At 39.9% G+C, this 57,671-nt stretch carries 53 protein-coding genes (1 of these 53 running past the window's edge); 20 read left to right on the top strand and 33 right to left on the bottom strand.

The window, feature by feature from the left end; translation table 11 throughout:
- The 6 genes in view from OFO10_RS07050 to OFO10_RS07025 are tightly spaced (at most 15 nt apart) and all read left to right on the top strand, a layout consistent with a single transcriptional unit that may run on beyond the window.
- A protein-coding gene (locus OFO10_RS07050; protein WP_270866644.1) for a RelA/SpoT family protein crosses the window boundary here: on the top strand, positions 1-508 show its final stretch. Its footprint begins 1,685 nt before the window's first position; the window shows 508 of its 2,193 coding nt (coding positions 1,686-2,193); its start codon lies beyond the left edge, outside the window; the stop codon is at positions 506-508.
- A 15-nt stretch (positions 509-523) separates the two neighbouring features.
- Positions 524-1,729 (top strand): tyrosine--tRNA ligase, encoded by a 1,206-nt coding sequence (gene tyrS / locus OFO10_RS07045; protein ID WP_270859273.1) that lies wholly within the window; start codon positions 524-526, stop codon positions 1,727-1,729.
- Entirely contained in the window at positions 1,729-2,817 is a 1,089-nt protein-coding gene (locus OFO10_RS07040) for a nitronate monooxygenase (protein ID WP_270866643.1), read from the top strand. The genes tyrS and OFO10_RS07040 overlap by 1 nt, the downstream gene beginning before the upstream one ends.
- The gene (locus tag OFO10_RS07035) at positions 2,801-4,279 is read left to right on the top strand and encodes an N-acetylmuramoyl-L-alanine amidase (RefSeq protein ID WP_270866642.1); all 1,479 of its coding nucleotides are present in this window, start codon (positions 2,801-2,803) and stop codon (positions 4,277-4,279) included. The genes OFO10_RS07040 and OFO10_RS07035 overlap by 17 nt, the downstream gene beginning before the upstream one ends.
- Positions 4,279-6,240 (top strand): FAD-dependent 5-carboxymethylaminomethyl-2-thiouridine(34) oxidoreductase MnmC, encoded by a 1,962-nt coding sequence (gene mnmC / locus OFO10_RS07030; protein ID WP_270866641.1) that lies wholly within the window; start codon positions 4,279-4,281, stop codon positions 6,238-6,240. The genes OFO10_RS07035 and mnmC overlap by 1 nt, the downstream gene beginning before the upstream one ends.
- Positions 6,237-6,596 carry a hypothetical protein gene (locus tag OFO10_RS07025; protein WP_270865310.1) on the top strand — a complete coding sequence of 120 codons (360 nt, stop codon included), beginning with the start codon at positions 6,237-6,239 and terminating at the stop codon, positions 6,594-6,596. The genes mnmC and OFO10_RS07025 overlap by 4 nt, the downstream gene beginning before the upstream one ends.
- Before the next feature lie 278 nt (positions 6,597-6,874).
- Here the strand turns inward: OFO10_RS07025 and OFO10_RS07020 are convergent, their stop codons facing one another.
- From OFO10_RS07020 to OFO10_RS07005, 4 genes are all read right to left on the bottom strand, one after another.
- On the bottom strand, positions 6,875-7,588 hold the full coding sequence (locus OFO10_RS07020) for a hypothetical protein (protein WP_270866640.1): 714 nt from the start codon (positions 7,586-7,588) through the stop codon (positions 6,875-6,877).
- Positions 7,589-7,636: 48 nt separating this feature from the next.
- On the bottom strand, positions 7,637-8,254 hold the full coding sequence (locus OFO10_RS07015; RefSeq protein WP_270866639.1) for a hypothetical protein: 618 nt from the start codon (positions 8,252-8,254) through the stop codon (positions 7,637-7,639).
- A 338-nt stretch (positions 8,255-8,592) separates the two neighbouring features.
- Positions 8,593-10,263, bottom strand: coding sequence for a formate--tetrahydrofolate ligase (locus OFO10_RS07010; protein WP_270866638.1), 1,671 nt, complete (start codon positions 10,261-10,263; stop codon positions 8,593-8,595).
- Positions 10,264-10,285: 22 nt separating this feature from the next.
- Positions 10,286-11,044, bottom strand: a complete 759-nt coding sequence (locus tag OFO10_RS07005; RefSeq protein ID WP_270866637.1) for an exodeoxyribonuclease III — start codon at positions 11,042-11,044, stop codon at positions 10,286-10,288.
- A gap of 70 nt (positions 11,045-11,114) precedes the next feature.
- On the opposite strand from OFO10_RS07005, the gene OFO10_RS07000 reads away from it, so the two are divergent.
- Positions 11,115-11,480: a diacylglycerol kinase gene (locus OFO10_RS07000; RefSeq protein ID WP_270866636.1), complete on the top strand. Its 366-nt coding sequence runs from the start codon at positions 11,115-11,117 to the stop codon at positions 11,478-11,480.
- Positions 11,481-11,594: 114 nt separating this feature from the next.
- Here the strand turns inward: OFO10_RS07000 and OFO10_RS06995 are convergent, their stop codons facing one another.
- Both OFO10_RS06995 and OFO10_RS06990 read right to left on the bottom strand, forming a co-directional pair.
- Complete coding sequence (locus tag OFO10_RS06995; protein ID WP_270866635.1) at positions 11,595-12,404, bottom strand: hypothetical protein; 810 nt, start codon at positions 12,402-12,404, stop codon at positions 11,595-11,597.
- Between the two features lie 174 nt (positions 12,405-12,578).
- Positions 12,579-13,196: an MBL fold metallo-hydrolase gene (locus OFO10_RS06990; protein ID WP_270866634.1), complete on the bottom strand. Its 618-nt coding sequence runs from the start codon at positions 13,194-13,196 to the stop codon at positions 12,579-12,581.
- A 133-nt stretch (positions 13,197-13,329) separates the two neighbouring features.
- Here OFO10_RS06990 and aqpZ point away from each other — a divergent pair, with 133 nt between their 5' ends.
- Positions 13,330-14,004: an aquaporin Z gene (aqpZ, locus tag OFO10_RS06985; RefSeq protein ID WP_270865317.1), complete on the top strand. Its 675-nt coding sequence runs from the start codon at positions 13,330-13,332 to the stop codon at positions 14,002-14,004.
- A gap of 70 nt (positions 14,005-14,074) precedes the next feature.
- On the opposite strand, the gene OFO10_RS06980 is transcribed toward aqpZ, so the two are convergent.
- The 6 genes from OFO10_RS06980 to OFO10_RS06955 all read right to left on the bottom strand — a co-directional run bounded on the left by OFO10_RS06980 (position 14,075) and on the right by OFO10_RS06955 (position 22,312).
- The gene (locus tag OFO10_RS06980) at positions 14,075-16,447 is read right to left on the bottom strand and encodes an autotransporter outer membrane beta-barrel domain-containing protein (protein ID WP_270866633.1); all 2,373 of its coding nucleotides are present in this window, start codon (positions 16,445-16,447) and stop codon (positions 14,075-14,077) included.
- Between the two features lie 1,045 nt (positions 16,448-17,492).
- Positions 17,493-18,206, bottom strand: a complete 714-nt coding sequence (locus OFO10_RS06975; protein ID WP_270866632.1) for a metallophosphoesterase — start codon at positions 18,204-18,206, stop codon at positions 17,493-17,495.
- Positions 18,207-18,305: 99 nt separating this feature from the next.
- The gene (locus tag OFO10_RS06970; protein ID WP_270866631.1) at positions 18,306-19,586 is read right to left on the bottom strand and encodes a dihydroorotase; all 1,281 of its coding nucleotides are present in this window, start codon (positions 19,584-19,586) and stop codon (positions 18,306-18,308) included.
- The gene (locus tag OFO10_RS06965) at positions 19,586-20,512 is read right to left on the bottom strand and encodes an aspartate carbamoyltransferase catalytic subunit (protein WP_270866630.1); all 927 of its coding nucleotides are present in this window, start codon (positions 20,510-20,512) and stop codon (positions 19,586-19,588) included. Before OFO10_RS06965 ends, OFO10_RS06970 begins: the two co-directional genes overlap by 1 nt.
- 51 nt (positions 20,513-20,563) lie before the next feature.
- Complete coding sequence (locus tag OFO10_RS06960; RefSeq protein ID WP_270866629.1) at positions 20,564-21,205, bottom strand: hypothetical protein; 642 nt, start codon at positions 21,203-21,205, stop codon at positions 20,564-20,566.
- 9 nt (positions 21,206-21,214) lie between these two features.
- The gene (locus OFO10_RS06955; protein WP_270866628.1) at positions 21,215-22,312 is read right to left on the bottom strand and encodes a CinA family protein; all 1,098 of its coding nucleotides are present in this window, start codon (positions 22,310-22,312) and stop codon (positions 21,215-21,217) included.
- Between the two features lie 119 nt (positions 22,313-22,431).
- Here OFO10_RS06955 and ileS point away from each other — a divergent pair, with 119 nt between their 5' ends.
- The 8 genes from ileS (at position 22,432) to OFO10_RS06915 (ending at position 31,389) form a co-directional block, all read left to right on the top strand.
- Positions 22,432-25,194 carry an isoleucine--tRNA ligase gene (ileS, locus tag OFO10_RS06950; RefSeq protein ID WP_270866627.1) on the top strand — a complete coding sequence of 921 codons (2,763 nt, stop codon included), beginning with the start codon at positions 22,432-22,434 and terminating at the stop codon, positions 25,192-25,194.
- Between the two features lie 99 nt (positions 25,195-25,293).
- The gene (gatA, locus tag OFO10_RS06945; protein ID WP_270866626.1) at positions 25,294-26,652 is read left to right on the top strand and encodes an Asp-tRNA(Asn)/Glu-tRNA(Gln) amidotransferase subunit GatA; all 1,359 of its coding nucleotides are present in this window, start codon (positions 25,294-25,296) and stop codon (positions 26,650-26,652) included.
- Between the two features lies 1 nt (position 26,653).
- A complete protein-coding gene (gene guaB, locus OFO10_RS06940) occupies positions 26,654-28,105 on the top strand; it encodes an IMP dehydrogenase (RefSeq protein WP_270866625.1) in 1,452 nt (483 codons plus the stop codon).
- On the top strand, positions 28,102-29,208 hold the full coding sequence (metX, locus tag OFO10_RS06935; RefSeq protein ID WP_270866624.1) for a homoserine O-acetyltransferase MetX: 1,107 nt from the start codon (positions 28,102-28,104) through the stop codon (positions 29,206-29,208). The genes guaB and metX overlap by 4 nt, the downstream gene beginning before the upstream one ends.
- The gene (gene xseB, locus OFO10_RS06930; protein WP_270859252.1) at positions 29,198-29,392 is read left to right on the top strand and encodes an exodeoxyribonuclease VII small subunit; all 195 of its coding nucleotides are present in this window, start codon (positions 29,198-29,200) and stop codon (positions 29,390-29,392) included. The genes metX and xseB overlap by 11 nt, the downstream gene beginning before the upstream one ends.
- On the top strand, positions 29,385-30,209 hold the full coding sequence (locus tag OFO10_RS06925) for a carbon-nitrogen hydrolase family protein (RefSeq protein WP_270866623.1): 825 nt from the start codon (positions 29,385-29,387) through the stop codon (positions 30,207-30,209). Before xseB ends, OFO10_RS06925 begins: the two co-directional genes overlap by 8 nt.
- Positions 30,206-30,865, top strand: coding sequence for a HesA/MoeB/ThiF family protein (locus OFO10_RS06920; protein WP_270866622.1), 660 nt, complete (start codon positions 30,206-30,208; stop codon positions 30,863-30,865). The genes OFO10_RS06925 and OFO10_RS06920 overlap by 4 nt, the downstream gene beginning before the upstream one ends.
- An 8-nt stretch (positions 30,866-30,873) precedes the next feature.
- Positions 30,874-31,389 carry a phosphotransferase-like protein gene (locus OFO10_RS06915; RefSeq protein WP_270866621.1) on the top strand — a complete coding sequence of 172 codons (516 nt, stop codon included), beginning with the start codon at positions 30,874-30,876 and terminating at the stop codon, positions 31,387-31,389.
- A 27-nt stretch (positions 31,390-31,416) separates the two neighbouring features.
- Here the strand turns inward: OFO10_RS06915 and ribD are convergent, their stop codons facing one another.
- The 13 genes from ribD to bamA form a co-directional block, all read right to left on the bottom strand.
- Positions 31,417-32,583, bottom strand: a complete 1,167-nt coding sequence (gene ribD, locus OFO10_RS06910) for a bifunctional diaminohydroxyphosphoribosylaminopyrimidine deaminase/5-amino-6-(5-phosphoribosylamino)uracil reductase RibD (protein ID WP_270866620.1) — start codon at positions 32,581-32,583, stop codon at positions 31,417-31,419.
- Positions 32,576-33,844, bottom strand: a complete 1,269-nt coding sequence (locus OFO10_RS06905; RefSeq protein WP_270866619.1) for an McrC family protein — start codon at positions 33,842-33,844, stop codon at positions 32,576-32,578. Before OFO10_RS06905 ends, ribD begins: the two co-directional genes overlap by 8 nt.
- On the bottom strand, positions 33,837-35,840 hold the full coding sequence (locus tag OFO10_RS06900) for an McrB family protein (protein WP_270866618.1): 2,004 nt from the start codon (positions 35,838-35,840) through the stop codon (positions 33,837-33,839). Before OFO10_RS06900 ends, OFO10_RS06905 begins: the two co-directional genes overlap by 8 nt.
- Complete coding sequence (locus OFO10_RS06895; RefSeq protein WP_270866617.1) at positions 35,837-36,451, bottom strand: hypothetical protein; 615 nt, start codon at positions 36,449-36,451, stop codon at positions 35,837-35,839. The genes OFO10_RS06900 and OFO10_RS06895 overlap by 4 nt, the downstream gene beginning before the upstream one ends.
- Positions 36,444-37,532: an AAA family ATPase gene (locus OFO10_RS06890; protein ID WP_270866616.1), complete on the bottom strand. Its 1,089-nt coding sequence runs from the start codon at positions 37,530-37,532 to the stop codon at positions 36,444-36,446. The genes OFO10_RS06895 and OFO10_RS06890 overlap by 8 nt, the downstream gene beginning before the upstream one ends.
- A gap of 89 nt (positions 37,533-37,621) precedes the next feature.
- Positions 37,622-38,041 carry a ribosome maturation factor RimP gene (gene rimP / locus OFO10_RS06885; protein WP_270866615.1) on the bottom strand — a complete coding sequence of 140 codons (420 nt, stop codon included), beginning with the start codon at positions 38,039-38,041 and terminating at the stop codon, positions 37,622-37,624.
- Entirely contained in the window at positions 38,034-38,399 is a 366-nt protein-coding gene (gene rbfA, locus OFO10_RS06880; protein WP_270859239.1) for a 30S ribosome-binding factor RbfA, read from the bottom strand. The genes rimP and rbfA overlap by 8 nt, the downstream gene beginning before the upstream one ends.
- Before the next feature lie 9 nt (positions 38,400-38,408).
- Positions 38,409-41,081, bottom strand: coding sequence for a translation initiation factor IF-2 (gene infB, locus OFO10_RS06875; protein WP_270866614.1), 2,673 nt, complete (start codon positions 41,079-41,081; stop codon positions 38,409-38,411).
- A gap of 232 nt (positions 41,082-41,313) precedes the next feature.
- Positions 41,314-42,195 carry a homoserine kinase gene (gene thrB, locus OFO10_RS06870; RefSeq protein ID WP_270862543.1) on the bottom strand — a complete coding sequence of 294 codons (882 nt, stop codon included), beginning with the start codon at positions 42,193-42,195 and terminating at the stop codon, positions 41,314-41,316.
- 8 nt (positions 42,196-42,203) lie between these two features.
- Entirely contained in the window at positions 42,204-42,614 is a 411-nt protein-coding gene (locus tag OFO10_RS06865; RefSeq protein WP_270866613.1) for a glycoprotease, read from the bottom strand.
- A gap of 51 nt (positions 42,615-42,665) precedes the next feature.
- Positions 42,666-43,550, bottom strand: coding sequence for a UDP-3-O-acyl-N-acetylglucosamine deacetylase (gene lpxC / locus OFO10_RS06860; RefSeq protein ID WP_270865334.1), 885 nt, complete (start codon positions 43,548-43,550; stop codon positions 42,666-42,668).
- Between the two features lie 48 nt (positions 43,551-43,598).
- Positions 43,599-44,978, bottom strand: coding sequence for a M23 family metallopeptidase (locus OFO10_RS06855; RefSeq protein WP_270862541.1), 1,380 nt, complete (start codon positions 44,976-44,978; stop codon positions 43,599-43,601).
- A 131-nt stretch (positions 44,979-45,109) separates the two neighbouring features.
- Positions 45,110-47,359, bottom strand: a complete 2,250-nt coding sequence (gene bamA, locus OFO10_RS06850) for an outer membrane protein assembly factor BamA (protein ID WP_270859233.1) — start codon at positions 47,357-47,359, stop codon at positions 45,110-45,112.
- A gap of 79 nt (positions 47,360-47,438) precedes the next feature.
- Between bamA and OFO10_RS06845 the strand changes: the two genes are divergently transcribed.
- The 3 genes from OFO10_RS06845 (at position 47,439) to OFO10_RS06835 (ending at position 49,163) form a co-directional block, all read left to right on the top strand.
- Positions 47,439-48,269, top strand: coding sequence for a prephenate dehydrogenase (locus OFO10_RS06845; protein WP_270865337.1), 831 nt, complete (start codon positions 47,439-47,441; stop codon positions 48,267-48,269).
- A gap of 270 nt (positions 48,270-48,539) precedes the next feature.
- Positions 48,540-48,971 (top strand): hypothetical protein, encoded by a 432-nt coding sequence (locus OFO10_RS06840; protein ID WP_270865339.1) that lies wholly within the window; start codon positions 48,540-48,542, stop codon positions 48,969-48,971.
- A gap of 9 nt (positions 48,972-48,980) precedes the next feature.
- Positions 48,981-49,163, top strand: a complete 183-nt coding sequence (locus tag OFO10_RS06835) for a hypothetical protein (protein ID WP_270866612.1) — start codon at positions 48,981-48,983, stop codon at positions 49,161-49,163.
- A gap of 187 nt (positions 49,164-49,350) precedes the next feature.
- Here OFO10_RS06835 and OFO10_RS06830 read toward each other — a convergent pair whose 3' ends face one another.
- The 5 genes from OFO10_RS06830 to accD all read right to left on the bottom strand — a co-directional run bounded on the left by OFO10_RS06830 (position 49,351) and on the right by accD (position 53,066).
- Positions 49,351-50,277: a tRNA dihydrouridine synthase gene (locus OFO10_RS06830; protein ID WP_270866611.1), complete on the bottom strand. Its 927-nt coding sequence runs from the start codon at positions 50,275-50,277 to the stop codon at positions 49,351-49,353.
- A 63-nt stretch (positions 50,278-50,340) separates the two neighbouring features.
- Positions 50,341-51,342 (bottom strand): LapA family protein, encoded by a 1,002-nt coding sequence (locus OFO10_RS06825; protein ID WP_270866610.1) that lies wholly within the window; start codon positions 51,340-51,342, stop codon positions 50,341-50,343.
- A gap of 2 nt (positions 51,343-51,344) precedes the next feature.
- Entirely contained in the window at positions 51,345-51,701 is a 357-nt protein-coding gene (gene dksA, locus OFO10_RS06820) for an RNA polymerase-binding protein DksA (RefSeq protein ID WP_270859227.1), read from the bottom strand.
- A 7-nt stretch (positions 51,702-51,708) separates the two neighbouring features.
- Complete coding sequence (locus OFO10_RS06815) at positions 51,709-52,161, bottom strand: 23S rRNA (pseudouridine(1915)-N(3))-methyltransferase RlmH (protein ID WP_270862535.1); 453 nt, start codon at positions 52,159-52,161, stop codon at positions 51,709-51,711.
- Complete coding sequence (gene accD, locus OFO10_RS06810; RefSeq protein WP_270866609.1) at positions 52,161-53,066, bottom strand: acetyl-CoA carboxylase, carboxyltransferase subunit beta; 906 nt, start codon at positions 53,064-53,066, stop codon at positions 52,161-52,163. The genes OFO10_RS06815 and accD overlap by 1 nt, the downstream gene beginning before the upstream one ends.
- 86 nt (positions 53,067-53,152) lie before the next feature.
- Between accD and recO the strand changes: the two genes are divergently transcribed.
- Entirely contained in the window at positions 53,153-53,767 is a 615-nt protein-coding gene (gene recO, locus OFO10_RS06805; RefSeq protein ID WP_270866608.1) for a recombination protein RecO, read from the top strand.
- A gap of 7 nt (positions 53,768-53,774) precedes the next feature.
- Here the strand turns inward: recO and OFO10_RS06800 are convergent, their stop codons facing one another.
- From OFO10_RS06800 to OFO10_RS06790, 3 genes are all read right to left on the bottom strand, one after another.
- Positions 53,775-54,503, bottom strand: a complete 729-nt coding sequence (locus tag OFO10_RS06800) for a tetratricopeptide repeat protein (protein ID WP_270866607.1) — start codon at positions 54,501-54,503, stop codon at positions 53,775-53,777.
- Positions 54,504-54,550: 47 nt separating this feature from the next.
- Positions 54,551-55,330: an OmpA family protein gene (locus tag OFO10_RS06795; RefSeq protein WP_270859222.1), complete on the bottom strand. Its 780-nt coding sequence runs from the start codon at positions 55,328-55,330 to the stop codon at positions 54,551-54,553.
- A 62-nt stretch (positions 55,331-55,392) separates the two neighbouring features.
- A partial coding sequence (locus tag OFO10_RS06790; RefSeq protein ID WP_270866606.1) for a YadA family autotransporter adhesin occupies positions 55,393-57,671 on the bottom strand: 2,279 nt, incomplete at its 5' end.

Below are 57,671 nucleotides of genomic sequence, written 5' to 3'. Positions count from 1 at the left end.
AGAGAAGCTTTTTAATATGAAATTCCGCGATAAATACAGCGTCGAAAAGCAAAAATTTGACAATATCGTGGTGTATTCAAACTACAAAATCAACGAAGTAGAGTTTGATTACTGCTGTAATCCTAAGCGCGGGGACGATATCATCGGTTTTCGCAACGGACACAATGTCACGGTTCATCACAAGCTTTGCGAAAGAGCAGCAAATTTGATGAAAAGCGATGAAATGATTTTCGTCAAATGGACGCGAAACGCGCCACACAGGTATAAAATCATACTAAATATCGAAAACAAACGGGGCTCACTGGCTGAGTTTTTAACATATTTGGCTAAACTAAGCGTCGATTTAGTTTCGATAAATTTGAACGAAAACAACGAAGCTGTGTCTGATTTTTTCGAAATCATTATAGAATTAAACGAAAATTTAGACCACACTTATATCAAAGACAGATTAAAAAATAGATATAAAATCGCTGATTTTATATCATTAGATGATGTGTATAAAAACTAATAAAAGGGAGAATAAATGGCTGACATTAAAGATATAATGGCAAATTTCAAACGCGGAGTAAGCGAGATAATAGGCGAAGAGCAAATCGAGGCTTTGATTACTAAATTTTACGAGAGTGGCGAAACATTTTTGGTAAAAATCGGCATGGATCCGACTGCGCCAGATCTACACCTAGGACACACTGTCGTGCTAAACAAACTCGCATTTTTGCAACAACACGGCGCAATCGTGCAGTTTTTGATCGGTGATTTCACAGCTCAAATCGGCGATCCAACAGGCAAAAGCGAAACTAGAAAAAAACTTCCTCACCATGTCGTAATGCAAAATGCCAAAACCTACGAAGAGCAAGTTTTTAAAATTTTAGACCCAGAAAAAACAAAGGTAATGTTCAACTCCGAATGGACAAATCGCTTAGGTGCTAGCGGTGTAATCGAGCTATCAAGCACATTTAATGTAGCCAGAATGCTAGAAAGAGATGATTTCGAGAAACGCTACAAGGCCGAAATGCCAATTAGCATTAGCGAATTTTTATACCCGCTTTTGCAGGGCTATGATAGCGTATGTATGAAATGCGATATCGAATTTGGTGGCACTGATCAAAAATTTAACCTTCTTATGGGACGCCAACTCCAAAGAGTTTATAATGTAGGCAAAGAACAAGCCGTCGTTATGATGCCACTTCTTGTAGGCACTGACGGGGTAAATAAAATGAGCAAGAGCCTAGGAAACTATATCGGCGTAACAGACGCTCCAAACGATATGTATGGCAAGGTAATGAGTATCAGCGATGATTTGATGTGGGATTGGTATAATCTACTATCACAAAAAAGCAACGAAGATATCGCACTAATCAAACAATTCGTAGCAGACGAAGCTGTGCATCCAAAAGCCGTAAAAGAGGAGCTTGCCACAGAAATCGTTACGAGATTTTATGATGAAGATGTCGCATTAGAGGCAAAAGAGGAATTCGATAGAGTTCATGGCGGAAACGAGCTTCCAGCAGAAATCCCTGAATTTAGCGTTTCAGCCCCAGCGTGGATTGTAAAGGCTCTGCTTATTTGCAAGCTAGCCACTTCTAGCTCAGATGCAAGACGCCTAATCAAATCAAACGCCGTCAGCGTCGATCAGACCAAAATTTCAGACGAGCAACTCCAACTAAGTGCTGGCGAATACACCTTACAAGTAGGAAAGAAAAAATTTGCTAAATTAAAGGTAAGATAATGAGCGTTAAAATCGGCAAATACGAGATCAAACACCCTATTATCCAAGGCGGAATGGGGCTAGGGATTAGCTGGGATAAGCTAGCTGGAAATGTCAGCTTAAATGGCGGTTTGGGCGTGATTAGCTCGGTAGGGACTGGATATTATGACGACCTTAAATTTTCGGAAAAGTGTATCCATGATAGACCATTTTCTTCGCTAAATTTTTATAACAAAAAAGCCCTTACTCAAATCGTAAAAAACGCTCGCGAAATCTGTGGCGACGCACCACTAGCGATGAATATCATGTGCGCGGCTAATGATTATGAGCGCATTGTAAAGGATTCTTGCGAAGCTGGGATAAATATCATCATCAGCGGGGCTGGACTTCCTACGAATTTGCCTGAATTTACCGCTGATTTCCCAGATGTTGCGCTTATGCCTATCGTTTCATCTGCCAAGGCTCTAAAAATCATAGCCAAGCGTTGGAGTGGCAGATACAACCGCCTGCCTGATGGCGTCGTGCTAGAAGGCCCACTAAGTGGCGGTCATCAGGGCTTTACCTACGAGCAATGCACTGACCCAGAGTATCAGCTAGAAAAATTAATCCCGCAAGTAAGAGCCGAAATAGATAGCTGGGGCGATTTTCCACTATTTGCAGCAGGTGGAATTTGGGACAAAAACGATATAGATAAAGCCAAAAGTCTTGGTGCAGACGGCGTTCAAATGGGCACTAGATTTATCGGCACATTTGAGTGCGACGCCCACGAGAAATTTAAAGAGGTCTTACTAAAAGCCACAAAAGAAGATATCAAACTTCTAAAATCCCCAGTAGGCTATCCTGCGCGCGGAATTCATACGAATTTGCAAGATATGATTGCCGCTGGAAGCGCACCGAAAATTTCATGCGTTAGCAACTGCGTGGCACCTTGCGAGCGTGGCAAAGGCGCCAAACTCGTCGGATACTGCATAGCAGATCGCCTAAGCGACGCTTATCTTGGCAGACAAGAAAGCGGGCTGTTTTTCACAGGCGCGAACGGCTGGAAGCTAAATGAAATCATTTCTGTAAAAGAATTAATGGAAAAACTCGTAAATGGCGAAGATAGTTAAAATTTTATGCGCTATTGTTTTTAGCGTAAGTTTCGCATTTGGCGCGAACGCTAGTAGCGTTTTTGCGAATTTTGACAAAAACTATGTCAGTGCCAGCAAAACCGCGAAAAAAGAGCTTCACAGCGAGCTTAAAAAAATTTATTCCGCCACTTCAAATAAAGATAAAAAAACCAAAATTAGCGTCCTAAAACGGCTAACTTATAGTAGCGAGGTGCTTGGGTATTCAAACTACTCTGTGTATAAATCCGAGCTAGAAAAACTAGGCGCCAAGGCCGATTACAAGCCATCTATCACGGACGCTAAAAAAACTTTAAGCAAGGCTGATTTGGAGTTTTTAAACTCAGGCAAAATCACGCCAAATAGCACGAAAATCGATAAATCAAAACCCTTGATTTTGCAATCAATCAGTAGCGATGAAAATAGCGTCAGGGTGAAATTTAATAGAAATTTAGACCACAGCGAGTATAAAAATTTCGTAATTAACAAAGATAAAGTTTATCGCTATGTCCTAGATTTTAACGCCAAAAACAGCTCGCACACCACGAGATTAACGGGCAGTTTCGTAGATGAAGTTCGCACTTCGCAGTATAACGACAAAATCGCCCGTGTCGTGCTAAATCACAACCAAAAATTTAACCCAAAGATTGAAATTTTTGGCAATGAGCTAATCATCGCCAAAGCGGGGGCTAAAATCGCTATGCCAGCGCAAACTAGCGCAAAAGCTACTCAGGTAAATTCAGCCAAAAGCGAGGCAAGTGCCACAAATAAAATTTACAAATCTATAAAAGGCAAACTAATCGTCATAGACCCAGGTCATGGCGGCAAAGATAGCGGCGCTATCGGAAATGGTTTGAAGGAAAAAACTATCGTTCTTGCAACCTCTAAAAAGCTTGGCGCACTGCTTCAAAAACGCGGTTACAAGGTGCTTTATACCAGAAGCAACGATGTATTTATCAACCTCAAATCCCGCACAGCTTTCGCCAACAAAAAAAATGCCGATATGTTTATCTCAGTGCATGCAAACGCCGCGCCAAACGCCAAACAAGCGCCAAATTTCAGTGGCGTGGAGACATTTTTTTTAAGCCCAGCCAAATCAGAGCGTAGCAAAAATGTCGCAGCATTTGAAAACCAAGGCGACATGGAGGATATGAACGCCTTTTCGCAAGAGACATTTTTAAATTTCTTAAATAGAGAAAAGATAATCGCCTCAAACAAGCTTGCAATCGATATCCAAAGCTATATGTTAAATTCCGTCCAAAAAAGCTACAAAAGCAAAGACGGCGGTGTCAGAGAGGGGCCGTTTTGGGTGCTAGTGGGGGCTACAATGCCAGCTGTGCTCGTAGAAATGGGCTATATCTCACACCCAAGCGAGGGCAAAAACCTAGGCACCTCTGCATACCAAGACCGCATAGCCCAAGGTATCGCAAACGGCGTAGATGCGTATTTTCAAAAGAATAAGTGATGAAATTTATCAACGATGCACCATTTAGTGAAATTTACGAGGATTTTTATTTTAATTTCAAAAATCCTCTTGGCGAGAGTGAATATGTCTTTATAAGCGCGCTAGATTCGGCGTTTGCTAGCAATGCGCCTATCATCGTGGGCGAGCTAGGATTTGGCGTGGGGCGCAACTTTTTGCTCTGCGCAAAAAAGGCGCTTAAATTTAACAAACGCCTACACTTTGTCTCAATCGAAAAAAATCCGCTTAGCAAGGACGAATTAGCCCAAATTTGGGCTAAATTTAGCGAACTCTCATCAGTTTCTAAAATTTTAATCAAAAAACTCTCGCCCCTTACCAAGGGAATCCACCGCATAAATTTTTCCAAAAAAATCACGCTTGATCTTTGCATTGGCGAAGCTAGCGAGCTAATTGGTGAGCTTGATTTCAAGGCCGATGCGTGGTTTTTAGACGGATTTTCGCCTGCAAAAAACGAAACCATTTGGAGCAAAGAGATTTTTGCCGCCCTTACGCCACTTTGCAAAAAGGGCGCGATTTTAGCGACATACACAAGCGCTGGCTGGGTGGCAAAATCACTGCGCGAGGCAGGATTTTTCGTCGAGAAAACAGACGGATTCGACACCAAACGCCACATGATTAGGGCGAAATTTTTGCGCGCAGATGATGAAGTAGAGAATTTTTATTTTGCCAGAAAGCACCCGCAAATTTTGCCAATCGAGTTTTCAAATTTCGCCGATTTATCCGCCACGCACTGCCTATACGACCCTAATTCATACGATGAAGAGCGCGCACCGCAGGCGCAAACCCCCACAGCGATTGTAGTGGGAGCCGGAATTGCCGGGCTTTGCACGGCTTTTAAGCTTAAAAAGGCTGGTTTTAGCGTCAGCGTGATAGACAAAAGAAGCGAAGCTGGGCTAAATGGTAGTGGGAATTTCACAGGCGTGTGCGCCCCGCTAATCACCAAAGAGGGCGTGAAGCTCGGAGAGATGCACATACACGCATTTGATTTGGCTCTTAGCTTTTATGCCAAACACGCTCCCAAAAAGCTAGCTAGCCTGCTTGGAGCGCAGGATTTTGCCTATGATAGCGAGCTTTTAGCAAGGTATCAAAGCGCAGGAAACCCTGAAATTTACGAATTTAAAGCCCACTCAAAACCATATCCAAGCATAATGATAAAAAACGCCGTCCTAGCCCACCCGCACAAGCTCTGCAAACATTTCGCCAAAAAACTCGGCGTCAAATTTAACCACGAAATGCTAAATTTCAAAAAGCAAAATGAGAAATTCGAAGTGATTTTAAAAGACCGCGCAAGCCTATTTTGCGATATTTTAGTCCTTTGCGCAGGAAGCGAGAGCGAGGAATTTTTCGGGCGCGGCGCAGTATCGCAAGATGCCAAATTTAACCTAGATCCTAGCGTGCAAATCAGTTCCGTGCGCGGTCAAACCACGCTAATTCGCCCGCTAATCAAAACCAAATTTCCACTCAGTGCCTCTGGCTACATCTGCCCAGCCGTGGGCAAAAAGCAGCTCATCGGCGCGACTTACGATAGGAAGTGCTACCACGACGAAGCAAGGGCAATCGACGATGTCAAAAATCTAGAAAGCGTCGGCGAGTTTTTGAGCAAAAAGGCCAAAATCATCGGCTCTAAGGTCGGATACAGGGGATATAGTGGCGATAGATTTCCGCTAATTGGCCCAGTGTGCGAGCCAGAAACTCTGGCGCGAGATTTCAAGGATCTGCCATGGAGCAAAAACAAAAAATCCGCCAGACGCGCCAAATTTATCCCAAATTTATACCTTAACACAGCGCACGGCGCACACGGGCTAAGCACCGCAGTTTTGGGCGCAGAGCTTATATGCGATTATGCGCTTTCGCGCCCGCTTTGCGTGCCACGCTCGATCGCAAACGAGCTAATGCCATCGCGCTTTTTGATTCGCAAACTCAAAAAAGGACTAATCAAATGAAAAAACTAATCCTAATAATTCTAATCCTTTTTGCCCTCGGCGCACTCGCACTTTACGGCATTTCTAGGACAAATCCAAATTTGTTTGCCGAGATTAAAATTTTAGCTATTTTGCTAAATACCGCGCTTTTCGCCCTTGCGCTTGTGATAATCGCAATCAAAGAAAAGGACGCCGTGCGCTTTCCGTTTCTCACGGCTGTGGTTTTAGCACTTTTTTCTGGGCTCATAAACGGCGCGATAATCTTTAAAAACCGCTACTATATCATCGCAACGGCGGTTTTGTTTATCGTTTTTGTGGTGTATTTGCAGATCAAACACCGCAGATTTTCGAACAAAATTTACAAAACCGAAGAATAGTTAAATTTTAATTTAGAAATAAATTTTGATAAATTTTAAATTTGGCGAATTTGAAATTTTAAAATTTCCCAATTTCGCTGGCGCAACCCCCAAACACTGCCCCGAAATTTCGCCAAATTCTTATAATGCTTTTGCGCCAAGACTTTCCTTTTCGATAGCTTTTACCAACGCATTTGCAATCAAACTTGATAATTGGCTATTTTCCAATAATCTTTTTGGTAAGCTTTGTCAAACTCTCTTTGAGCAACACTTTCTCTACTCATTTGTAACTCCTTATGTTAAAATGTTTTTATCATCAAATAATTGATTTTTTTCTCAATATCAATACCTGTAACTTTTAAAAAATATTTTCTTAAATCATCTTTATCTTGTTTTGTGATTATAGGTATGAATTTTTCGCCATATTTGGTTTTTATGAGTAAAAAACCAAATGAAAACAGACTGCTAAGCGACCCGTTTCTGACAACAGAAAGTATCATAAATGGGCAATAAAACAATATAATTATTCCGCCAAAAATATTCGCCATATTCATCGCGCCCATAAATAAAGAAAAAAACATTGCCACTATAAAAATAGGAAGTAGCATCGTTCTTTTGTCAATAATAAAATTTGAAGCTTTCAACGAATTTGTTTCTATGGATACAATACTAGTTAGGGCAATTTTAGAATTAAAAAATTTAAATTCATCGTCGTTCGTGCCTATGCGTTTTTTAAACCAAAACGCTACTATTACCGCTAAAATAATCGAAAAAATAAAATTAACATTGTTATTAAATTTGTCATAAATTGTATTTGTAGTCATAAATGTAATAACTCCCTTATCAAAAAGTATCTTTGTTAAAATTAAATCAAAAATGGCAGGGAAAAACATATAAAACGAAATTTCTTTTATAAAATCTCTTATAACAATCGGATTTTCGTCGTAATTTCGCAAATTTTCTTTTTTGACATTTGGTTTATTGTCGAAATTTGTATTCTCAAAATTTTCCAAATTTAATCCTTTTATAAAATCTCGGTCAGTATCGTTGATACTGAATTTTTAAATAAAAATTTGTGGCACAATTTTGTCTAAATTTATACCAGTTTTTGATAGAAAATATCTTTTGATTTCATTATATTCGTTGCGTGATAAAAACGCAACTTCTATAAAATTTTGTTCGCCATAAATAATCAAACTATCGGCTACGCTAAATTCTAAATTATTTTTAAGCATATAAATTAAAATTGGCATTACAAGCAAAAGTAAAATCCCAAAAGGCAATAATAAAGCGTAAAATTTGCCCTCTACGGCAAATCGCAAACTCATAATGCTTAAACCAAACAATACAACGCATAAACCAAAAATTTTTGTTTGTTTCGTTGCAACTGGCTCGGATAGTGCGTATGTTCGCTTTATTGCTATGATATTTTTCAAATTTATTGAAGTTAAAATCGCATTTTTTTTCGTCGAAAACAGTTCGATATTTTCGTTTTTGAATATTACATAACAATCACCAAATTCGCCGAATTTATAGGCTGTGGCTTGTCTGTATGGCGAGAAATATTTCAAAAAATCGATAAAGATAAAAAGTAAACTAAACATTTTTGTTAAATCTATACTTTTATCTTTTATAATAATCGGTTCCTTATCATAATCTCTCTTATTAGAATTCATCATTTTCCCTCCACTCACACTTCTTACTCTGCTCTGCGATTAGGCTAAGTTTTTTAAGCGTGAAATTTGATTTTAGTATGTGAGCTTGTAGCTCTGATTTGGCTTTTCTGCCCTGCTTCGCACACCACCGCACGCTCGAAATGACAGCAAATTTAGCGCAGAGAATTTTAAAGTCGTAGATTGGCGCGCGCGGTATGCGCTCGCAATGACACTAAATTCGCGCTTTGGTAATTTTCACTCGTAGATTGCTTCGATGACTTCGTCATCTCGCAATGACAATGGCGAAGAAATTTGCATAATTTGCAAATTTCGGGGCAGTGTTTGAAAGCCCCGCTAGCGGGTTATGATAACCCACTAATTACGCCATCATCGCTGATTTTCATATCCAGCGCGCTAGGGTGTTTGGAAAGTCCGGGCATTAGCATGATTTTGCCAGCCACTGCCACGATAAACTTAGCCCCCGTGCGAATCTGCAAGTCTTTGACCCGCAGGCTAAACCCGCACGCGCGACCTAGCGCCTTTTCATCGTCGCTGAAACTATACTGCGTCTTGGCGATACACACATCGTAAGTTTCAAGCCCAAGCGCGCGAATTTGCTCCAACGCCCCAAGTGCCAGATTTTCGAAAACAACCTCTTTTGCGCCGTAAATTTTCGTGGCGATTTTTTCAATTTTGGTCTTAATATCATCGGTTTTATCGTAAGTGTAGTTGATATTTTTTAGGATTTTGCACTCGGCAAGGACTAGTTTTGCCAAATCTATTGCCCCAACTGAGCCTTTGGCGAAATTCTCGCAAAGCGCCATTTTGACACTGCGCGCGGTGCAGTAGTTGCGCACGAACTCGATCTCTTCGTCGCTATCGAAGCTAAATTTATTCAGTGCGACAATCGGATTTAGACCGAAATTTTGCAAAATTTCAATATGTCCGCCTAAATTTTCGATTCCCACCATAAGCGCTTCTAAATTTGGATTAGTGATTTCGTCTTTGGCTGCGCCGCCATTGTATTTGAGTGAGCGAATCGTAGCCACCAAAACCACCGCATCAGGGGCGATACCTGCGCGCGGACATTTGATATCGAGGAATTTTTGCGCGCCAAGCTCAGAGCCAAATCCAGCCTCAGTTACGACAAAATCGGCTAGGCTCATCGCCGTTTTTGTAGCGATTATCGAGTTGCACCCGTGAGCGATATTAGCAAAAGGCCCGCCATGCACGAAAGTAGGCGTATGCTCGATGCTTTGGAACAAATTTGGCTTAATCGCCTCTTTTAAAAGCACGCTCACAGCCTGCTCGCAACCCAAATCCCGCACGAAAACAGGCTTGTCATCTTCATCATAAGCCACCATGATATTTGCGATATTTTTCTTCAAATCTGCCAAATTTTTCGACAAGCACAAAATCGCCATAATCTCACTAGCAGCGGTGATATTAAAGCCGTCTTTGCGCTCTACGCCGTCAAATTTACCACCTTGTCCCACGGTGATTTGGCGCAGTGCGCGATCGTTCATATCCATGCAACGCTTCCAAAGCACGGTTTTGATTTTAAGCGGATTTCCTTGATAAATCGAATTATCAATAATCGCGCTGATTAGGTTGTTTGCGCTCGTAATAGCGTGAAAATCGCCCGTGAAATGCAAATTTAGCTCCTCCATGGGTGCTAGTTGCGAGTATCCCCCACCTGCTGCACCACCTTTTATGCCAAATACTGGGCCAAGAGAGGGCTCACGAAGCGCCAAAGCCACGCTTTTGCCCAGCGATTTAATCGCGTCAGCTAGGCCGATTGAGGTCGTGGTTTTGCCCTCGCCATACGGAGTCGGGCTAATGGCTGTAACTAAAATCAGCTTTGCGCCCTGCGCGCCGTTTTTATCGTGCCTTTCGCTATACTCGCGCCCCGGAATTTTTGCCTTATAAAATCCATAAGGCTCGATTTCATCTTTTTTCAAACCTAGTTTTTTGCCGATTTTTGTGATTTTTTTAAGCTTTGCATTGTGTGTAATTTCGATATCGCTTAACATTTTTTCCCCTTAAATTTAAATTTTACAAATCAATCTCAATGCCGATTGGGCAGTGGTCGCTACCTGTGATATCAGCGCGGATAAAGGCGTCTTTGAGGCGCGAACGCAAATTTTGCGAGATAAAAAAATAATCAATCCGCCAGCCGACATTTTTAGCGCGCGCATTGAAGCGGTAACTCCACCACGAATACGCCCCAGCCTCATCGCCGTGAATTTCGCGGAAAGTATCGATAAATCCGTGATTTATCACCTCATCGATCCACGCACGCTCGATAGGCAAAAAGCCAGAAATTTTAGAATTTGACTTTGGATTTGCTAGATCAATTTCCCTGTGAGCGGTATTGACATCGCCACAAAATATCACGCCAAGCCCCTGCGCGACTAGCTCGTCGATATAGCGCAAAAAATCGGCATAAAATTTCATCTTATGAGCAAGGCGCTCATCGTCCTTTTGGCCGTTTGGGAAGTAGATATTTAGTAGCACCACATCGCCAAATCTATGCTCCAAAACCCGCCCCTCATCGTCGCTAGCGAAGTTGCATTTGCTAACCTTGCTAGCAAATTTAGCTAGGCTCGCCACGCCAGAATACCCGGCGCGCGTGGCTGAGTTCGTATCAATCTGCGAAAATCCCAGCTCATAAAGCTCTTTTGGGATATTTTCTGCGCTCGCTTTTATCTCTTGCAAGCCCAAAAAATCAGGCTTCTCATCATCAAGCCACGCAAATGCGCCCTTGCCAAGCACGGCTCTGAGCCCATTTACATTCCAACTCATTAGCTTCATTTTTACCCTTTAATTATCAAAATTTGGCTATGATTATGCCTAAATTTAACTAAAATTTAAAAGGAAAAAAATGAGAAATCAGCCAAAATACAAATTTTTCGCAAACTGGGGTTATGCTTTGGCGGGGCTAGTTGAAATTTGGCGTTCGGAGCGGAGTTTTCGGCTAGAAATTTTTGTTTTTGCGCCACTTTTGGTTTCACTATTTTTTTGGAATTTTGGCTTAGTTTGGAATTTGGCTTTGGTTTTTGGCGCGGTTTTTACTCTGGTTGTCGAGTGCATAAACTCATCAATCGAGCGCGTGGTCGATTTAGCTCACCCTGATTTCCACCCGCTTGCAGGGGCTGCCAAAGATACCGCCAGCACCGCTGTAATGCTTACTTTGAGCCTAAATTTCGCCCTGTGGGTATGTGCGATTTGCGGTAAAATTTTTGGCTAAACACTGCACCGAAATTTTAAAATTTAAAATTTTTACACCTAATTTGTCATTGCGAGAATTTTGCGTTAGCAAAATTCGTGGCAATCTACGACTTTAAAATTAGTTTATTGCATATTAGCCAAATAAATATTCTTTTTGTTCTAAAAATATTTTTTCCATATCGCCGTAATCTAAATGTCCGCAATTATCTATTTTTTTTGAATATTTTAGATTGCATTTTTGTTTGTATTTATATTTTTTTAACTCGTTTCCTATAATATTTTTATCTTTAAATTTATCGCCAATATAACCAAAAAGTGAATAACCATTAAAAATATCAATAGTATCATCTTCACATAATAATATAAAATTGTCTAATAAAACACGATTGCGACCAAAATACTCAGAGAAAAAAATCGGTCTTGCAAAACCTGCCGTCATCTCTTTTAAATTTACCGATATATATTGGTTTGGGTCTATTTGCGTGGCTTTTAATATATTTAAAATTAAATCTCCTGCAACGCTATCTGCATAAATATCCCTATTATCGTATGCTTCTTTTAATTTATAAATCCAATTATTTAAATTTATATCATCGTCAAATTTATAATACCCTATATCTATACTATTTGCTCGCTTATTTTTACCTAGTGTCTTAATTCTATATTCGTCTAATTTATTTTCTATTTCTAATTCTTTCTTTAAATATTCCACAACAGCTCTTTTATACAACTCTTCTTTATCTAAAATCCTATTTTCTACTAAACAATAGCCCCGATTATATTTGTTATAATCCCACAAACTCACTATTTCAAAGTCGTATTTTTTAGAATAATTTGGCACAATTCTAATAAAACCAAGACATAAAATAATCGTTATAATTGCAACAAACCAACTTATTTTTTTAAATTTGGTATCGAACAATTTTTTAAATAAATTTTTCACTTTTATTTTCTTTTATAAAAATTTCTTTGCAAATTTAAATTCAGGTCGTATCGTTTAGCCACGATACGAAATTCTGTTTTTAAATTTGCGATTTTGCAAATTTGTTATTTTACTTTTGGCGATTGCCACGAAATGCTTCGCATTTCTTTACTTGTAAAATCAACGCAAATTTCGCTAAAACCTCGCCCTTTCTGCGCCCACGCTCGTGGGCTCTCCATGCCCCGAGTATAAAACCACCTCATCTGGCAGGGTAAAAATCTTGCCCTCTATGCTAGTTTTTAGCGCGCTATAATCCCCGCCCGGCAAATCCGTGCGCCCAAAGCCCGCGCGAAAAATCAAATCCCCGCAAAACGCCAAATTTTGCCCCTTACTATAAAACACCACGCTATCGCTCGTATGCCCTGGCGCATAAATCACAGCTAGCTCGCACGCCCCGCTAGCTAGCGCGATCCTCTGCCCATCTTTTAGGGGCGTGAAATCCTCTATGATTATCTCTTCGCCCGTGAAATTCGATAGATTATAGTCTGGCTCGCCCAGATACACGCTCGCGTTTTCGTGCGCGAGTATCGGCGCGCCCAAAGCCCGCGAGAGCTCGCTAGCTGCGCCAATGTGATCGAAATGTCCGTGCGTGAGCAGGATTTTTTCGATTTTGAAATTTCTCTCTTTTATAATCCCCAAAAGCTTGTCCGCTTGCGCCCCAGGGTCGATTACAAACCCTGCCCCACTCGCCTCGTCGATAAAAAAATAGCAATTCTCGCTGATATAACCTACCACTTCCACGCATAAAACCATGTTTTCTCCTTGAATTTCTTCAAATTTTACGCTCTTAAATTTAACCAGCCATTAAATTTAGCCAAAAATTATCCTTGATTTACCAAAACGCAGTAAAATACGCACTTTTGCAAAATTTTTCAAAGGAGAGCTTATGAAAAAGCTTTTGGCCGAGTTTCTTGGCACATTTTGGCTAGTATTTGGCGGTTGCGGAAGCGCGATTTTCGCTGCATACAATATCGGATTTGTCGGCGTTTCAATCGCCTTTGGTTTGACCGTGCTAAGCGGTGCTTACGCATTTGGACACATTAGTGGCGGACATTTTAACCCAGCAGTTTCAGTGGGCTTGCTATGTGGCGGCAGATTTAAAGCTAGCGAGTTAGCAGGCTATGTCATCGCGCAAGTGCTAGGCGCGATAGCAGCAGGAGCCGCACTATATCTAATCGCAAGTGGAAAGGCTGGATTTGACATCAGCGCAGGATTTGCGACCAACGGATACGGCGAGCACTCACCAAACGGATATTCAATGCTAAGCGCGCTAATCGCAGAAATCGTGCTAACTGCGTTTTTCCTAATCGTCATCATGGGCGCGACAGATAGGCGCGCTCCAAGTGGCTTCGCACCGATTGCGATCGGTTTAGCCCTCACGCTAATCCACCTAATCTCAATTCCAGTTACAAACACCTCAGTAAATCCTGCCCGTTCAACTGGCGTGGCACTTTTCCAAGGTGGCTGGGCGCTTAGCGAGCTATGGCTGTTTTGGGTAGCGCCAATCATCGGTGGCGCAATCGGCGGAATTATCTACAAAACTTTTTTGGAAAAAGAGTAAAAATAAAAAAGAGAAATTTAGCATTTTTGCTAAATTTCTCTAAATTAAAATTCTAAAATTCAATTAAATTTTAAAATTTAAAACTTACCCCCATATTTCCTGAATATCCCTCTTCTTTGCCAACATAACCTTTTGCACTTATGTCAAATTTAAATGAATTTGTCTCATAAGTGTATCCGATTTCGCCTATTCCTGTGCTTCCTTTTAAGCTTGGACTTGCAATACTTGCAAAGCCAAATGTAGGTAGGCTTAGCTCGCCACTACTTTTAGCGTCAAATTCATATTGATAAGCAGCACCTACATAAAATGAATTTGTATCATTAAAGCGAATAGTATCTCTTAGACCTATTTGAGCTCTTTTTGATGTCACACTATCTAAACTCACATCTACACCTTTGATATTTAATTCACTACCCTCTGTATAAGAATAGATAAATCTTGAATAGATATCCAAATTATTCGAATCTGTTAAATCAAATATCTTTCCTACACCTATATGAGCACCATAATAAGTAGAACTTATATCAAATTCATCATATAGTGATTTTTCGTATTCGGTTTTTACGCTACCTACTCTAAAACTTCCGTCTATATAATAATTGCTCAAATTTTGATATTTAGCAAACACTCCACCACCGATAAGTTCAGTATCACCTTTGCCTACTAAACCATTATCTAGTTTGCTTTCATATTCACCTTTACCGTATTCGATAAATGCACCAGTTGTGAAATCACCACTTTGTAATCTATCTGTTGAGGCTATGCCAACATTGACATTAAATCCTTTTTGATCTACATGCGAACCTGTTTTATATCTCTTATCACTTCCATTTGCATACGCAAATACAACTGTATCGCTTGTATTGGTATTATCTAATGTAGTAGAAACGATATTGTTTAAATTTGACAAAAATAAATTTCCACTCTCATTTATAGCAATACTTTGAGATAATTTAGTCTCTAATAGAGTTTTTGAATTTTCATTTGCGCTTATAGAAGTTCTGCCACCTGTATTACTACCCGTGCTACTTCCACCGGTTGTTGAACCACCAGAACTACTTCCACCAGTTGAACCACCACCAGTTGAACCACCACCAGTTGAACCACCACCAGTTGAACCGCCACCAGTTGAACCGCCACCAGTTGAACCGCCAGAACCTGAACCGCTTGTATCTTCATCGCCTTTAAAAACTAAATCCAAATTCTTTTCATCACTTAGTTTTATATAGCCTTTTACATTTACTAAATTTGCTATATTTATATTTTTTACACCTGCTTGTTCTACACCGTCGGTTGTTTTATATTCGTCTTTGACATTTAGCGTTCCAGCTGTTTGAATAAGATGAATTTTACTATCAGCTGTTAAATTTGAAGCGTTTTGTAAGTAGGCATTTATGGTTGATTTAGATAAATCAGTTTCTCCTGTGTCATATAAATTCAAAGCTACACTATCATTTGTAACACTGCTTGGTAGGTAGAAATTTATAGTTTCAAAATTTTCTATATGTCTAGCTTGTAAATTCATAGCCGTAGGTGTTGAAGCAGTGCCTATGTTTAAAGTATTGCCGCTTAACATATCTTTTGAACTATCACCTGAGAAACCGCCATATAAGCTAACCGCAACTTTTAAATCGCCTTTTATAAAATTTATAGTATTGTTTGTAGCATTGCCATTTGTAGAGTATCCGCCGTAAATATCATTTCCCCTAAAAGAATTTACACTTATATTTATAGTGTTATTTGTGCTATCGTTATCGCCAAAACCACCATAAATTCTAGCATTGGTAGAAACATCATCAAAATTCATATTTATGGTATTGTTTGATTGTTCGGTCATTTCTCCATTATCAAAATCGCTTACGATATTAAGCGTTTTTATCCCCTCAGTCGTATTTCGTGTATATTCTGTTTTAGAGATGATATTATAAATTTGATCTGTATAGCTCCACCCGCTAGGTATAGGATTTCCTATAAATGTTAAATCCAGCGTTTTTTCATCACTTAAAACTATCTTTCCTGCGATATTTACTAAATTTGCTATATTTACATTAGTCAAAACTGCATTTGTCTTTGTTTCATCAAAGTTGATTATAGAACCTGCTGTTTTTATTAGATGAATTTTGCTATCTTTTGTTAAGCCCGTAGCGTCTTTTAACTGAGCATATATTCTTGTGTCTTTTAAATTTGTAGCACTTGTGCCTGTTAAATTTAAAGCCGTGTATCCGTCTGTAACGCTACTAGGTAGATAAAAGCCTATGTTTCTAAAACCCATTACATTGTTTGCTTTAAGACCGTCTGTTCCGCTTGTAATGTATAGATAATTTGTATTGCTTCCGCCCCTAATATCGCCTTTTATTTCTCCGCCTTCATAATATGTCTTTTCTCCTGAGTTATAAACACTTCCGTTTATAGTTCCGCCTGATATGCGTATAGTGTCTGACATGTTAGGAGATTCACCCGAGCTATAACGAGCAGCCCTAACATCGCCTTCAATAGTTCCGCCTGATATGGTTATAGTGTCTCCATTAGCAAAAGAACTATCGCCAAAACCGCCATAAACATCACCTTTTATAACTCCGCCCGAGATAGTTACTTTGTTACCACCGTGTCTATCGCCACTACCGCCATAAACTCTTCCTTCGATAGTCCCGCCTTTGATAATTACTTTGTTGTTAAAAGCTCGTGTATTAGTTCCTCTACTTCTTCCACCTGAAACATCTCCTTTGATAGTTCCTGCTTCGATAGTTACACTATTGTCTTCGGCATCATTTTCAAAAGCATACCCACCAATAACATCACTTGTTATTTCACCGCCTTTGATGGTTACACTATTTTTACTAGCATAAACACCACTACCACCATAAACATATCCGCCTATCTTACCGTCATATACAGTTACTTTATTCTCATAGGCAAATGAAAAAATACTTAGTCCACCTTCAACATCTCTTTTTACACTTCCGCCCCTAATAATCACTTCATTATTATATGGTATAAACTGCGGATCTTGACTATCATTTCTAGCGCCTATGATATTATCTACATTTCCGCTATTTAAATATACCTTATTTACACTAGAACTCTTTGGAGTAGCAGCATATACATACTCTCCATAAATATCACCAAAAGTTGCAGTGCCAAGATTAATATTTACAATAGTCTCGGAATTGAGACCCGCAAAGTAATCATCTCCAATATCATAGCGACAACCACCATAATACCCACAGTTTCTATCGTCTCCTGTGACAATGACTTTATTATTTACGCTATCATATCCTAGATTAAATTCATAACCAAGAGCCACATTTGGCACCACACCTGCAATCGCCATAGCCGTCATAAGGCTAAATTTTAGATGAGATTTCATCATAAACTCCCCAAAAAATGTGATGGTTTAGCATAATTATACGGGGGGGGTTAAAGTCGGCTGAAAAATAAATGAAATTTTAACAAAAAAATTAAAAATTGAGTAAATTTTGTAACCAAATTTAGAATTCTAAGCAGTCTTGGATAAAAAGTCGCTTGGAGGGGAATTCCATAGCGCAAAGGCGGGCGTTTTTGTAACCGCGCTTTTTAAAAACACAGCCCAAATCGATATTCGCGCTGTAATCATTGATAAATGGCTCATCTTGTGGCGTGTGGCCATAGACATTGAAAATGCCCGCATTATCAGTGTAATCGTCGCGCCCGCTCAACACATGCGCCTCGAAATCGTCCTTTACCGCCACGAAGTCGCGAAATTTCCACATATTTCCCACAGCCGAGTGCGACACCACGAGAGAGCGGGAATTTTCGTCGAAAATGTCGTATTGCAAAAACACGGGCAAGTTTTGTAAATACTCTAAATGCTCGTTTAAAAGCGCGCTAAATTCGGGCGCAAAATACGATTTCATCGTATCGCTGCCGCCACTTTTGGCAATCCAGTTAATATCATCACTTGCGCCAATTACGATTTCGCGGTCTCTCACGCACCTTTGCGCGCTGGATTTTGCTAGCAAAAATCTGCGCTCATGGTTTCCGCGCACGCAGTCATAACCGTGCGAGCGCACAAACTCGATGACTTTGGCGCTCTGAGGGCCACGATCGCACAAATCGCCCACGAAGCAAATTTTGCTATCAAATTTCGCTGGCAAACGCGCAATCAGCGCCATTAAGCTCTCATAGCAACCATGCACATCGCCGATAATGTAGATATTTTGCATAAATTTACCTTTGAATTTTTAAGGAATTATATTAGAATTTTTAAAATTTAAAATTTAAAAAAGGTCAAATTTAACCCAAATTTGGGTTAAATTTGAAATTTACGCTACCACATTTGGGAAGTCAAACACTACTTTTCCGCTTTTTATCGTTAGCACGCACGCACCTTTTAGCTCTTTGCCAAAAAGTGGCGAATTGCACGATTTTGACTTGTTGAGTTTCGCGTCGTAAGTGTATCTTAGCTCAGGGTCGATTATAGCGATATCAGCTAGCTTTCCGACAGCGATTTCGCCTTTGCCAAAGAGTTTTAAAATTTGGGCTGGATTATACGAGGTGAGAGCTACCATTTTTTCATAATCAATCACGCCATCATCAACTAATTTTAGCGTCAAAGGCACGAGTGTTTGAAGCCCTAAAATCCCAAACGGAGCCTTGTCAAATTCGACAAATTTATCGTCCCAGCTATGCGGTGCGTGATCTGTGGCGATGACATCTATTAGTCCGCTTTTTAACCCCGCTCGCATAGCCTCTACATCGGCATTTGTGCGAAGTGGCGGAGACATTTTGAAATTCGTATCATAGCCCATAAGCTCACTCTCATCATAAGTAAAATGGTGTGGCGTAACCTCGCAGGTTACATTAATGCCCTCTTTTTTGGCTTGATCGATGAGTTTTAGCGACCAGGCCGAGCTTACATGCGCCACATGCAGGTGTCCGCCCGTTTTTTTAGCAAGCAAGATATCGCGCGAAACCATAATCTCCTCTTTTTCGCTCGCCATGCCTTTAAGCCCTAAAATCGCGCTCACCCTGCCCTCGTTCATCACTCCACCATGGCAAAGCGAGCAATCCTCGCTGTGATTTATGACAAAAGAGCCAAAATGCGCCGAGTATTCGAGGGCTTGTCGCATGACCGAGCTATCTGTAACTGGAAGTCCATCATCGCTAAATGCCACGCACCCAGCCTCGATCATATCGCCCATTTCGACGATTTTCGCCCCTTTGCAATCCTGCGAAATCGCTCCGATTGGAAGCAGGTCGATTAGCCCCCTATCGCGCGCTTTTTTAATCATTGCCTTTGTGATTGCAGAATTATCATTTACCGGGTTTGTATTTGCCATAGGCATAGCGGTCGTTACGCCCCCTGCTACGGCTGTTTCGCTACCAGTGATGACATCATCTTTATACTCAAAGCCCGGATCTCTAAAATGCACATGCATATCAATTAGCCCCGGCATGACGAGCTTGCCAGTCGCGTCGATGACTTTATCTGCGCTTGGCTCGTCCTTACATAGGGCGCAAATTTTATCATCTTCGATTAAGACATTGATTTTCTCTGTTTTATTGTGATTAATAACGGTGCCATTTTTGATTAAAATTTTCATTACAAGCTCCTATTTAAATTTATCGTGTGAAGCACCGCCATACGCATGGCTGCACCGTTTTCGACCTGATCGAGAATGCAAGTAAATCGCGGATCGTCCGCGACATCTGAGTTAATCTCCACGCCACGATTTATCGGGCCTGGGTGCATGATAATCACACCCTCTTTGGCTACTTGCATACGCTTAGCAGTTAGTCCAAAAAATTTGCTATATTCTCTCACACTCGGGAAGCTTGGCTCGCCGTCCTGGCGCTCTAATTGAATTCTTAGCATTATTATCACATCTGCGCCCTCGATCGCTTCCTCGACGCTTTTGCAAATCCTGCACCCAAACGCCTCGCAGTCTCTTAGCATCATCGGAGGACCAAAGAGTCTGACATTTATGCTTAGTTTTTTCATCGCCCACGCATCAGATCTAGCCACACGAGAGCGGAAAATATCGCCGATGATAGCGACTTCTAATCCTTCAAATTTGCCTTTGGCTTCGTGGATTGTGAGCAAATCCAAAAGCGCTTGTGTCGGGTGCTCGTTTAGTCCATCTCCTGCATTTACAATCGAGGCGTCGCAGTTAGAGGCGATAAATTTCGCAGCACCGCTACTTGCGTGGCGCACGACAAAAATATCACTGCGCATGGCTTGCATATTTTTTATCGTATCGATTAGCGTTTCGCCCTTTTTGGTACTACTTGAACCTGCGCTGAAATTTATAGCGTCCGCGCCAAGGCGTTTGGCGGCGATTTCAAAGGAAATGCGCGTTCTAGTGGAGTTTTCGAAAAAAGCATTAATCACGGTTTTTCCACGCAAAGAGTCTGATTTTTTGATATCTGAGCGGTTTAGGGCTTTGAAATCCTTCGCCAAAGCGATGAAATCGTAAATATCGTCTGCGCTTAAATCTTGCGTGCTAAGCAGGTGCTTTAATTTATACATTTTGCCTCCTAAAATGGTTAAAATTTTCGCTGTATTTTACGCAAATTTGACTTAAATTTTTAAATCCTCGTCCTGCGAATTTTCATAATGTTTTTCAATTTTTTTGCCATTATTAATCATATCGCCAAAGATATTTAAAATCTGTCCAAAGCTCGAATTTGCGTCCTTTGCTAAATCCATTAAATCCTTTTCGATCCCGCCTAATGAACCGTTTAAATCGCGCACGATCTTCTCGCCTTTTTTGGCTAAATCTTCTAATTTATCCGCGTTTTTTTCGGCAAATTCGTTTAAAATTTTCGGTGCTTCCTTGCTTAATCTTTCCAAATTTTCGCCCAAAATTTTAGCCGTTGCGGCAAATTCATCAATCGTTTCGTTGATATCTTTTGAAATTTTGCCCTCAGGCTTTGGCACTAGCTCGATTTGAACCTTTGGTTTAGCGTTTTGGCTCAAATTTGCCTCTGACGCAGGCTCGCTTGAAGCAGTGCTTCCTGGCGCAGGTTTAATCGCGCTTTCGCTAGCCGATAAATTTTTATCCAAATTTATCTGTATTTTTGGCTCATTTTTCTCAACCATTTTTTGAGATTTTTTTTCGATCTCTTTCTCGATATCTAGGCCGTTTTGGCTAGATTTGTCGCTGTCGCTACACGCACTAAAAATAAGCGCGCAAGCAAGCAAAATTCCACATTTTTTCATACTCTCTCCTTAGTTTAAAAATAAATCACTTCTTAATTTCAAAAGCAAGCAAACTGCGATATTTGCGGCCTCTTCGCGGATATAGTTGCGATCTCCGTTTAGGTGAAATTTGCCGATTATCTGTCGCCCACCAAGCTCTTTTGCCCCGATAAAGACCGTTCCTACGGGCTTTTCATCGCTTCCGCCCCCAGGTCCAGCTATCCCGCTAATGGCTAGGGCAAAATTCGCCCCCGAACTCTCCAATGCCCCGCTAAGCATACCTGCGACGCATTGCTCGCTCACTGCACCGTAATCTTGTAAAACCTCATCGCTCACATCTAACCACGCGCGCTTTATCTCGTTTGCATAGCTTACCACCGAGCCATCAAAAATATCGCTCACACCGGCTATTTCGCCAAATTTAGCCGCCAAAAGTCCAGCCGTGCAACTCTCTGCAAATGTGATTTTCGCCCCGATTTCTCGCAATTTCTCCACGGCGTGAGAGATGAAATTTTTAGGTGCGATAAATGAGTTTGCGTAGTATTTGCTCACGCTATCTAAAAATTTATCCAGCGCGCCAAATTTCTGCTCGCTAGCGCGCACAAAGAGCAAAAACGAGCTGTATTCGCTAATGATAAATGAAATTTTATAGCTTAATGCTAGGCTTTCGAGTCTAGCTTTTGCGCTCGCATAGTCTGTGTCAAATAGATAAAATCCCTCGCCCTCGTTTAGGGGATCTTGCAAAATTTGGGGCAATTTTTGCAAAGGATCTGCTTTTAGCACATTTACAAGGCAACCCTTAATATCTAGCAAAAAACTATCCTTTACCACAAATTTAGCTGCTGAGGGGGCTAGCGTGCCACAATCTTTAAGCTCCAAAGTATCAAGCGTGAGCGTGGAGAGGATTTTCCCGGCGATTGCATAAGCCACTTTTGTCGCAAAAATCGTGATATAATCGTATTTACTAACCATTTTTTCTATCAAAAATGGCAAATTTTTATCGTTTTCATTTATAAATTTAATATCATCAATCACGCCGAAAACCTGCTCGTATTCGCGCAAAATATAGCTAAAAAATGGCGGATTATAGCGGATAGCTTCGCCGATGATTAAAATCACATTTTTCATAAATTTCGACCTTTAAATTTTTGCCATTATAGCATAAAAAATTCTTGCATTTTCAGTCCTTTTTAAAAGCCTTTTTGCTACACTTACCAAATTTTTTAAAACACAATTAAAGGTTTTTTATGGATTACAAAGAAACACTTTTTCTCCCTACTACGGACTTCCCTATGCGAGGCTCACTCCCAGCGAACGAACCAGCGCGATTTTCTAGCTGGTATAACGAGCGAGCAATTTATGAAAAAATGAAAGCCAAACGCAAAAACGCGGGCGTCAGCTTTAATATCCACGACGGCCCACCTTATGCCAACGGACACCTGCATATCGGCCATGCGCTGAATAAATTTTTAAAAGACATTATCACAAAAACCCACTATTTTTTCGGTGAAAATATCCGCTATGTCCCGGGCTGGGACTGCCACGGCTTGCCGATTGAGCAACAAGTAGAAATCAAAATGGGCGACGCGAAAAAATCAGCTACCAAGCACGAAATTCGTGAGCTTTGTCGCGCACACGCAAAAGAATTTATTGATATCCAAAGAGATGAATTTAAAAGCCTTGGCGTAATTGGGGATTGGGAAAATCCATATTTGACACTGAAATTTAACTTCGAAGCTGAAATTTACAAAACCCTTTGCAATATCGCTAAAAAGGGCATTTTAATCGAGCGCAGTAAGCCTGTGTTTTGGAGCTGGGCGGCAAAAAGCGCGCTAGCTGAGGCAGAGGTCGAGTATAAGGACAAAGAGGATTATTCGATTTATGTGGCTTTTGATTTGAGCGATGAAGCAAACGCCAAAATCGGTGCAAAAGGCGCAAAAGCCGTGATTTGGACGACTACGCCTTGGACACTTCCAGCAAACGGCGCAATCAGCCTAAATCCAAACGAAACCTATGTCCTAACAGCCGAAAATTTCATACTTGCAAAACCGCTTTTAGAAAATTTAATCGGCGCAGGTATCACAAATGGCGAAATTTTAAAAGAATTTAGCTCAAAAGAGCTAGAAAATTTATACGCAATCAACCCGCTAAATGATAGAAGCTCAAAATTTATCCTAGGCGAACATGTCTTAATGGACGGCGGAACAGGCTTAGTTCATACCGCCCCAGGACACGGCGAGGACGATTATTTCGTGGGCTTAAAATACGGCATAGAGGTGCTAATGCCAGTCGATGAGGCAGGGTGTTTTGATGAAACACTGCGCGCGAAGGGGCTATTTAGGGCTGGCGTCGTAGATGAAATGGTCGGCATGCACATTTTCAAAGCAAATGAAAAAATCGTCGAAATTCTTGGTGATGCAGTGGTGAAAGTCGGCAAATTTACCCACTCATACCCACATTGCTGGCGCACGCACAAACCAGTAATTTACCGCGCTACAAAGCAATGGTTCATCGCTATGGATAAAGAATTTAGCGGTGGAAAAACACTACGCCAGATTGCGCTTAGCGAAATCAAAAAAATCAAATTCTACCCAGCCACTGGCGAAAATCGCCTCACAGCGATGATTGAAAATCGCCCTGATTGGTGTATTTCAAGACAGAGAGATTGGGGTGTGCCGATTGCATTTTTTCGTGATAAAGCGACAAAAGAGCCGATTTTCGACGAAAAAATAATGGATCATTTATACGAAATTTTCAAAGCCAAAGGCGCAGATGCGTGGTGGGATAGCGAAATTTGCGATCTTTTACCACAAGGTTCTGGCTATAACCCTGAAAATTTAGAGAAAGTTACCGATATTTTAGATGTTTGGTTCGATAGTGGATCGACTTGGAACGCTGTGCTAAAAAGCGGCGAATACGACGCAGGCGCGTTTCCAGCCGATATGTATTTAGAGGGCTCAGACCAGCACAGAGGCTGGTTTCAAAGCTCGCTTTTGCTAAGTTGCGCTGTAAATGAGTTCGCTCCGTATAAAAGCGTCCTAACTCACGGCTTCACCGTCGATGAGAAGGGTCAAAAAATGAGCAAATCCGTGGGCAATATCGTCCTTCCACAAAAAGTCGCCAAAGAATACGGCGTAGAGATTATGAGATTATGGGTTGCGCTAAGTGATTACTCCACAGATTTGAAAATCAGCGAAAATATCCTAAAACAAGTCAGCGAGCAATACCGCAAAATTCGCAATACAATTCGCTTTTTGCTAGCAAATGTTAGCGACTTAGAAGAGCTTGAAACCTCAAATTTCACAACCCTTGATAAATGGATTTTAACCCGCGCAGTAAGGACTTTTGGCGCGGTCGAAGAGAGTTTTAGAGAGTATGATTTCTCAAAAGGATTTAACCAACTTCTAAATTTCCTAAGCGCAGATTTAAGCGGAATTTACCTTGATATCATCAAAGACCGCCTTTACTGCGACCATATCGACGAACCACGACGCAGAAGCGCGCAAAGTGCGCTAGTGCTAATCACCAGAGCGCTACTGCCTCTGATTGCGCCTACGCTAACTTACACAATCGATGAAGTAATGCAATACGCGCCAAGTATCGTTAAAAACGGCAAAGAAGACGCTTTTGATTTGGTTTATGCGCCGATTGAATTTAGCGATTTTGTCGAATATGATGAAATTTTAGAGCAATCAAGAGAGAAATTTTTCGAAATCATCGACGCACTCAAAAAAGATAAAATCATCAAATCAACCCTAGAACTCGCTTTGCAAACTAGCTCAAATGAAATTTTATCTTACGATATTTTGGGCGTGAGCGATTGGTTTATGGTAAGCGATGTAACCTCGCTAGATGGCAACAGCGACAATGCCTTGGCAGAATTTCGCATAGGTGATGAAATTTTCCGCCTTGTAAAATCTGATAAATTTAAATGCCCAAGGTGCTGGAAATTTAGCGCAAAAGAGCAAGACTGCCTATGCCCAAGGTGTGCAAAGGTGCTAAATGCTTAGTTCGCCTCAACATTTTAGTATAGTAGTTCTCACAATCGCGCTAATCTTTGTCTGCATAGGCGTGGGGATAAAATTTGTAATAAAATTTAAGGATAAAAAATGATAAGTTTAAAAGAGGCTTTGAAACTGAGCCCTAGCGAAATTTTGGCACTTCGCGCAGATTTAAAAAGCCAAATCATAGCCAATAAAAACCTTGGCGCGTATGTCGAACAACTCACGGGCGAGGAGCTAAACGAAAGTGGCGCAGGTGTGCCAATCGCGATTAAAGATAATATTCAAGTCAAAGGTTGGAGCGTAACGGCTGGATCAAAAATCCTGCAAGGCTACATTGCGCCTTATGACGCAACCGTAATCAAAAAGCTAAAAGAGGCAAATTTAGCTCCATTTGGTCGCACCAATATGGACGAATTTGCCATGGGAAGCACGACAGAGAGCTCGTATTATGGCAAAACTCTAAATCCGCTCGATCACACTCGCGTCCCAGGCGGAAGCAGTGGCGGAAGTGCTGCTGCTGTGGGAGCTGGTCTAGCAATCGCAGCCCTTGGTAGCGATACAGGTGGCTCTATCCGCCAGCCAGCAGCCTTTTGTGGTTGCGTGGGATTTAAGCCAAGCTATGGCAGGGTAAGCCGTTACGGCCTTGGGGCGTATTCATCTAGCCTAGATCAAATCGGACCAATCACAGGAAATGTCGAGGACGCGGCGATTTTATACGATATCATCGCTGGACATGATGAAATGGATAGCACAAGCTACGCTGGCGAGTTTATCAGCACGGCTGATAAATTAAATAGCGAGCGCAAACTTACAATCGCAGTCATCGAAAACTACCTAAACGAGGCTAACGATGAGATTAAAACTGCGCTAAATTTGGCAATCGAGAAGTTAAAAAGCTTCGGACACAAGATAATTTATAAAAATTTGCTAAATTCCAAATACGATATCGCCACATACTATATCATCGCCACAGCCGAAGCTAGCGCAAATTTAAGCAGATATGACGGCGTGCGATACGGAAACCGCGCAAAGGCGTCAAATTTAAACGAACTTTACGCAAACACCCGTGGCGAGGGATTTGGCGACGAGGTCAAACGCAGAATGCTTCTAGGAACATTTGTGCTAAGTAGCGGTTACTACGACGCTTACTACATAAAAGCGCAAAAAGCCAGAGCCTTTATCAAGGCTGAATATGAGGAAATTTTAAAAGAGGCTGATTTGATTTTTATGCCGATTGCGCCTGATGTGGCGTATAAATTTGGCGAGTTAAACGACCCGCTAAAAGCTTATCTTAGCGATATTTACACAATCGGCGTAAATTTAGCAGGACTTCCAGCGATTTCCGTGCCAGTAGCTAGAAATTCACAAAATTTAAATATCAGCGCACAGCTAATAGGACGCGCTTATGACGAACAAACGGTGCTTGATGGCGGGTTAAATTTAGAAACAATCGTAAGGGGTTAAGATGAAAATTTTGAAAAAAGCTTTGACATTTGAAGATGTTTTATTGGTGCCACAATACTCTGAAATTTTACCAAAAGATGTAGATTTAAAGACAAAATTTACCAAAAATATCACTCTAAATACGCCACTTGTGAGTGCTGCTATGGATACGGTTACCGAGTATCGCACAGCTATCATGATGGCTCGCCTTGGAGGGATTGGCGTAATCCACAAAAACATGGATATCGAAAGCCAAGCCAAAATGGTTAAAAGAGTGAAAAAAAGCGAGAGTGGCGTCATCATCGATCCGATTTTTATCAAAGCCACAGCCAGCGTGCAAGATGCGCTAAATTTGATGGCTGAATACCACATTAGCGGAATTCCAGTCGTCGATGACGAGCATAAATTAATCGGAATTTTAACTAACCGTGATTTGAGATTTGAAAGCGATACCTCAGCGCGCGTTGGCGATAAAATGACTAAAATGCCACTAATCACGCTCAAAAAGGGCTCGACGCTAGATGACGCTGAGAAAGTTTTCCGCAGCACCAAGGTAGAAAAGCTTCCGATTGTTGATGAAAACAACCATTTAGAGGGATTAGTTACCATTAAAGATATCAAAAAACGCATCGAATACCCTCTTGCAAACAAAGACGCTTATGGCAGACTTCGCGTAGCAGCCGCCATTGGCGTAGGTCAGATTGATCGCGCAAAAGCCCTTGTCGAAGCAGGCGTAGATGCGATTGTAATGGATTCTGCTCACGGACATACCAAAGGTATCATAAACACCCTAAAAGAGCTTAAAAAACAGCTAAATGTCGATGTCGTAGTAGGAAATGTCGCGAACCCAGAGGCTATCAAAGATATCGCCGAAGCTGGCGCAGACGCGATAAAAGTCGGTATCGGACCGGGCTCAATCTGCACCACTAGAATCGTCGCAGGTGTGGGCGTGCCACAATTTACCGCAATTGTAGATTGCGCAAACGAAGCGGCTAAATTTGGCGTTCCAATCATCGCAGACGGCGGTATCAAATACTCAGGCGATATCGCAAAAGCCCTAGCAGCGGGAGCTAGCTCAGTTATGATGGGAAGCATTTTGGCAGGTTGTTATGAGACCCCTGGCGAGTTAATCACCTTTCAAGGTCGCCAGTATAAGACATACCGTGGCATGGGCTCAATCGGCGCAATGCAAAAAGGAAGCTCAGATCGCTACTTCCAAGAGGGCACTGCCAAAGAAAAACTAGTCCCAGAAGGAATCGAGGGTCGTGTGCCTTATGCTGGACTTCTTAAAGATGTAATCTTCCAATTAGTCGGTGGTTTGCGTAGTGCTATGGGATATTGCGGAAGCAAGGATATCCCTACCTTGCAAGAAAAAGCCGAATTTGTCGAAATCACAAGCGCAGGACTTAAAGAGAGCCATGTCCATGATGTCATCATCACGCAAGAAGCGCCAAACTACCGAGTTAATCAGTGAAAATCCAAACCAAAACCCACTATTTTGACGAACCGCTCTATTTAGAGAGCGGTCGTGTTTTTTCTAAATTTCACCTAGCTTACGAAACTTACGGCGAGCTAAATTCTGATAAATCAAATGTCATTGTCATCACACACGCTCTAACCGGTAGCACACACGCTGCTGGCAGATATGAGGGCGAGAGCAAGGCTGGCTGGTGGGACAGCCTAATCGGCGATGGCAAGGCAGTGGATACGAGCAAATTTTTCGTCATCTGCATAAATATCCTCTCATCGCCCTTTGGCTCGACCTGCCCGCTAGATATCGATGATAGCACCGGCAAGGAGTATCGCACACGCTTTCCCGTGCTTGTAATCTCAGATGTCGTAAAGGCGCAGGTTAGATTGCTAAGCGAGCTTGGGATTTCGCGGGTAAAAGCCGTAATCGGCGGGAGTTTAGGCGGTATGCAGGCTCTGTGCTACGCAATCGAATACCCAAATTTCGCCGAAAATATTTTCGCACTAGCTACCACTTATGCGACGCAACCTTGGGCGATAGCATTTAATAAAATCGCAATCAGCGCGATTAAGAGCGATCCAAATTTCAAAGGTGGGTATTACGACAAAGATGAAATCGCCAAATCAGGCCTAAATGGCATGGCAGTAGGTCGCATGGCTGGGCATATTAGCTTTTTAAGCCCTGCTTCGATGAACGAAAAATTTGGGCGAAATTATGTAGAAACCGACGGACTTTACGAGCTTGACGGCAGATTTCAAGTAGATCGCTACCTAGACTACAATGGGGTAAATTTCTCTCATCGCTTCGATCCGCTATGCTACCTTTATATCGCAAAAATGATGAATCTTTTCGATTGCACTAGGCATTATGGTTCGCTAAAAAACGCTATGGCGCAAATCCGCGCGAAACTATTTTTGATTTCGTTTTCTGGCGATATTTTGTTTCCGCCAAATTTAATGGAGGAAATGTATAAATGTATGATTGATCTTGGCGCAAAAGAGCGCGTGTTTTACACGCAAATCGACAGCGATTACGGACACGACGCATTTTTGGTCGAGGTGGAAAAATTTGACTATATCATTAAAAGGGTTTTAGATGCAAGATAATTTCGAAGAAAAAATGAAAAAAATAGGCGAGCTATTAGAGAGCTTAAACGACAAAGACATCACGCTAGATCGCTCCGTAGAGCTGTATAAAAGCGGAATTTGCCTGCTAAAAGAGGCGAAGGAAATTTTAGAAAACGCCAAGCTTGAAATCACGCAAATAAACGAAGGTGCGCAAAATGATTAAAATCTGCGCTCTGCAACTCGCCACGCTTTCGATGAGCGAAAATCGCATTGATTATTATATGAAAATAGCCCACGACAATGGCGCAAAAATCGTGGTTTTGGGCGAATACACGCTCAATTCGTTTTTTACCGAGCTAAAACACATGCCAAGCTCAATCACGCAAAAACAAAGCGAACACAAAATGGAGCTAATGCAAAATTTGGCTAAAAAATACGATTTACACATCATCGCGCCCATAATCCGCCAAAGCAATAGCGAGGCTGGCGAAATCGCATGGATCAAATCCTGCGCGCATTTTAGCCCCTCTGGCGTGAAATTTTACGATCAAACTATGCTGATAAACTACTCGCACTGGAACGAAGATGAGTTTTTCCTAAACGCCAAAATTCACGAAAGCGGCAAATTTGAGCCACTGATTTTTGAGGTCGAGGGTGTGAAATTTGGCGTTTGTTTTGGGTTTGAAGCGCATTTTGATATGGTGTGGCAGCGCTTCGACCACGAAAGCGTAGATTGCGCGCTAATCCCCACAGCTTCGACATTTGAGTCAAATTTGCGCTGGGCAGAACTGCTTAAAATGCGAGCCTTCACGCACTCGGCGTATATCGTGCGCACAAACCGCATAGGCGAGGCGAAATTCGGCGATATGGACTTTAAATTTTATGGCGGCAGTTTCCTAGCGAATCCTTACGGCGAGATTATCAACGAATTGCGTGACGAAGAGGGCGCGCTAATGTGCGAAATAGACCCAGCAATCGTGCGCGAAGCTACGGAATTTTGGGGCTTTAAGGCAAATTTAGAAAACAAAGGCTTTGCGTGAAATTTTTCCACAGACAAATCCAGCTTTGGGGCGAGGATACCCAAAACTCCCTAGCGCAAAAATCCGTCCTAATCATCGGCTCTGGCGGGCTTGGAAGCTCATTTGCGTATGCACTAGGAGCCAGCGGGATCGGGCGGATTGACATTGTCGATTTCGACACAGTGTCGCTTCATAATATCCACAGGCAAATTTTATTTTCGCTAAGCGATGAGGGACGATACAAGGCTGATATTTTCAAAGAGCGCGTCCAGGCTCGATACGATGGAGTGCGTGTGAATACGCACAAAATGAAAGCTGATGAATTTTTTGCGAATTGCGCGGATAAATTTGACCTGATTTTAGATGCGACTGACAATCTCGCCACTCGCGCGCAAATCGATGAGTTTGCCAAGCAAACTGCCACGCCATGGGTGTTTAGCTCGGTCGATAGCTTTCAGGTGCAGGTCTGCTTCGTAAGCGAGGCGAATTTCAAATTTTTCCCAAATTTGGGCGCCACGCCAGCTGGAATTGCTGCGCCAATTGTGATGTTTGCAGCGAGTTTTGCGGCAAATTTAGCACTTCGTTATTTAGCAAATTTGGAAGTTAAAAAAGATACGCTTTATTACTTAAATTTTTTCTCGGGCGAATTTGAAACCAAAAAAATCGCTCTTGTTTAAGGCAAAAAATGGTTATACTCATAACGGGCGCTTCGCATACGGGAAAAACGCTTTTGGCACAAAGATTGTTAGAAAAGTATAAATTTCCGTATTTTTCAATCGACCACCTAAAAATGGGGCTAATTCGCTCAAAAAATACAAATCTTACCCCAAATGACGATGAAGCACTAACGCCATATCTGTGGCAAATCGTGCGTGAAATAATCAAAACTGCGATTGAAAACGGGCAAAATTTAATCATCGAAGGTTGTTATGTGCCGTTTTCTTGGCGGAGCGATTTTAGTGAAAAATATTTGTGCCAAATTCGTTTTATAGCCCTAGCGATGAGCGATAAATTTATCGATGAAAATTTTGATAAAATCAAAAAACATAGCTGTGATATAGAAAATAGGCTTGATGATACAACCTGCACAAAAGAAAATTTAAAAGCGGATAATCAAAATTTTATAAAGGGCTTTTTAAACAACGGCGAGAAAATCGTTTTGATTGATGATGATTATGAAAAAACTATAAGTAAGCTTTAAATTTAAAATTTAGGCTAAATTTGAAGCCTAAATTTCATTTATTATACGGATTTCTAACTCATACCAGCCATATTCATCATTATCAAATTTGCTTGTGAAAAGTGGCCTGAATTTCAAATCGCTTCTGAAATTTTGCCCGTTTTTGAGCGAATTTGAGCGGAAAAACAGAAATAAATTTACGCTTTTAGCGATTTCATTTAGTAAATTTTGCCCGCCTTCAATCATCACTAAGCCCGAATTTAAGGCACTTTGCAAATCATTTGTGATTTGAGCGGAGCGACCCGCAACGCCAAAAAGCGGGATAGTTTTGTCAAATTCGCTTTGCCTAGAATAGATAAAAATATCTGGATTTTTTCCGTTCGCAATCAGCCTAGTATCGAGCTTCGGGCGATCTGTGCGCACAGTGTTTCCGCCTATAAGCAAAGCGTCGCAAACGCTTCTTAAATAGTGCGAAAATGTGCGAGATTTTAAATTTGAAATTTCGCCCGTAATCACGCCGTTTGCAGAAAATGCGAGTTTAAAAAAGCTAAAATTTCCGCCATTTTGCCACTGCAAAAACGGCTTTAAAAGCGCGCCACACTCGTTTTTCAAAACGCCAAATTCCACTTCTACGCCACTTTGCGCTAAGATTTCGCCGCCGCCACTAGCTTTTTCGCTTAAATCCGCCACGCCGATTACGACTTTTTTAAAGCCCAAATTTTTAAGCAAATTCGCGCACGATGGCGTTTTGCCGATATGGGCGCAGGGTTCAAGCGTAACAAAAGCGGTTGCATTTTTAAGTAAATTGCCATGATTTTGCGTGATAAATTCATAAACGAAATTTGCGTTTAGATTTTTGAACTCTAAAATTTGATTTGCAAAGTGCGATTTTGCGGATACAGCGTCTGAATTTTCAAAAAAATCGCCGTAGATTAAATTTTGCGGATTTTTGCAAATTTCACTCAAATTCACGCCAAATTCGCTTTCATAAATTTGCAAAAATTTATTTAAAAATTCATCGCTTATCTCGCAAAGTGCCACAAAAATCGCATTTGCTTCGGCGTGTAAGAGTCCAGCTTTTTTATGAGAATTTATACTTAAAATTTTGCCGTGCGTATCAGCGACCACGCAGCCCACAGCAGGATTTGGAAAGGTTAAAATTTGATACCGCCACGCTTCCTGCAATGCTAAATTCATATAAAATTTATCAGTCATTTTTCACCGCCAAAATCTTTTCGATTTGTTCTTTCATAGAATTTTCATCTAAAAATTTACCATTTTTATCAAAAAATTTAAAAAATAAAATTTGCAATTTATATTTGCAATCATCAGCCTTATAGGTGTAGTTTGAATTTTCTTTTTTTCCTATTTTCGGATAAATCAAAAAATTTCTTTCACTATTAAATTTTTTTGCATAGGCAAATATTTGATATAAATCGCCTTGTGAAATATCGTTTTTAAAGTCATTTATGATTTTCCATTTTGTATCTATGATGATATTTTTATCTTTTTCGGTTTTGTCTTTTTCAGCCACAATATCTGGTCGCATTTGAAATAGATTTTTTTCGTTTTCATCTTTTAAAAGATATTTTTGGCAACTTTGCAATCGTATCCGCCACTCATCAGTGCTAAATTTTTTAAAACAATGCCCCACAAAGCTTTCAAAAAGTAAATTCATATCAAAAAGCAGGGCAAAAGCTCTATCGCTTCCGCTATACTGCGTAAAACTTTCGTTTTTTAGGAAAATTTTGCACCACGCAAGGGCGGTTTCATATCTGCTAAAATGGCGTGAGCTTTGGCATTTTGCGAAATCCGCACTCAAATTTTTACTCTCCAAAATATCAGAAAAAATAAATTTCGCCCTTATAATTCTTGATTTTGTTTTCATGCCAAAATCAAGCCCAAAAAGCAAATTTAACGCACTTACGATAATGCGATTTTCAGGTATATTTGCTATAAATTCATCGGCGTTTGTATAAAATCTCTCTTTGTGGATTAAATTTGCCTTTAAATGCTCGTTAAAAAGTAATTTTCCTTTTAAAAAGTGCCTGTTTTGGCTAATTTCGACATAGTTGTTTTTGATACCACTTTTTATGATTATATCAAGTTCATCTAAGAACATAATTGCAAAAATTTCTAAAAGCGGTAGATTTTTGGCTTTTAAATTTGCCATTTGGGTTTGCTTGAAAGGCGATTTTTTGAGCGTTTTTAACATTTTTATAAGCAAATCTTGGGATTTTTTGCCGTCAAATTCATCATCTTTTTCAAAAATCTTTGGCAAAATTTCCACCACAAAACCACTTTTTGTTTGGATTATGCCGACGAAATTTTTAGCTTTTAGCGTGTGAGAATTTACAAATCCGATAAATTTATCGTTTCCCTCTCCATGAGCGAAATCCATAAGTTCATCAAAAACTTTTTGCCCGATTTTATCTTTGTCAATCCTGCCCCACTCGGCAATTTGCAAACTATTCATAAATTTTTACAAAATCTTTGTCGCTTAAATTTTCAAATTCACAAATTTCATAAATCTTTTTATCATCATCGATAAAATCAAAGTTTGAGCTAAATTTAGGCTTTTGCAGCTTTTGTGTAATCATACCGTTGTCATTTAATACTGCTCGAATTTTTTCATAATCATCATAAAAATATTCTTGCAAAAGCGGGATAATTTTATTTTTGAAAACCTGCTTTAAATCATCTAAATTTTTAACGCTCATAAAATCAGCATGACCGATTGTATGCTCTCTATCGAGCAAAAATTCTATTCTTTCATTTATTGCGTTTAAAAGCTCTTTTAAATTTACGCCGTCAATTTCTTTCAAAATTTCAGCTTTTGGCATCATCTCCACAAATTCAAATCGTCTTCTAAGCGCAGTATCAAGCAAGGCGATAGAGCGGTTGGCTGTATTCATAGTGCCGATTATATAAAGATTTTTTGGCACTCCAAAACCTTTGCCGTTATCAAATTTTTTGCCACTATACGGCAACGCAACCCTTAATTCTTCGGGATTTTTTATGCGTTTGCTTTCTTCTATCAGCGTAATCAACTCGCCAAAAATCTTTGAAATATTCCCACGATTGATTTCATCTATGATTAAAATATATGGCTCTTGTTTTATATTTTGTGGTTCTTGTTTAATTCTTTGTTTTACAGCTTCGATAATTAAATCTTTATTTGTTTTTACTCTTTGAAATGTAGGTCTATTAAAATTAATTTTATCAAATTTTATGTAATTATTCGCATCTTTTGCATACCAAAGCCACTTAATTTTTCTATAAATTTTTTCCTTTTCTTCTTTTATAATATTTTCTATAATGCCAAATGCTCGTATTCTTTTACTTCTATCATCAGTAGCAGTTGGGATAATTATATAATGTCCATTTTGAGCCAAATTTTTAAGTTCATCATAGCCATAATCCTTGAAAGTATAAACATACTTATTTTCTATACACTCGTCAAAATAATCATTTTCTTTTTTGCCGCTAGGGAGTGTATAAAGTCTCCATAAGGTTTTTTCTTTATCTAAATTTTGAATAGAATTTGCTTTTTCGCAAATTTCTTTAAAAATTCCGTCTTTTATCTCGTATTTTAATTCGCTATTATCATCAAATACAGGCTTTATACCCTCGACGAACTCCTCATAGCCGTAACTTTGATGAAAGGTTATAAACTCGATTTGCCCGTTTTGTTTCAAATCATCAAATCGTTTTTTTAAGGTATCATACATTTCTTTGTCGATATTTTTGTATTCCTCATCGTCAATAATTTCCATTGCTTTGACAATGGTGTTATAAGTCTTACCCGTTCCCGGCGGTCCATAGAGAATTTGATTTAAAGGGAATTTCATTTCATTATCCTTGCTTTGAGTTCTATTTGAATTTTGAGAATTTGAAATTTGCGAATTTTCATTAGTCAGTGGCTTAAAATCATCAACCTTAAATTCATTAAATATATTGATTAAATTTTCTAATTCCGTGATTATATCTTCAAAATTATTTGATATATTATTAAAAGTTTTTTTATTCCAATTTATATTTCTATCTTTGTAAGACTCATACTCATATCGTTGATTTAATGAATTATAAACTTTGCATTTTATATAATCATCTGTATCCATCGAAGCACCAATTCTAGTATAAAAAATTTTCTTTTCCCAATCATAGTTTAAAATGACATAAATTCCGTGTTTAAGAGTAAATTTATTGGTGTTAACTAAACCTTCTTTTAAAATATCTTTTCTACAAATAGCTATTGCTGGGTTATAAGCCAATATATTTTGTCCGACAGACAATATTGTCGAATACTCTTTATTTAAATAGCCTTTTAAACACTTTGAAATTTTATCCTGTAAATCTTTTACATCAAACCCTTTTGTGCTTTTATTATTGTTTAAAGAACTATTTATTCTATTTAAAAATTCGCTTATAGCAGACTTTATAACTTCTCTTTGTTCTTGCGTAAAATTCATTTTTTCTCCCTTTGTACTTTGATATATTCACAATACTCGGCAAAATTTACAAATGAACTTTGTATTAAAGCGACTTTTTCTTCATCAAATTTGGCCTTTTTATCGGAAATTTTACAAAAACACAAATTTTCGCTTCGTATATCAAAATATCTTTTTGCATTTTCAAATTTCCCGCCATTTCGCTTTAAAAATTCATATAAATCTACTTTGTTTTTCAAATCTTTCAAATCGCAGTTTAAATTTTTTGGAAAATCCTTAGCAAAAGGGTTAAAATTTGCCGATAAAAATGTCTCAAATTTTTCAAATGTAAGAAAAATATTGTTAAATTTGCCAAATTGTTGCATTTTATGTATCAAATTCGCCAAATTCGATAACTCGGTCGTATCCTGCGAAGCTCTATCTAAATCAGTCACTATCAAAACAGGGATTTGGGTTCCTCTGAATTGAGCTAATTTTTTATAAATTTCTTTATATCCGCCGCCTTTGACATTTTCTATCTTAAAGCAAAATTCATCGCCAAGCAAATCGCTTTTTAAGCCGTTTATATAGTTTTCTTCACTAAAACCCTCGACAATAACGCGTATGGTAATTTTCGGGCGTATTTTACTCATAATCGCCCCGTAAATAGTTTAAATATGCTTTTCTTTTATCATTTCGCAGCTCAAATTCATCTAGGCATTTTATCGTTGTTTTGCAATCTTGTTTGCCGACAATGTAAATTTGTGTCGGACTTAGCATATCTGTATCAAAAATCAAAGGATTATGTGAAGTTACGATAAACTGAGCTTTGGTGTTTATACTCGAATTTATAAAGCCGTTTAGTAGCCTAATCAGCGAAGTCGTGCTTATAGAGCTATCGAGTTCGTCGATAAGCATAATGGAATTAAAATCTAATTCTAAATTTGCTAAAAATACATTGATTATACTAAATATTTTTTTAATTCCGCTGCTTTCCATATCTAAAATAAAAAATCGTGAATTCCTTATAATTCTAAGAACATAATTATTCTCATCTAACGAAACAAAATCATAATCGTCTATGCTGTTATCCAAAATTTTAACTATCTCTAAAACTTCATCTTTATGTTTTTCAATATATTCTTTTTTATTTTTTTCAAAAGTTATTCGTTGGACTTTTGAAATAATTTCAAAAGTATTTATCATTTCAGAAAAAGCCACAAACAAAACTTCTTTAATCAAATTATCTATATCTTCTATTTGGTTATCCCGAAGCTTGTATAAAATCGTATCTTTTGAGACAACCGAAAAAATCGTTTCAAAGTCTTTTTTACTTTCAAATTTTAATTTATCATTTTTGAATTCATAAATTTGTTTGTTATCTTTGCATAATTTTTCATATATTAATTTTTCAGAAGAAAATTCCAAAATATAAGAATATGTAGCTTTATTTATCACAAATTCTAATTCATATTTTTCGGTTAATTCGCTTTTATTTTTGATTGAATTTAATCCAAATTTCATAATATTACAAATTCTATTTACTGCTTTAAGAATATTTGTCTTACCTGTTGCATTGCCACCAAATAATACTACACTTTTTGCAATTCTATTTTCAAAAAAATTATCTTCGTATTTTGTGTTTTTTATGCGTCTATTTTCAGGTGCCATAAAATTTATTGATATAGGGTCGATAATAGAAGTAAAACCGCTAACTTTGAAACTTTTTAACATTATTAAAGCCTTGAAAATAAAAAATTTGAAAGTTATTATAGCATAATATAAACGAAAAATTCGTTTATATTATATAAAATTTACAAATTCTACCACTCAATATAAGTTTTCGCCTTTTTTATATCGCTAAATTTAATGCAAATTTCGCCGTCAGTAGTATCTAAGTATAAATTTTCATCTTCGAATTTAAGAATTTTTCCGCAAATTTTATCTTTTTCGCTCGTGGTTATTTTAACTAACTCGCCCACGCTTTTGCTAAAATGCTCCATTTTGCTTAGTTTTCTCTCCAACCCAGGACTCGATACTTCTAAAAAATACTCGCCCGAAACAGGCGGTTCGACATCGAAAATCGGAGATAAAATGCGACTTAGTCTTTCGCAGTCTTCTAAGCTCACGCCACCAGTTTTAGTTACAAAAACTCTATAAATCGTTTTGCCGTTTTCGCTAGCTGTTTCGCAATCGTAAAATTCCAGCCCACACTCGCTGGCAAGGGCATTTAAATCAACCATTTTTATTTAAATCCTTACTAATTTTTTCAAACAAATCGTCCATTTTGTTTTGGTATTCGAGCCTATCGTCGAATTTAAAGTGAAGTGCCGGTGAGCGAAACCAGCCCTCGGCTTCCATGCAGTGGTTTTGGATAAAACGGCTTACTTTTTTAAGTTTTGCCAAGATTAGCTCTTGCTCCCTTTCGTCTAAGCCCATTTTATCGAGATATACAAAGGCATCATAGCGTCCTCTTTTGCACTCAACATCGGTTACGCAAAGCCCGTGCAAAAACTCATCATCAAGCTGCGATAAAGCCTGTGGAATCAGCTCTTTTAGGACACTTGCGGTTCGTAGTCGTCTAACTTCGTGAGCGTTCATAAATCACCTTTATAGCGTGGCTTGTTCTTCTTTTTCTTTGTAGCTTTCAATGAAATCGCCAACACGCATATCATTGTAGCCGTCTATGCCGACACCGCACTCGAAGCCTTTTTGCACCTCTTTTGCGTCATCTTTAAAGCGTTTTAGCGAGCTGATATTTCCTTCAAAAACCACCACGCCGTCGCGGATAACGCGAATTTTAGCTCCCCTTTGGATACTACCTTCTGTAACCATACAACCTGCAATCTGTCCGATTTTTGGCACATTGATGACTTGGCGAATTTCAGCTTGGCCAAGGTCTTCTTCTCTGATAATCGGGCTCATTAATCCGCCCAAAATCGCCTTAACATCGTCAAGTAAGTTATAAATGACATTGTAAGTTTTTATCTCTACACCGCGTTCTTTGGCTTTTTCTTTGACTTCGCCTGTCGGGCGGATATTAAAGCCCAAAATCACGCAGTTTTCACTCGCACTTGCCAAACCCACATCGTTTTGCGTGATACCGCCAACGCCTGAGTGTATAATATTTACCTTAACTTCGTCGTTGCGAAGTTTTTCTAAACTTGCCTTAATGGCTTCAAGAGAGCCCACCACATCGGCTTTTACGATAACAGGAAGCGATTTTAACTCGCCTTCTGCGATTTTTGCACTTAGCTCGTCGATTGTAACCTTTGTCGATTTTGATAGCTCTTTTTGGCGTTGGTGCTCGTAAATTCGGCTCGCATACTCTCTTGCTTCTTTATCGCTTCCAACGCCAATTAGCGTTTCTCCGGCTTCCGGAACTTCGCTAAGACCGATGATGACACCACACTCACCAGGAGCAATCGAGCTTAGCTTTTTGCCTTTATCATCATTTAGAGCCCTAACCTTTCCATACGCCACACCGGCTACAACTGTGTCGCCGACTTTTAGTGTGCCATTTTGGACAATGACGGTAGCGACAGGACCACGACCCTTTTGAAGCGAACTTTCTATAATGGTTGCTTTTGCTTGGCGAGTTTTGTCAGCTTTTAATTCAAGCAAATCGGCTTGAAGCAAGACGATTTCAAGTAAATCTTCAATTCCCATGCCAGTCTTTGCTGAAATCGGCACAAATTCATAGCTTCCGCCCCACTCGGTAGGCATTATATCAAGCTCAGATAGACCTGTTTTTACCAAATCAGGATTTGCGTTTTCTTTATCCATTTTATTGATAGCGATGATTATCGGCACACCGGCAGCTTTCGCATGATTTACGGCTTCTTTTGTTTGCGGTTTTACGCCGTCATCTGCCGCAACCACGATAATAACAATGTCGGTAACTTCGGCACCGCGCGCGCGCATAGATGTAAATGCTTCGTGTCCCGGGGTATCGATAAATGTGATATTTCGTCCGTTTTTCTCGACCATATACGCACCCACATGTTGAGTGATACCACCTGCTTCGCCACTTACGACGCGCGAATTTCTAATGAAATCAAGCAAACTAGTTTTTCCATGATCGACATGCCCCATAATGGTAATCACAGGCGCTCTTGTGGTTAAATTTTCTTCAACTACTTCATCTTCGTAAGCCTTGACATAGTCGAATTCTTCGGCTTCATTTACGATATTTACCTCAATGCCAAATTCTTCTGCCAAAATTTCAATTGCATCTTCGTCCAAAAAGTCATTTTTAGTCGTCATCATGCCAAGCAAAAATAGTTTTGAGATGATTTCGCTAGGTTGTTTTCTGATTTTTTCGGCAAATTCATAAACGCGAATTTCTTTTGGGATATTTACAGAAGTTACACTTTGTTCGTCGTCTTTTTTGACGACTTTTTTATGTTTTTTGCGACTTCCACGGCTAATGCCCGTATCGTTCCCGTAAAACTGCGTTTGAGAACCTTTGTAGATATTTGGTTGATTTTTGGTTTTTGTTTTGTTTTCGACTTGAATAGGCTTAACTGTAAGATCAGGCAAAACTACCATATCTTCATCATCATCGATGACAATGTCGGCTAGTTCGTGGTCGCTAACCAAATCGATTTTTTGGGTATCTTCTTTTTTAGAAACGGCGATTTTTTTCTTTTCGGCTTTTTTCTTTTTCAAATTTAACTCAGCGTTTGAGAAAATCGCCTCCAAGCTAGCGCTTACCTTTTCGCGGCTTTCGCTTGGTTTTTCTATCTTTGGTGCTTCGGTGTCTTTTTTCTTTTTGACTATCACCAAACCACGGCGCTTTTGCAAACTCTCGCTAGCTAGGCTCTCGCCACTATTTATTTGAGGGGTTTGCGCTTCGGGCTTGGATTTTGGCTCGGTTTTAACTTCGGCTTTTGCTTCGATTTTCGTTTCGCTTTTTGGTTGAGAGTGCGGCTTTTCCTCTTTTGGCTCAGGTTTTGGCTCAGACTTTGGCTCTTTGCTTTGAGAATTTTCAGCCTTTGGCTCTGTTTTTTTGCTCTGAGTTTTTTTAGGCTCATCTTTTTTGGTTTCGCTCTGCTTTTTTGGCTTCGCAGGAGCTTTTTTAGCACTGGATTTTGGCTTTAAAGACTCTGGCAAAATTCCTGTTTGAATATACTCATATATAGCCGCTGCTTCTTCGTTGCTTACCTTGTTTGACGCGGTTTTGACCTTAGTATAGCCCATTTCTTGCGCTTTTTCGATGATGTCTTTGCTTGCATATCCAAGCTCAGCCGCGATGTCACTGATTTTAACTCCCTCAGCCATTTAAAACCCTCTCCTTAATAATCTCAAAATTTTCATATTTTCTAAATTTTGATAAATATTTAATAATTTTTTCTTTTTGATTTATACATTGATTGCAAATATAAAATTGCCGTTTTGAATTTTCTTTTTTGAAATTTTGCACAAAGGCATTAAGCCCCGCCTTAGCAAATCTACCTCTACAAATAACGCACATTCTTATCGGTTTATTCATAAAATTATATCTTACTTTTTCTTAGCTAATATTAAAGCCGTTATTATCTATATTTAAAATTTCTACCTTGAAATTTTTAAATTTATCCGCTAGCGCATTTTTTATCTTTTGCGCGTCGCTAGCATGGGCTAAATTTAAAAATGTCGAGCCACTACCGCTGAGAGAACTCATAATCGCTCCATTTGCGTAAGCCACTTCACGCACGCTAAATAGCTCAGGTAGCGCGCTCATACGCACCTCCTCGTGCATTTTATCCACACAAGCAAGCCTTAGGCTATCATAATCTTTTTTCATAAAACACGCCGTCAAAAACGCAGCGTGCGAAAGGTTGCTCACGCAATCTTTGATAGTAAAACTCTTAGGCAATTTTCCGCGAGATTCGTTTGTAGGCATTGGCGTATCTGGAATAACGACGATAGCCTTGATATCAGCGTCGATCTCGCACTTTTGCGAATAGACATTTTTGCCAGAAGTTATGCTCGAAACAAACCCGCCATAAGTCGCCGGGGCGATATTGTCAGGGTGGTTTTCGTATTCTAGGGCAAGATTTAAAATTTTGCCCCTATCCACGCTAAATCCACGCATATAATACGCTGCCGCGATTGCTCCGACTATCACAGCCGACGAGCTTCCAAGACCGCGCGAAAATGGGATATTATTTTGAAATGAAATTTTGAAATTTTGGTTTGGATTTCCGCCTAGTTTGGTATAAATTTCGCGGAAAATGTTTAAAAACGCATTATTTTTTTTAAGCCACGCCTTTTCGCTTCCATATCCGTTTAATGAGATACAATGAAAGCTGTTTTCGCAAATCTCTACTTCGTTAAAAAGCTCTAAACTAAGTCCTAGTGCGTCGAAGCCTGGTCCCAAATTTGCGCTGGTGGCGGGAATTTTTATAATCAAATTTTCTCCTAAACTGCATCAATAATGTAATTTGGTAGTATATCATTGCTTTTATTTAAAGTTGATAAATTTTGCGGTAATTTCATAGGAGCAGGCTCTAATTTTGCCATTTTTATCTCGCCATTTTCGTAAATGTATGAAAATGCCTTGTTTGCCCTGATCGGCAAAAATCCATTTAGCTCAAATCCACTGACCGCGTAAAGTGGTAAATTTAGGGCGATACTAAGCGTTTTTAGCATTACAAAGCTAACTTTTATGCCCATAAAAGAGCCGGGTGTATTCGCATAGATAAGCTCTGAAATTTTATACTCTTTTAAAATTTGAGAAAATTTTTCTACCAAAAATTCATCGGCTTTTTGCCCTGGCGCGCTAGAAAATTCTAAAATTTTGTCATTTTTCTCGTAAATACCGACAAGCACGGGCGAAGTGAGTGCTACGACTAAAACGCTGATTTCTTTGATGATTTGCCCTTACGCGAAAGCTTTTTGATACTCTCTTACGATTTGCGCGTTTAGCTCGACTAATTCATAATTTTTAGCGTCGCTAAATACAGCTTCGGTGAGCTTGTGATTTAGATCATGGCTTCCAGCAAATGATGTGTAATCGCCCAAAATAGGCGCTCCACTAAGTGCCAAATCGCCAATAGCGTCTAAAATTTTATGGCGGACAAATTCGTTTTCATAGCGCAAACCCTCTGGGTTTAAAATTTTATTATCGTCGATTACGACAGCATTTTCTAGGCTTCCACCAAGTGCTAGCCCCATAGAACGAAGCGCTTGAACATCTTTTAAAAATCCAAATGTTCTAGCCCTAGAAATTTCTTTAATATAAGCCTTTTTGCTAAATTCAAAGACATGGTGCTGTGTGCCGATAATCGGATTTGCAAATTTAATCGTATAATCAAATTTAGGCCTTGCGCTTGGGCTTAGGCGGACAAATTTATCGCCCTCTTTGACCTCGACATCGCGTTTGATGATAATGACTTTTTTATTCGTATCTAGCTCTTTGATTCCAGCCTCGTCCAAAAGCATACAAAAACTCGCCGAGCTTCCGTCCATTACAGGGATTTCGTTCGCATCGACGATAATGCGAATATTGTCGATTCCATAGCTTGAAATCGCGCTCATTAAATGCTCTATCGTAGAGATATAGCCTTTTTCGTTGCCCACGACAGTGGCCATTTGGGTATTTACGACATTTTGGGGCGTTGCTTTAAAACTAATTCCAAGGTCGCTTCTATAAAATACTATTCCGCTACCTGCTTCCAAAGGCTCCAATGTAAGTCTGATTGGCTCACCTTTATGCAATCCGATACCGACGCTATGGACTTTTTTAGCTATTGTTCTTTGTCTCATTTTTCCCTCATTTCATTAATTTTTGCATTATAGCGAAAAATTTGAAATTTATTTTCCTTTTTCGATAACTTTTTTCGCACTTTCGAGCACATCGCTCACATTATCTTTAATCCACTTCGGATCCATCCACTCCTCTGGCCTTACTTCCACGCCCTGAACCACTATACCAAAGTGCAAATGATCGCCAAAGGCAAAGCCAGTGGCGCCAGTTTGGGCTAAGATATCGTTTGGTTTGACCTGATCGCCCACGCTAAGGGCTGAATTCGAGCAGTGCGCATACACGCCATAAACTCCAAATCCATAATAAACTCCCAAATTTAGGCCATAAATTCCATTATCTTGCAAAAACACGACCACGCCATAATTGCTCTCTTTGATATCCGCATTTGCCACGCTAGCAAGATCAAGCCCCATGTGCCAGCTCTCGCTAACTTGCTCGCTGTTTAAGAAAAACAGCCTGTGGTCGGCGAAACTCGCTACCGCAGCGCCCTTTGCAAGCGGATAAAACGGACGAAGCGAAAACTCGCTTATCATATCCTCATGCACCCTGCTCGTAAATGCGTGCAAATCCTTGGCGTTTTGTTCTCTAAGAGTTTCATTTACAAATTTAAATTTATCCAAATCGCTCATAGAGTTGAAATTTTGCGCATGTTGGCTGGCTAGATCGCTAACCTTGCCTGAGAGAAAATTTTCGCTAAGTTTGATTTGCGAAACCTTGTATTTTTTGTCGCTGTAAAAGTAGCGAATCTGCGACGAGCTGACATTGCCTGCCTTGTCGGTTGCTACGATTTCTGCGCGAAATTCATCTTCGTTTGCCGGCCAGGCTACAAGCGAAGCGTAATAGCCTTCTTTGACAAAGGGGGTAGCTTTGAAAATTTTGCCATAATTTGTGCGAATAAAAACCTCATCTAGCATTTCATCGCTAGCGCTGAAAACAACCACAGCCGAGCCGCCTTTGGTTATTTTATACGAATTTGCGACCAAATTTATCAAAGGTTTTTTGTTGTCGATGATTATATTTACGACTTTATCGGTTTTATTGCCTTTGGTGAAATTCCACGCGCTAATATCGCCAGCTTCGATGTGTAGTTTGTATTTTTTATCTTTGTTTAGGATTAAATTTTTTGGAAATTCAACTGCAATTTCTAGCTCTTTTTGGCTTATGCCATACTCTTCATCTTTTAGCGGAGTTAAATTTTCCCCGTCATTTAGGCTTACTTTTATTGATTTTACGCCTGTATCATCTGAAATTTTAACCTTCAAAGGCGAGATTAAATTCCAGTAAATTTCATCTGCAATTTCGATTTTAGGGGGATTTTGTTCAAATTTAGGCGAGGTTAAAAAATGAAAAACTCCATAAGCTATCGCCAAAGTTAGTATTAAAAAAATGAAAATTTTAGGATTTATTCTGCTTCGATTTCTATACATAAATTACCTTGATTTTAAATTAAAGCCTGATTTTACTGAGTTTTTGTAAATCGTAAGTAAAGGATTGGTTAAATTTCATTAAGGTTAAATTTTGGGTAAAAGTGAAATTTACCCAAAATTTACGCCAAATTTTAGTTAAATCTAGCTCCAATGCTAAATTCGAAACTATTTGTCTTATCGTGTGGTTTTTCGTTAAGCGGTTTTGTGAAATACAGCTGCAACGGCCCCATTGGTGTGAGCCACTCGATACCAGCACCTGCGCTATATCGCTCTTCCTCGTTCCAGTCATTGTCGCCTATCATACCATAATCGAAAAATGTTACAAGGCGCATTTTCATACGATCGATTAGCGGGAAGCTTAGCTCGACTGAATTGTTGAAGCTTTGCATACCGCCGGTTTCGACATAACGGCAACTACCACTAGCTACGCAAATTTCTTTACGCGGAATCGATCTAGAATTATATCCTCTTACCGTCCTAATACCACCTAGGAATAGTTTTTCGTTGATTGGAAGCGGATCACCTCTATCCCAAACATATCCAGCCGCAGCTTTGTAGCGGAAAATCAAATCGTAATCGATATAATCACGCAATCCAAAGTAGTAATTAAAGCTTCCTTTGGCTTTGGTAAATTCGATATCTCCGCCAAGTCCAGCGTATTCTAGGCTAGCTGTGGCTATGATACCGCTTCGTGGCAGATAGTAATCATCTGTGCTATTGTATGTAAGTGCTGGTGTAATCGAGCTTTTTATGCTTTCATGGTTACGATAACCAGCGGCTGCGTAGTATTCGTTTAGCCCTTCGATTTCTGTCTTTTCTAGGTAGTATGTCAGACTTGCGCTTAAATTTCGTCCTAGCTTTCTGCCAAGCGTCAAGGCAAATCCGTAAGATTTCTCCTCGTAATCGTCCCAGTCATAATCATTAGCAAAGACCATACCGCCCAGGCTGTATTCTGAATCGAAAATTCTAGGATTTGTAAGGCTTACTCTACCGCTTAATTTATCATCTGATTTTTCTACCGATACTGAGCCACTTAGTCCTGTTCCAAAGACATTTCTATCGCTAATTCCACCGCTTAGTAGCAATCCATCATCGCTACCATATCCGATACCGCCTGTAATCGAGCCGGTTGGGGTTTCTTGGACTACGACTTCTAAATCTAGCTGATCATCGCTCACCCTAGTTTCTTTGATTTCGACATTTTCAAAATATCCCGTGCGTTTAAGAGCCGCGATAGAATCAGCGTAATCGGTTCTGCTAAATAAATTTCCCTCAGTTAGATACATTTCGCGTCTAACGACTTTATCTTCTGTTTTGTCGTTGCCAGAGATTGTTACATTTCTGATATAGACTTTATTTTCAGGTATAATTTTATAAGTTATGCCTATGGTTTTAGCCTCTCTGTCTTGATCGGTTTGCGGGACGACCTTGACATAAGCATATCCTTGATCGGCGACTAAGGTTTCGATTTTTTGGATATCACGACGCATCCAGTCTGAATTCATCGTATCGCCCTTTTCGAGTTTTAGATCGCTTATGACCTTTTCTTTATCCATAGTTACATTTTCTGGGCAGTCGATATCTATACTGCTGACCTTATAACGCTCGCCCTCTGTTACATAGTATGTCAAATCCGCGGTGTAATCGCCAGTATCGGCATTTACGATTGGAGCAGATACCCTAGCGTCGAGGTAGCCTTTTTTGTAGTATTCTTCTTGGATTCTATTTGCGTCGTTTGGCAACTCATTAGCTTTTAGCTGTCCGTCGTTAAAGCCCCATAGCCAGCCAAATACTTCGCGTTGTTTGTTTGAAACAGCTGGTTCGATATCATCGTAATCTAGCTTTTTAGCGCCGATCAAATTTACCTTTTCGATGATGATGTTTTCGCCTCTATTGACATCGACTATGACATGCACGGCGTTTCCTTCGCTATCAAGCGGTTTTGGGGTAACTTCGACAACAGTGTCAAAAAAGCCCTTTACTTCGTAAAATTGCTTGATTCTAGCGGCAGCGTTTTTTGCCAAAACCTCATCATAGACCTGTCCTGGGCGAAGTCCGATTAGATTTTTGATAGCGTCTTGGTCGTTTGTAACGACATTTTTGATATCGACTTTGGCCACGCTTGGTTTTTCTTTTACGCTAATTGTTACATTTCCGCCCTGTTCGCTAATATACACATCTTCGAAATAGCCCTGAGCAAAGAGATTTGAGATCGCTCGGTTTGTGTTTTCGCCCGTGATTTGATCGCCTATTTGTAGGCCAGAAATAGCAGCTGCAACTTGCGGAGATAGGTGTTTTAAACCCTCGAATTTAATAGTTTGGATTTGCGCTGCACAAGCAACAGAAACCCCACCTAATAATAAAAACAAACTTTTTCTCATAAAATTTTACCTAGAAATGAAAATAATTGCGTATAATAGCATATTAAAATTAATCAAAAAGAATTTACAAAGGAAAATTATGAAAATAGGCATTATAGGCTTAGGTTTGATAGGTGGCTCGCTCGGGCTTTGTATGAAAAAATCAAAGATTATTAGCACGGTTAGCGGATACGATATTTCTAGGGAAAACGAAAAAGAGGCCTTGGAGCTGGGGCTGGTGCATGAAATTTTAAGTATCGAAGAGATGAAGCAAAAATGCGATGTGATTTTTCTCGCAATCCCAGTCGAGGCGATTATCACGACGCTAGCCCAGCTAAAAGACGCGCGCAAGGAAACCACAATCATCGATTTAGGAAGCACGAAATTTAAAATTTTGCAAAGTTGCCCGCCAGAGATTAGAGGAAATTTCATCGCCGCTCACCCTATGGCAGGCACGGAAAACTCAGGCCCAAGCGCGGCGTTTTCAGAGCTACTAAACGGCGCAGTAGTCGTCATCTGCGACGATAACAACGCCGATGAAATACATGTCAAACGCGCGGTTGAAATTTTTTCGTTTGCGGGTATGAAGATTGTCTTTATGGACGCGCTCAGCCACGACCACCATGTGGGGCTCATCTCGCACCTGCCACACGCGATTAGCTACTCGCTCGTAAATAGTGTCTTAAAAGAGGAAAATCGTCGAAATATCATAAATTTAGCCGGCGGAAGCTTCACTGGCATGGCAAGAATCGCCAAATCAAGCCCTGAAATGTGGGTCGATATCTTCAAACAAAACAAAGAAAATTTGTTAAAATCGATAGAGTCTTTCAAAAAAGAGCTTCAAATTTGCACCGATATGATCGAAAACGAAAAGTGGAGCGAGCTAGATAGCTGGATGCACAGCGCAAGGACACTGCGCGAGATTTTGTAAATTTGCCTGATTTGTCGCGCAAGCAATCTACGAGTTTGAAATTTATCTAAATTTTGTTAGATTGCAACGCTAGGCTCGCAATGACGCGGTTGTAATATTTTGGTTATTTTTTCTCACTGCAATGGTTAATTAAAGGATTAAAAATGATGAAATTTGATAAAAATATAAAATTCGGTTGGCAAGGATGCCCACCCTACGGTGCTTTACAAATAAACAATTTACCAAATACTAAAAAGAAAATAGAATTAAAGTTTAAATAAGGAGTTTATAGTGAAAGAATTAGTTATAAACTCCAAAATGTTTAGTAATAAACAAATAGATTACATATATAAAGAATATTTTGGGTATCATACAGAAGCATTATATGGGTGGGGAAACGATTTCTTTTCAAAACAACTAAAAAGAGAGCTAACCGATGCCGAAGAAGCAGAAATATTTCTTGCACTTTTTAAAAGACTAATTGATGACGGAATAATTTTAGTTCGATGTCCTATTGATAATGAAACAGAAAAAGAAATTCGAGGAATTAAATTTTGGAATACAACATCAGACAAAATAGTTGAATACATAAGAGAAGTGTTTCCTAAAAATTTAATACACTTAAAAGGTTTAGAGGGAACCGATGATGAATATATACATTTTTGGTATCAGCGTTGCCCCTATATTGGTTGGGTAGATAAAGAAACAGGAAAAATTTATTAAAGGGTTGAAATGTTTGGAACATATAAAAACAAAGATGAATTAAAACTAAAATTCAAATTACTAAATTCAAGCTTTGTTTCTTTATTTTTATATTTTATGATTTTACAAAGTTATGGAAATATTGTAAATTTTGGTGGTATCCAAATCTCGGTCAGTATCGTTGATACTGAATTTTTAAATTTACAAATTTAAACTATTTCTGTTTTTGTGGCACCAAATTTAATCCTTTAAATTCATTGCCACAAATTTAAAATTCAAGGTCAGTGTTGTTGTAAAATTTCAAAACTTCGTTCAATGATAAATTTAAGTTAAATTTTGCTTCGAATTTTACTGGATTGCACGATGAGCGCGTCATCTCGCAACGACAAAAAACCAAAATTTAAAAAAACTCCAAAATTTTATCTCGCATTAAATTTACATTTTCTATGTGATTTATCTCTTCGCGAAATGCGCTAGCGTTTGCGTAGCCCTTGGAGTATTCGTGCAGGTGTTTGCGGAAAATCGCCACGCCGTGCGTCCCATAGTGCGCTATCATCTGCGCAAAATGCTCCAAAATAATCTCTTTTTTCAGCTCTGCGCTAGCACTTTGCCCCTGTTTAATCTCGGCGAAAACCCACGGGTGCCCGATACTTGCCCTGCCTATCATAAGCCCGTCTGCGCCGGTCGTGCTTCGCACAAATTCGGCATTTTGCGAGCTAATGTCGCCGTTGGCGATGAGCGGGATTTGCACGGCACCTTTTGCCTGCGCGATTGCGTCGTAATCGACCTGCGCGCTGTATCCACCAGCCCTCGTGCGCCCATGCACCGCGATAAAATCAGCCCCGCCTCGCTCCACCGCGCGCGCGATATTTTCGATATCAACGCTAGCAAAGCCAAGCCTAACTTTCGCGCTTACGAATTTTTTGTTTGAGTGAGTTTTGATGATTTCTAAAATTCGGGCCATCTTGTCCAAATCCAGCAAAAGCGCGGAGCCTGAGTTTTGCTTCACGACCTTTGGCACAGGGCAGCCGCAGTTGAGATCAATCCCGCAAAATCCGTCAAATTTATTCAAAATCAAAACCGCCTTTTTTATCACTTCCTCGTCGCTTCCGGCGATTTGGACGAAAAAGGGCTCTTCTGCTTCGTTTTTTTCTAGCATTTTTAGGGTTTTGTCGTTTTCAAACACCAGGGCATTTGCGCTAATCATCTCACTTATCGTCGCATCAGCGCCGAATTTTTTCACCACACCGCGCAGTGGCGGATCTGAAAACCCAGCCAAAGGGGCTAAAAAAAGCGGTTTTGTCTCGAAAAATTTATTTAAATTCATTGATTGTGTAAAAAGGGCGCGAATTTGCAAATTTACAAAATTTACAAATTTGCGCCCCGAAATTTAGAATATCAGCGAAGCTGGCACTGATTTGCCATTGTCGCGTAAAAATAGCAAAATTTGGAATTTATCAAATTCGTCGCCGTCGCTCATGTGGAGCTGCTCTCTTAGCTCATCAATCATACCAAGCTCATATAGCGCATACAAATACGCCTCTGTCGCGCTTGAATTTTGGTTTTTGAGCCTTTCGAAAAAGGTTCTGTATTGCTCCGGATTTAGGTGGTCTTTGAGCTTTTTGGCAAAATAAATGAAGTCTTTGTCGCTGAATTTATCGCTATTTATGAGATTAAACAGCTCCTCGCTACTGACCTCAAACTCGCTCTCATCAGCAGCTCTTTCTACGATACGCTTGATATCGTCGGTGTCTTGGAATTCTTTATAGGTTTTAATCGCGCTATAATCGCCCTTATCGACTAAAATTTTATATGCTTTTTTGGTGATTTGATCGTTATAAACGCCCTTTGTTTTTAAAATTTCGCGCGCATAATCAGGCTCGGCATCAAGGCGGTTTAGCTCGTTTTGTAAAAACATACCGTTTGATTTAGGGAGTTTGTATTTTTTCAAATCCACGACCTCGCCGTTTTTTACCTTTTCGACGACATCAACTATCTCTTTTAGGCTTTCGTTTTTGATATCAAGCTCGCTACTATCATACCATGGAGACAAAATTTTAGTTATATCGCTTGGATCTTTGAAAAACTCTGTTTTGAAATTTCGGTTCGTCTCTAATCCTAGCAAAACCTCTTTTGTCATCTCATCATACGAGCTTACATCTTTTTGTATAGCGCGGTTTTTGCGATAAACCATAAAACCATAAAAGCCCAAATGACAAAGTGCAAGTATCATATACAAAGCTAATGGCAGCACTACCCACACAGCCACAGGCAGTGTGAGAGAGTATCCAAGCACGCTTAGGGTGTAGCTCGCGCTTTCTTGCGTGAAAATCACAGCTGCGATGATACCGATATATATCACTGAATATACAAAAAATTGTTTTGCCTTCATCATTATCTCCTTTGTGCTTTTTCGGCAAGTTCTTTGCAAGAAATACATAGTCTTGATTCTGGGCGGACTTTTAGCCTTTCTGGGCTGATTGGCTCGCCACACTCCAAACACTCGCCATAAGTGCCGTTTTCGATGCGTTCTAGCGCAGAGACTATTTTATTTAGGCTCTCTCTTTGTTTTAGCCCAATCGAATACTCAATCGTCAAATCCGTATCCATGCTAGCTACATCAATCTCATCTGTCGCGCCGTGCTCTCTAAGCTCCTCGATATCTTTTGTCGCGCTGTTGATATTAGCGCTTAGCTCGGCTTTTCTTTCTTCTAAAAGTTTTTTGTAAATTTTCAACTCACTTTTTTTCATTTTACCCTCACTTATGGTATGGATGATTTGCATTTATACAAAGCGCACGAAAAATTTGCTCAAAGAGCATAAGCTTTGCAATTTTATGTGCCAAAGTTAGCTTTGTTAGGCTGATGATTTTATCGCATTTGCCCTTAAAATCATCGCTTAGCCCGTAAGCACCGCCTATGAAAAATGAAACCAAATTTTTCCCGTCTAAAATTTTAGCAAATTCCATACTATCAAGCTCTTCGCCCCTCTCGTCAAGGGCGATATTATAACCTTTTAATCTAGGCATATAAACCTCGTCATACGCCCTAAGCGCGCTGGCTCTATCAATCGTCTGAGCCTTTGCGATACTAGCGTTAAAGAAAATTTCATCTTTTATGCTAGCAAATTTAGCCGACATTTTGCGATACTCGTTTAGCTCGCTCGCAAATTCGTCGGTGCCTTTTTGTATAGAATTAACGATAATCTGCACTATTCGTCTTCTTCGCCGTGCGTATCAAATAGCCCCTCATCGCTACTATCATCGAGTTGGACTGGGGTATTTGTTAGCATATTTACCATATCGCTTAGATACTGACGCATTTGCGCTCTTGGCACGATAGCGTCGATTAATCCATGTTCTAGCAAAAATTCTGAGCGTTGGAAACCCTCTGGCAAATCTGCTCCGATTGTTTGTTTGATGACCCTTTGACCAGCAAAGCCAATCAATGCACCCGGTTCAGCGATGATAATATCGCCTAGCCACGCAAATGACGCACTAACTCCGCCCATCGTAGGATCTGTCAAAACAGAGATAAATGGGATTTTGTTTTCGCTTAAAATTTTAAGCGCAGCCGAAGTTTTGCTCATTTGCATTAGCGAATATGTGCTTTCTTGCATTCTAGCTCCACCGCTAGCTGATACGATAATCAAGGCTTGCTTTTTATCAAGCGCGCGTTTGACGGCTCGCACGATTTTTTCGCCCTCTACCGAGCCAAGGCTTCCACCCATAAAATTAAAATCAAAAACGACTAATTGCACAGGTTGTTTTGAAATTTTAGCCTCGCCAGCGACGACAGCACTCGTTCTGCCTGTCTTTTCCTGCCCCTCACTTATGCGTTTTTTGTATGATTTTTTATCAACAAATTTAAGCGGATCAACGGGTTCGAGGGTTTTATCACACTCTACAAACGAACCCTCATCACAGATTAGCGCGATTCGCTCATCTGCGCTAAAACGCATGTGATAGTTACATTTAGGACAGACATGGTGGTTTTGTTCCACCTCCTTAAAATACATCAAAGAAGCACAACCAGGACACTTAACCCAATGCGCAGGTGCCTCAGAAGCTTCTGGTTGGGCTCTACGAATCTTTGAAAACAAATCTCCAAAATTCATAATATTCCTTTAATTTTGCAAAATTAAACTCTCAATTTTAACCTATTTTTCTTTATTTAAATTTAAAATTTCGCTAGAATATAACCATGCAAGGATTTATATTAAAAGTCACAAAAATCAAAGACGAAGATTGTATAGTAGATGTGCTATGCGCTGACGCCTTAGTGCGCGCGTATCGCTTTTATGGTGCCAGACACCCAAATATCACACAAGGATACAAAATAGATTTTGAGCTAGTCTCAAACCAAAATTTCCTCCCGCGCCTAAGCAATGTCATGCACCTAGGATACGGCTGGCTGATAAATAGAGAAAAACTCATTTTTTGGCAGCAATTCATCAGGCTACTGGGCGCGCATTTAAAGGACGCAAACGAGCTTGATAAATTTTACTATGAGCTTTTAAATACCGCTGCTTCGCGCTTTGGCCGCCAAAATCCACGCCGAATAATTATCGAAAGTTACGCTAAAATTTTAGAATTTGAAGGCAGACTTCACAGCGAGCCATTTTGTTTTTTATGCGACGAAGAGATTAGCGGCGCAGTATCACTCACACGCGGATTTTTGCCCGCTCACGAGCATTGTTTGCACCAAAAAGGCTTTAACTGGGGCGAAATTTTAGAATTTCTGCAAAGTCAAAATTCGCTAAATTTAGAAGATGACGCAGTTGAAAGGCTGTATGCCATCACGCTTCAAGGCTTTTAAATTTAGGCTATTTGCTTAGCTTTTTATACTCCGAGCATGAAATTTTATCACCCATAGCGCAGGCTCTGGCGTAGTAGTTTTTCGCCCCTTCAATATCGCTTTGACCTTGGAAAATAATGGCTAAATTTCGGCACGAAGTCGCTACATCTAGCTTGCAAAGCCTATCTGTGTAAAAAATCGCTGATTGGATATTTTCAGGCGTGCCTTGGGCTTTAAAATACAAATTCACCAAGGTTTCGCAAGAATCTTTATTGCCGTTTTTGCAGTCATTATCCAGCCTTGCCACAGCTTTTGTGTTTTCTAGCGTCACAAGGGCATTTTCGCAGTATTCGTCCTCGCCATTTTTGCACAAAAACGCGCGAATTTCACTTAATCTTTTTTTGTTTTTATTCGAAGCAGAGTGCAATCTCTCAGCCCCTTTGCACGAAAGGACATTTTTTTGCTTACAGCCGTTTTCGTATAAATTCAAGGCTGCGTTTTTATCCGCCTTGATTCCAAGGCCGTTTTCTAACATTTGCGCGTAAGCTACGCAGGCATTATCGTGCTTTTTATCGCACGCTTTTTTAAAGAACAAAACCGCGCCCTCATCGTCTTTGGCAGTGCTTTGCCCCATATAAAGCAAAAGTCCCACCTCATAGCACGCCTGCGCGTCGCCCTTTTCGCACGCGATAAATTTCGTATCTTCGATAGCAAATAAATTTGAGAAAAATAAAAAGATTAAAATTAGTTTTTTCAAACTAACCCCTTTGAAGTGAAATTTGGGCTAAGATTAGCCCAAATTTGTTAATAAATAGTTTTGATTACGACGCGTCTATTTGGTTTGAGGCACTCTTTTAGCGCGGCACCTTTTTCGCCTGGGCAGAATTTGACCTGATCTGCCTCGCCCATGCCGATAGCTTGGATTTTGCTAGCTGGGATTCCATTTGCGATAAGCTCGTTTTTGACCATATTTGCGCGTTGTTGTGATAGAGTTTTGTTGTAAGCGTCGCTTCCTAGCGGATCAGTATAACCATAAACCTTAACGCTTCTTACCATATTTACATCGATATCTTTGGCGACAGCTGCGATTTTTTCGTGGCCCTCGGCTTTAAGGTTGTCTTTGTCGAAGTCAAACAAAAAGTCAGATTCTAGCTCGACATTTTGGTTCGGTAGCTGCACAGGGGCTACATCAGCACAACCTTTTGGATTATAAAATGTGCTTCCTACGCGATAATCTTTGTCATAGATGATTTTGAATTGGCAAATTTTATCAGGATCGCCAGCTTTTTTCTTTAAATTAAATACATAATCCCACTCTCTAACCGCATACAAGCCCTCTTGGTGGTGCGGGTGGCCGATTAGGAAATATACTTGGTCTTTGCTCATACCCTTTTCTACTTTGCCTAAATTTTCGGCATTTGGGTGAGTTGGAGCATCAATCCATGTTTTGTTCATATCCAAAAAAGTCACATCGTCCCATTGCATGACGCCGTCTTCTGGGATATTGTCGCTTACATGAGTGGTGCAACCACTAAAAAATAAAATTCCAGCCAAACTTAGAGCTGATAGTAATGATTTTTTCATTTTTTACCCTTTAAATTTAAAAAAAGCGAAACCGAAATTCATCGGTTTCGCACTAGGCTACCTTAGAAGTGGAAGCCCAAAGACGCGCCTGCGCCAATGTTGTCTTGCGTATCGACTGAGATAGATGATTTAAATACCCATTTACCATTGTCTGACATTTTTGATAGACCAATAGATAGAGCACCCTCATCTTGATAATAACCAGTACCCACACTTAGCATACCCTTACCAGGGATTGTAGATTGTGGTAGGTTGCCGATAGCGATAGCAGAAGCGATACCAGCCCTAGCCTCATCTCTAACATTATCAATTCTTTGATTGATATTTGTTATGTTGCTACCCAAATGCTCGGCGATACCCTCGATAGCAGAGTATAGTTGTGAGCCGTTGATCGCATCGGTGCTGTCTTTGCTGATTAGACCAGGTGCGACATTTTGGATACGGCGAGTTTCATTAGCATTACCAACGCTTACTACGCCTTTGACTTGGTTGCCACCAGCGAATTGTTTCATACCGATAGTGACATTTTCGCCAGCTGCATTTTTCGCAGTTACGCTTGCGCTAGTGTAAGCGTTGTTTGTGCCTTTACTTCTAGTGCCTTCGCCAACATAAGCTGTTCTGCTACCTAGGAATAATGAGTCCGCAACTGTGCTAGTTACATTGTTACCAACTACAAATGTATCATTTGTAGATACGGTATTATCATTACCCATAGCGTAGCTTCCAGTTCCAGAGACAGTGTTTGGATCACCAAACGCACCAGAGTTATTACCTGTTACTATATTTTTAGTTCCAACTGAAATTGATTGTTTTCCGCTAGCTTGTGCGCCATTACCGATAGCGATAGATTGCTCGCCACTTGCATTTGCATTATCGCCAACAGCTAATGATGATTTGCCACTAGCGTCTGCTTGATAACCAATAGCTGTCGCATGTCCGCCACTGGCTGATGAATCGACAGTATTCTTTCTTTGTTCTTCTGGTTTGAAATTTTCATCTTCATTTGTATGGAAGTATTTAATACCTTGCTCGTTCATCTTAGAAATCGCAGTTACGACATTGTTTGTAACATACTCACCTTTATCTTTGACATTGTAAGTTTTTAGCGTTACAGTTTTGCCTTTTTCATCTTTTGTTTGAACTACATTGTTAAATGTATTGCCATTCTCATCAGTGTAGTTTTCAACAGTGTAATTTCCAACTAGCTCTTTTAATTGAGATACATTAACTGCGTCAGTTGGAGCCTTACCAGCTGCTACATTTTTGACTTGAACCGGACCTGTTTTCTCGCTACCGTCAGCATTATAAGTAACCATACTTACAGTGCCGTCAGAATTTTGTTTAGTAGCGACTTTCAAGTCATAGTTCTTACTACCGTCAGTATTTGTTGTCTCTGCAATTTTTACAGAGCCATTTTTTGAACTAACAGTATTTGGAGCTTTAATTTTGCCTTCAACCGCTTTTAACTGAGATAAATTGACAGCATCAGTTAAGTCAGTGCCTTCTGCAACATTTTGAATTCTGTTGCCACCCATATCGACATTAGTTTTGGTTATAGTTGGACCACCTGCAATAGTCAAACCATCGTTGTTGATAGTAGTATCACCAGCTTTAACACTTCCGTCTTTTCCTAGGTCAATATTTTGAGCAAGTTTAATGATTAAATCGCCACCAACATTTTCTACACCGATATTGCCCTCTGTTAATTTAGCATTAGCTGCGGTGTTGCCCTTAATATTTAGCGTTTCGTTAAGTTTTTTACTTACTACATCGCCTTTATCACCTTTAAATTTCAAGCCGTCATTTAAAGTAGCGACAGTCTCAGGATTACCACTAGCATCTTTGTAGGTAATTCTAGTATTAGTTGTGCCATTTTGACCAGAGCCAGCAGGATCAACTTTGGCTACCGTAATATCTGCACTTACAGCGTCATTTCCATCTTTACCGTTAGTAATCTTAATGTGACCTTCACCAGTATTGTCATCTGCAAAGATTTCTACGCCAGCTTTACCATTTTTGTTATTGACTATTACAGCGCCGCTTTCTGCACTATCACCCAAGCTAAGTTTATTAGCAAGTTTTAGGTCATAGGTGTTGTTATCTTCACCGCCATGAGTAAGTTTTAGGTTACCATCTGTGTAAGTGCCGTCTGTCGGAGCGACCGTGCCACCATTGACAGTAACTTTTGTTTTATTACCCTCTACGCCTTTTTTGAGTTGAGATACATTGACTGCGTCTGTATCAGCCTCACCAGCTTCGACATTGTGAATTTGATTTCCACCCATGCTAACATTGTTATCTGTAAGCTTGATAATTTTATCAGGGTCGGTATTATTAATGG

It is taken from the genome of Campylobacter sp. VBCF_06 NA8 (assembly GCF_027737825.1).
Taxonomy (GTDB): Bacteria; Campylobacterota; Campylobacteria; order Campylobacterales; family Campylobacteraceae; genus Campylobacter_B.
This window is presented reverse-complemented; position numbering and strand designations above follow the sequence as displayed.

What these genes read in the sequence shown, in the direction of transcription:
- tyrS (WP_270859273.1), top strand. Translation starts at nt 524, where the DNA reads ATGGCTGACATTAAAGATATAATGGCAAATTTCAAACGCGGAGTAAGC.
- OFO10_RS07040 (WP_270866643.1), top strand. Translation starts at nt 1,729, where the DNA reads ATGAGCGTTAAAATCGGCAAATACGAGATCAAACACCCTATTATCCAA.
- OFO10_RS07035 (WP_270866642.1), top strand. Translation starts at nt 2,801, where the DNA reads ATGGCGAAGATAGTTAAAATTTTATGCGCTATTGTTTTTAGCGTAAGT.
- mnmC (WP_270866641.1), top strand. Translation starts at nt 4,279, where the DNA reads ATGAAATTTATCAACGATGCACCATTTAGTGAAATTTACGAGGATTTT.
- OFO10_RS07025 (WP_270865310.1), top strand. Translation starts at nt 6,237, where the DNA reads ATGAAAAAACTAATCCTAATAATTCTAATCCTTTTTGCCCTCGGCGCA.
- OFO10_RS07015 (WP_270866639.1), bottom strand. Translation starts at nt 8,254, where the DNA reads ATGATGAATTCTAATAAGAGAGATTATGATAAGGAACCGATTATTATA.
- OFO10_RS07010 (WP_270866638.1), bottom strand. Translation starts at nt 10,263, where the DNA reads ATGTTAAGCGATATCGAAATTACACACAATGCAAAGCTTAAAAAAATC.
- OFO10_RS07005 (WP_270866637.1), bottom strand. Translation starts at nt 11,044, where the DNA reads ATGAAGCTAATGAGTTGGAATGTAAATGGGCTCAGAGCCGTGCTTGGC.
- OFO10_RS07000 (WP_270866636.1), top strand. Translation starts at nt 11,115, where the DNA reads ATGAGAAATCAGCCAAAATACAAATTTTTCGCAAACTGGGGTTATGCT.
- OFO10_RS06990 (WP_270866634.1), bottom strand. Translation starts at nt 13,196, where the DNA reads ATGGTTTTATGCGTGGAAGTGGTAGGTTATATCAGCGAGAATTGCTAT.
- aqpZ (WP_270865317.1), top strand. Translation starts at nt 13,330, where the DNA reads ATGAAAAAGCTTTTGGCCGAGTTTCTTGGCACATTTTGGCTAGTATTT.
- OFO10_RS06980 (WP_270866633.1), bottom strand. Translation starts at nt 16,447, where the DNA reads ATGTCAGACACTATACGCATATCAGGCGGAACTATAAACGGAAGTGTT.
- OFO10_RS06975 (WP_270866632.1), bottom strand. Translation starts at nt 18,206, where the DNA reads ATGCAAAATATCTACATTATCGGCGATGTGCATGGTTGCTATGAGAGC.
- OFO10_RS06970 (WP_270866631.1), bottom strand. Translation starts at nt 19,586, where the DNA reads ATGAAAATTTTAATCAAAAATGGCACCGTTATTAATCACAATAAAACA.
- OFO10_RS06965 (WP_270866630.1), bottom strand. Translation starts at nt 20,512, where the DNA reads ATGTATAAATTAAAGCACCTGCTTAGCACGCAAGATTTAAGCGCAGAC.
- OFO10_RS06960 (WP_270866629.1), bottom strand. Translation starts at nt 21,205, where the DNA reads ATGAAAAAATGTGGAATTTTGCTTGCTTGCGCGCTTATTTTTAGTGCG.
- OFO10_RS06955 (WP_270866628.1), bottom strand. Translation starts at nt 22,312, where the DNA reads ATGAAAAATGTGATTTTAATCATCGGCGAAGCTATCCGCTATAATCCG.
- ileS (WP_270866627.1), top strand. Translation starts at nt 22,432, where the DNA reads ATGGATTACAAAGAAACACTTTTTCTCCCTACTACGGACTTCCCTATG.
- gatA (WP_270866626.1), top strand. Translation starts at nt 25,294, where the DNA reads ATGATAAGTTTAAAAGAGGCTTTGAAACTGAGCCCTAGCGAAATTTTG.
- guaB (WP_270866625.1), top strand. Translation starts at nt 26,654, where the DNA reads ATGAAAATTTTGAAAAAAGCTTTGACATTTGAAGATGTTTTATTGGTG.
- xseB (WP_270859252.1), top strand. Translation starts at nt 29,198, where the DNA reads ATGCAAGATAATTTCGAAGAAAAAATGAAAAAAATAGGCGAGCTATTA.
- OFO10_RS06925 (WP_270866623.1), top strand. Translation starts at nt 29,385, where the DNA reads ATGATTAAAATCTGCGCTCTGCAACTCGCCACGCTTTCGATGAGCGAA.
- OFO10_RS06915 (WP_270866621.1), top strand. Translation starts at nt 30,874, where the DNA reads ATGGTTATACTCATAACGGGCGCTTCGCATACGGGAAAAACGCTTTTG.
- ribD (WP_270866620.1), bottom strand. Translation starts at nt 32,583, where the DNA reads ATGACTGATAAATTTTATATGAATTTAGCATTGCAGGAAGCGTGGCGG.
- OFO10_RS06905 (WP_270866619.1), bottom strand. Translation starts at nt 33,844, where the DNA reads ATGAATAGTTTGCAAATTGCCGAGTGGGGCAGGATTGACAAAGATAAA.
- OFO10_RS06900 (WP_270866618.1), bottom strand. Translation starts at nt 35,840, where the DNA reads ATGAATTTTACGCAAGAACAAAGAGAAGTTATAAAGTCTGCTATAAGC.
- OFO10_RS06895 (WP_270866617.1), bottom strand. Translation starts at nt 36,451, where the DNA reads ATGAGTAAAATACGCCCGAAAATTACCATACGCGTTATTGTCGAGGGT.
- OFO10_RS06890 (WP_270866616.1), bottom strand. Translation starts at nt 37,532, where the DNA reads ATGTTAAAAAGTTTCAAAGTTAGCGGTTTTACTTCTATTATCGACCCT.
- rimP (WP_270866615.1), bottom strand. Translation starts at nt 38,041, where the DNA reads ATGGTTGATTTAAATGCCCTTGCCAGCGAGTGTGGGCTGGAATTTTAC.
- rbfA (WP_270859239.1), bottom strand. Translation starts at nt 38,399, where the DNA reads ATGAACGCTCACGAAGTTAGACGACTACGAACCGCAAGTGTCCTAAAA.
- infB (WP_270866614.1), bottom strand. Translation starts at nt 41,081, where the DNA reads ATGGCTGAGGGAGTTAAAATCAGTGACATCGCGGCTGAGCTTGGATAT.
- lpxC (WP_270865334.1), bottom strand. Translation starts at nt 43,550, where the DNA reads ATGAGACAAAGAACAATAGCTAAAAAAGTCCATAGCGTCGGTATCGGA.
- OFO10_RS06855 (WP_270862541.1), bottom strand. Translation starts at nt 44,978, where the DNA reads ATGTATAGAAATCGAAGCAGAATAAATCCTAAAATTTTCATTTTTTTA.
- bamA (WP_270859233.1), bottom strand. Translation starts at nt 47,359, where the DNA reads ATGAGAAAAAGTTTGTTTTTATTATTAGGTGGGGTTTCTGTTGCTTGT.
- OFO10_RS06845 (WP_270865337.1), top strand. Translation starts at nt 47,439, where the DNA reads ATGAAAATAGGCATTATAGGCTTAGGTTTGATAGGTGGCTCGCTCGGG.
- OFO10_RS06835 (WP_270866612.1), top strand. Translation starts at nt 48,981, where the DNA reads ATGTTTGGAACATATAAAAACAAAGATGAATTAAAACTAAAATTCAAA.
- OFO10_RS06830 (WP_270866611.1), bottom strand. Translation starts at nt 50,277, where the DNA reads ATGAATTTAAATAAATTTTTCGAGACAAAACCGCTTTTTTTAGCCCCT.
- OFO10_RS06825 (WP_270866610.1), bottom strand. Translation starts at nt 51,342, where the DNA reads ATGAAGGCAAAACAATTTTTTGTATATTCAGTGATATATATCGGTATC.
- dksA (WP_270859227.1), bottom strand. Translation starts at nt 51,701, where the DNA reads ATGAAAAAAAGTGAGTTGAAAATTTACAAAAAACTTTTAGAAGAAAGA.
- accD (WP_270866609.1), bottom strand. Translation starts at nt 53,066, where the DNA reads ATGAATTTTGGAGATTTGTTTTCAAAGATTCGTAGAGCCCAACCAGAA.
- recO (WP_270866608.1), top strand. Translation starts at nt 53,153, where the DNA reads ATGCAAGGATTTATATTAAAAGTCACAAAAATCAAAGACGAAGATTGT.
- OFO10_RS06795 (WP_270859222.1), bottom strand. Translation starts at nt 55,330, where the DNA reads ATGAAAAAATCATTACTATCAGCTCTAAGTTTGGCTGGAATTTTATTT.